Genomic DNA, 57,671 nt, shown 5'->3' with positions numbered 1-57,671 from the left:
TCTATGCGAGGTACTTCACTCAGGGCAAACTCCACTCAGGGCAAACTCAACATCCCCATCGACAAATTTTTGTCGAGTTCGATACCGCAACCCCTAGATCCGTCGAAGTCCCGCTGTTTCCGAGCGATATTCGCCCAGCGTCACGCTCATCGGCTGGACGTGCCAGATGTCGTTGCAGTATTCCCGAATCGTGCGATCGGATGAGAATTTACCCATCCGAGCTACGTTCAGAATCGACATTCGCGTCCATTCGTCTTGGTTTCGATAGGCCTGGCTGACGCGATCCTGACAGTCTACATAGGCGCGGTAGTCTGCCATCAGCATATACTCGTCGCCGTGCATCAGTGCGTCTACGATCGCCCGGAAAAGATCCGGCTCCTTGGGTGAGAAGTAGCCGGAGCGAATGGAATCCACGACCTGGCGCAGTTCCTCATCGCCCTGATAGAAATGCTGCGGGTTATAGCCCTTGGCCTTCATCTCCAGCACTTCCGGCGCAGTGAGTCCAAACAGGAAGAAGTTTTCTGCACCCACTTCTTCGCGAATTTCCACGTTTGCGCCGTCCAGCGTGCCGATGGTCAGCGCCCCGTTTAGTGCAAACTTCATGTTGCCTGTGCCCGATGCCTCTTTGCCCGCGGTGGAAATCTGCTCCGATAGGTCAGCAGCCGGGTAGGAGATTTCACCCAGGGCCACGCCGTAGTTTGCCAGGAAGATCACCTTGAGGCGATCGCCCACGTCGGGGTCATGGTTCACCATGTCAGCGACGGAGTTGATTAGCTTCACCACCATCTTGGCCATAAAGTATCCCGGAGCCGCCTTGCCGCCAAAAATCACCGTGCGCGGCAGCATATCCATACCGGGATTCGCCTTCATCCGGTGATAGAGCGTGATCACATGCAGCACGTTCAGCAATTGCCGCTTGTATTCGTGAATTCGCTTGATTTGCACATCAAACAGCGAATGGGGGCTGACTTCAATGCCGTTGTTGCGGAGGATGTGATCCGCCAGCCGCTGCTTGTTGAACTGCTTGATGTCGCGCCAGCGCTGCTGAAAATCGGCGTGATGGACAAATTCCTCTAGCCGACGCAGGTCGTCCAGGTTTGTAATCCAACTGTCGCCGATCTTTTCAGTAATTAGGCTTGACAGCGCCGGATTGCTCATCAGCAGCCAGCGTCGGGGCGTAATGCCGTTGGTCTTGTTCTGGAACTTCTCCGGGAACATTTCGTAGAAGTCGTGCATGAGTTCCTGCTTCACCAGTTCGGTGTGCAGCGCCGCTACGCCGTTGACCGTGTGGCTGCCGACGCAGGCCAGATGCGCCATCCGCACCATCTGCTCATGCCCTTCCTGAATCAGCGACATGCAGGCCAGGCGCTCCGGCTCATCGGGATACTTCGATCGCACCTCATCCAGAAACTTGTAGTTAATTTCGTAGATGATTTCCAGATGGCGCGGCAGCAGTTTGCGGAACAGGTTCACCGACCACTTCTCCAGCGCCTCTGCTAGGAGCGTGTGGTTGGTATAGGCAAAGGTACGACGGGTGATATCCCAGGCGTAGTTCCACTCGACCCCATGTTCATCGATCAGCAGGCGCATCAGTTCTGCCACGCCAATTGCTGGGTGGGTATCGTTGAGCTGAATGGCGACCTTATCCGGGAAAGCGTCGAAATTGTCGTGCTTCCGCAGATACAGTCGAATAATATCTTGCAGCGAGCAGGAAACAAAGAAATACTCCTGCTTGAGCCGCAGTTCCTTGCCCTGAGGCGTGTTGTCGTTGGGATAGAGAACCTTGGAAATGTTTTCCGAGAAGGTCTTCTCGGCGACGGCTTGAGTGTAGTCGCCTGCGTCGAACACCTGGAAGTTGAAATCTTCGCCAGCGCGGGCGCTCCATAGTCGCAGCGTGTTCACGGTGTTGTTTCGGTAGCCGGGAACGGGCGTGTCGTAGGGCGTACCGTAGACCGTGTTCCGCGCCATCCAGTGAACGCGATAGTTGCCCTCGTCGTCAGTAAAGGCTTCGGTGTGTCCGCCGAATTTCACCTCGACGATGTAATCGGGGCGGGCAATCTCCCAGGGGTTGCCGAAGCGCAGCCAGTTGTCAGGGCATTCGTGCTGCCAGCCGTTGGCGATGAGTTGGCGGAAGATGCCGAACTCGTAGCGGATGCCGTAGCCCATTGCGGGAATTTCCAGCGTCGCCATCGAGTCTAGAAAACAGGCGGCCAGGCGGCCCAGACCGCCGTTGCCCAGGCCCGGTTCTTCTTCGCGCTCTAGCAAATCGTCCAGATTTAGCCCAGACTCTTTGAGGGCCTGACGCATCTGGTCATACATACCCAGGTTGATCAGGTTGTTGATCAGCAGTCGCCCAATGAGGAACTCGGCGGAGAGGTAGTAGACCATTTTGGCATCGCGCTCAAAATAGGTCTGGGCGGTCTTGATGCGGCGATGGGTGAGGCGATCGCGCACCGTGTAGGCCAGCGCCATGTAGTAGTCGTAGGCCGTTGCAAAGTATTCGTCTTTCCCCTGGATGCAGTACAGGTTATCTGCCAAGGCCCGCTTGAGCGTGCCCACTTCCATTCCAGTGCGATCGTCCTCTACATGCATATGTCCAGTCATTCCTGCGGAGATGTCGTGAAAGAGATGCTCGAACCATGATGCTAATCGGGGGATGAGGGCTGCTCCGGTGAAATCTGCCAGGCCAGCACACTGAATCCACCACTGAAAACGTGCCTTAAGCGGCTAAGAAATTCATCACTTCATCACTTTTCTTGATGTGTGGGTTCCTTTGCGTGAGGAGATTGTGTGTAAGGAGGTTGCGTGTAAAGAGGTTGAAACACGCGAAACAAACCGTTAATTGAACCATTCCTTAAATCTAATACCTAAAATCCAATACTTAAATCTAAACGCACCGCCTACCCTTAGAGACCGCTAGCTGCAACCTACATCGCTCAGTACGGCTGGATTAGTGCGCTGGATTACAGTTCTTCAGGCTTCAGATTAACTTCAGGATCGCAGGGGCGACAAACGCTTGACAGCGAGGCGGATCAGCCATTGCTAGGGGTATTATTCCGCATAAAAGCGTGAATTGAGCGGGCGACGACTTCTGGCGCAGTTTGCAATAAATCTTGGCCTGGCAGCGTTTGCACCTGGGCCCGGGGGGCATCGGTGTAGGCGCGAATTTGGGCGGCGATGAGGGAGCTTTCTGCGTCGCCTTGCAGCAGCAGCAGCGGCGCTTTGAGCCAGGAGAGATGCTGTCCGTGGGTTCCGGTCGAGCCGCTGGTCGGGCCGCTGGTCGAGCCACTGGTCGGGTCAATAGACGCGCCGCCGATGTATTCTGCCTGAATTTCCACTGGGCGACGGTTGAACAAGATTTGGCTGGCTGCGGGCGATCGCCGCCATAGGCGCACCCGTTCTTGCAGCTTCAACACGCTGCGCCAGCCCAATAGCTTCGCAACAGGTGCAACCAGATTCAGCAGCCAGCGGGCCAGAGGGACACGGGAGAGGAGCGATCGCCCGCCCTGCCATCGCTGCGCTGCCCCCACCACCTTCACACCCTCCGGAGCCAGCAGCACCAGTCCATCCACCTTTTCTTCATGCTTCAGCGCAAAACTCGCCGCCACCCACGCCCCCACGCCCACGCCCACCAGAGAGACCCGCCGCAGCCGCAGCGCCTCCAGCCACTCCGCCAGACAGTCCACCTCCAGCGCCACAGAATAATGCAGCCGCGGCCGCTCCGACTCGCCAAAACCCAGCAAATCCGGCATCAAACAGTGATACTGCTCGGCTAGCAGATCCACCACCGCTAGCCACTCGCCACCGTCGCTCCAAGTGTCGTGGAGCAGCACGATTGGCACACCCTGCCCCACCTCACGCCAAAAGATCTGTCCTTGGGACAGGCGAATGCGTCCGTTGCGAATGGGTAGAGTCATCCTGGAGTGTCTGAAGTCGTCGGGATATGGGGAACCGACCCCAGACTACACATTACGCTAGCGTTGTCAGTCCTGCAAAATAATCCTGAAGCTGGCGATCGTGGTCGTGAGACAGATGCCCGTGGGGAATGGCAGTCGGCTCAAACGCCCGCACCTCTTCCACCTCTAGCAGGTCTTGCACCATAAACGCGCCTTCGACCTCAACGGCGATCGCAATGCAGATCGAGTGAAACCGGGGGTCGCGGCTGGGTGATGAATACACACCCACCAGCCGCCGCACAGTCACCAAACGCAGCCCCGTCTCTTCCTCCAGTTCTCGCTGCACTGAACTGTGTATATCCTCGCCCCAGTCCACCATGCCACCAGGCAGGCTCCAGCGCCCATTGTCGCGCCGCTTCACCAGCACAATTTTGCCGTCGGGCAGAATGGGGATAATGCTAGTGCCCGTCAGCGGATGCCGAAACACCACGCCGAGTCCTGTTTTCAGGTATCGCCAGACTTGGTTCATAGCGGGGGAATGGCTGGGGTAATCGCAGGCGGGTCTGGAGCTATGCCCTAAGCGCTGCTAAATCTTCGAGGATTTGCGCTGCGTGGTTGTCCGGCTTGACCTTGAGATAGACTTTGGCAATCTTTCCATCTGGGTCAATCAGGAAGGTATTGCGGCTGATGCCCATATATTCCTTACCCATAAACTTTTTCAGCCCATAGCTCTCGTAGGCCGTGCTGACTGCGCCATCGGCATCCGTCAACAGCGGGAAAGGCAGATTGTACTTGGTCGTAAACTTGGTGTGCGATTTGGCATCGTCGGTGCTAACGCCCAGCACCACCACATCGCTAGCTTCGTAATCTGCATAGGCATCGCGAAACCCGCAGGCTTCGGTCGTACATCCCGGCGTATTGTCTCGCGGGTAGAAATACAGCACGACCCACTTGCCGCGAAAATCCTTGAGGTTTACAGGATTACCGTTGCCGTCGGGGAGGCTAAAGTCGGGGGCGGGGTCACCAGGTTTGAGCGGCATAAGGAGCTAGCGAATCAGGGTTTACGTCGAGAGTTTAGATATTGGCGCTTAAACTTTGGCGCTCAGATATTCAGCGCTCAGAATTATGAAACGCTTAGATATCAGGCGCTTAGAGGATGTTTGAAAAGTCCTACTGTTTGTAGCAAAGCGTGCAAGATCCCCCTAAATCCCCCTTGAAAAGGGGGACTTTAAGGCGGTTTCCCCCCTTTTAAGGGGGTCTAGGGGGGATCTCTGAGTGCTTAACATTACAGGCAATACCTTTTCAAACACCCTCTTAGACACAAGAGTCAAGCGTAGAGCGATCAGTCTTGAAACCAGTGTGGAAATCAGAAATTCCCTCATAAATTGTAAACGGTGCTGTAAACAGTGCGTTACGCCTTATCCGTCTTGACCGTGCATCTTCTGAAAATCTGAAAATCTCAGGACTTACGCACTTGCGATAGGCTTTCTGGATTTTGGACAATTTCTCGCGGGCACAGCCCGCGAGAAATTGCCCAACTGCGTCAGTCCTAAATCTAAAGATCTGATGTAGATCCAACCGTCAGCCCATTAGAGCTAATTTATGAAGCAAATCTTAAGAAGCCTGAAACTCCTGGCATGTGTGGCTTTGAGGTCATGTTTGCCCAGGAAAAGCGGTTTCTCGGAAATCCTTGATTAACAAGGCTTTCAGGCTCCTTTACAAATTAGCTCTTAGACATGCCTAGTAAAAGGAACGGATGAGGACTTGATTTCTGGAACAGAAGTCGCGTATGTGTGAAACTCTGGCTTCATCATAGAAAACTATGATGGAAGTCTGCCAAAGCGCATGAAGAAGAGATTAAGGAAGAAGTAGTGAAGAAATCTGTAAAAAACTGGCGGCAGTTCCGTTGTCTAAAGTTATGAGAATTTACGGGTTTATTTCCGTTTCTTTAGAGCTTTTATAAAGCTAGTGTGCGATCGCCCTCCATTCCGCTTCATGTTTGTCTGAACAGTATCCGATGACAGTATCCGATGGACGAATCGCAAGCGCCTAAATCTCAGCTTCCTTTGGTCTCGTCTGCGGCGCAGGCGGGTGATTTGGACTGGGTTCCAGAGGGCAAAGCCGCGCTGCGATCGCGCATTGCCGAGCTAGAAGCCCAACTTCAGCAGCAGCAGGCCGCGCTTCAGCAGGCCCAGGCCGCGCAGCAAATTGGGGAGCAGTTGCAGGGATTGCTGGATGGCGTGGATGCGGCGATCGCCCAGATTCGACACTTTGCCGATGGGCGCTGGTACTACACTTACTGCTCTGCTGGATATGCCCATATCTTTGGCTACTCCGCACAGGAGTTTATCGCGCAGCCTGGTCTATGGCATGAGCAGGTTCATCCAGACGATCGGGCGATCGCCCAAACCATCTTTGCCAATATCCTCGCGGTTCATGCAGACACCCCATCCAGCCAGCGTACCTTTGCGGTGGAATATCGCTTTACCCACAAAACCACTGGCTTGCGGTGGATTTCTACGCGCTTTCGCGTAGAAAAGCCCACTAAGTCTGCTGACGGACAGACAAGCTGGATCGCTAACACCCTCAGCATAGACATCACCGACCGCAAGCAGGCAGAACTAGCCTTGCAAGAGCAAGAGTCCCTGCTGCGGCTGACCTTAAATCTTAACCATGTGGGCACTTGGAAATGGGATTTGGCTACTGGCCGACTGGATTGGAACGAGAACCATTTTCGGTTATTAGGACTGTCTCCCACCGATGTCGAACCTACCTACGAACACTGGCAGCAGGCTGTCCATCCAGATGACTTGTCTTGGGTCGAAGAAAACGTGCAGGCGGCGCTGATCCAGCAAACCGACTATCGAGCCGAATATCGCATCATTTTGCCCGATGGCACCACCCGCTGGGTGCTGGGGCTAGGGCGGGGGCTATATGCTGCCTCTGGCACGCCCACTGGCATGATTGGCATCATTATGGATATCACCAGTCGCAAACAAACCGAAGCCGCGTTGCGGCTGTCTGAGGCGCGGCTGGCGGGCATTCTCGACATTGCGGCAGACGCTATTATTTCGGTTGACCAGTCTCAGCGAATCATTCTGTTTAACCAGAGTGCCGAACGCATTTTCGGCTACAGCAGCGCTGAGGTGATGGGGCAGTCAATTGATGTGCTGCTGCCCCAGGATTTCTTTGAAACAGACCGCGAAGCAATCCATGAGTCAACGCTGTTGCGATCGCCCCATCAGCGATCGCCCCATCAGTCAGAACAGCCGTCTCAACGGGGCAATCGGCTTTTAGGCGAGGTGCGGGCCCGCCGCAAAGACGGTAGCGAGTTTCCGGCTGAAGCCTCGGTGTCCAGGTTGGTACTCGGCGGAGAGGTCGTGTTCACCGCCATCCTGCGAGATATCAGCGATCGCAAGCGAATTGAAGCCGATCGTTTGCAGGCCCAGGCCTCGCTGCATCAGCAGTTTGCCCGCGAACGAGCGCTCAACCGGGTCATGCAGGCGATTCGCAACTCGCTTGACCTGCAAGATGTCTTCGCCACTGCCACCCGCGAGGTCGCTTTCTTGCTGGCGGTGAACGGCGTTTGGGTGTCGCGCTACGACTCGCAGCGGGGAGTATGGGTGGATGTGGCCAGCTATGCCCACAGCGCCAACTTTCGTCCATCGGGTCTAGAGATTCCCGATGACAATAACCCGATTGCGGCTCGGCTCAAGCGCTTGGAAATTGTGCAGATCGAGCGCACAGGCGACCTGTCGGGTGTTGATCCGGCATATCCAGTTGAGGGCGACCCCGTATTGGGCCACTGGCTGCTGATGCCGCTGCGGGTGGAGGGCTTGGTGTGGGGAGCGTTGGGGCTGGAGTGCAATAGCCACTCAAAAACCTGGCGAGAGGACGAGCTGGCGCTAGTACGCCTGGTTGCTGATCAAATGGCGATCGCCATTCAGCAGTCCCATCTCTATCAAACGGCCCAAGCGGAACTAGCCGAGCGGCGGCGAGTCGAAGCCGATCTCCAGCGCCTCAACCAGGATCTCGAACAGCGGGTGCGAGAGCGCACTGCCCAGTTGCAAATTTCGCTGTCTACTGCCCAGATGGGTATCTGGGAGCGCGACATGGCTACCGGAGCGCAAACCTGGTCGCCAGAAAACTACGCCATTCTGGGCTATTGCACTGATGCCGACGGGCGCGTGCTGGATTCCCACGGAAACGAAATCAGTCCCCGCCCGGTTCACCAGTCGTTTTATGACCGGGTGCATCCCGACGACCGAGAGCGGCTAGACAAAATTGAGTACGACTGTTTGCAAACCCACATGCCTTACGACTTAGAGTATCGGGTCGTCTGGCTAGACGGCTCTACGCACTGGCTCTACGAACGGGGCACGTATCTATTTGATGACGCGGGCGTTGCGGTCAAGCTGATCGGCGTGACGATGGACGTAACCCACCTCAAGCAAACCGAAGCGGCGCTGCGCCAGAGCGAAGAAATGTTTCGACAGTTGTTTGAAAACGCCCCGATTGGCATTCTGCTGCTGTCGCCAGAGACGGGGCACATCCTGCGGGCAAACCAGCGCTTTTGTCAGATGTTGGGCTATACCCCGGAGGAAATGACCCGCTTCACCCCCGCAGATATTACCTATCCGGCCGACTGGAATTTGTCTGCACCGCTGCTGGAGCAAGCCATGCGCGAAACCAGTCGCCTCGGTAGTCCGCAAGAAGTTCCCCATTTCCGCATTGAAAAGCGCCTGATTCACAAAGACGGGCAGATCCTCTGGGTGGAGTTGACGGCTTGCTTTGTTCGCAATGATTTGAGCCGACTGGGCTATGGCGTGGCGATGGTGCAGGAAATTGGCGATCGCAAACAGGCCGATGCCCAAATTCGCACCTCCCTCCAGGAAAAAGAGGTGCTGCTCAAAGAAATCCACCATCGCGTCAAGAATAACTTGCAGGTGATTTCCAGCCTGCTGCGAATGCAGGCCCGCCGCCTAGACGATCGCACCACGGCCACGCTGCTGCTGGAATCCCAAAATCGGGTGCAGTCGATGGCGATTATCCACGAACAGCTTTATCAATCAGCCAATTTCTCGAAAATCGACCTGGATAACTACATTCGTCCGCTGGTGGCCAATCTGTTTCAGACCTATGGGGTGAGCCAGCAGCACATTGTTCCGGCGATCGCCACCCACGGACTCAGCTTCAACCTCAACACGGCTATTCCCTGCGGACTGATCATCAACGAGCTAGTCTCCAACGCCCTAAAATATGCCTTTCCAGAGGGCCAGTCCGGTAATATTACTATTTGCGTAGAAATTCAGCCACCCGCCGACGACAGCACGACATCCCATCTGGGAACGCTAACGGTGAGCGACAATGGCGTTGGAATGCCGCCCGATCTGGACTGGCAGCACACCAACTCCCTGGGACTGGTCATCGTCCGCAGCCTAGTTGCTCAGTTGCAGGGCGACCTGGAGCTTCAGCGCGAATCGGGGACAATGTTTATCATTCGCTTCCCAATCGCAAACCCGTCTGCTTAACCGCTTGCCGTCCTATGCCACCCACTCGTCTGCTCATTGTTGAAGATGAACACCTCATCGCGTATGACCTGCGGGAATCGCTAGAGCGGCTTGGCTACGAGATTGTAGCAATTGCCGACACGGGCATCGACGCAGTGCGCCAAGCTGAGCAACTGCGGCCAGATCTAGTGCTAATGGACATTCGGCTGCCTGGAGAGATAGACGGTATCGATGCTTCCGCACAAATTCAAACCCAGCTCCACATTCCCGTGGTGTATCTCACGGCCAATGCTGATCAGGCCACGCTAGAGCGGGTTGCAGCCTCGCACCCCTATGGATATGTCCTCAAACCCTTTAACGATCGCATTCTGGCAACCACGATTGAAATTGCCCTGGCCCGCCATCGCGCCGAAACTGCTGCCGAAGCGGCTCAGCAATTGACCGAAGCCGAAATGCAGCGCCGCGCCGAACATCTGGCAGTGGTTTCTCACGAAATTCGCACGCCGCTGATGGCAATCCGCGCCTGTGCTGACTCGTTGCAACGTTATGGCAATCTGCTCCCTCCGGATAAACAGCAGCAGCATCTTCAGCAGATTCAAACCGCAGCCGAAAGTCTCAGCCTCTTGCTAGAAGATATTCTCCTGCTAGAGCGAATGCATTCTGACCATCTGGAATTCTTCCCTGCGCCCATCGATGTCGCCAGCTTTTGCGAAGAGCAGGTCGAGGTCTGGCGTTATACCTCAGATCATCAGTGCGAATTGGCTTTCTTTTCGGATGGAGCGCCTTGCATCACCCGGCTTGATCACAAGCTGCTGTGGCATGTGGTGAACAATCTGCTGTCGAATGCAGTGAAATATTCTCCAGAAGGGGGCTGCGTATCTCTGACGGTATCTTGCCAACCGGATACGATTGGGCTTCAGGTCAAAGATGAGGGCATTGGCATTCCGCCAGAGTCTCTGTTGCAGTTGTTTGAGCCGTTTCATCGGGCCAGCAACGTCGGCGAAATTCCCGGCACGGGGCTGGGGCTGGCGATCGCCAAACGCTGCATCGACCTCCACGGCGGTCAGATCAGCGTGGAAAGCACCTTGGGGGAAGGGACTGTGTTTACCGTGCAGCTCAACCGCTCGGAGGGCTAATATGAGTTCCGCTAAGTGGTGCCCAGTAGTGCTACTAAAGTGCTACTAAAGTGCTACTAAGTGGCGCTACGCCTGAAACTCCTGGAAGCCCCCCAGACGCTTGACTCGCTATCCAAAATCGCAAATCCAAAATCCAAAATCGCCAATCAATGCAAGGATTGCAAACAGACGGCTCAACTATCGGAAGCAAGACTGCGCCCCCGGCTTGTTCGTAAACACGGGCGGCCCCGGCAGCACTTCCACCGTCCCCGTGTTGCGTGTGGCAACCGTTGGCAAATCGCCCACCTCAAATAGCCCCCCAGCCGGGTTGCTCAGGCGAATTCCGGCTGCGCTGCTGTTGTTGTTCACCACTGCACACACATCAGCGGCATTGCTGGTCGATGTAACGGTCAAATCTGGGTTGCCTGCCGTCAGATTGTCGGCAATCCGGTTGTCCTGAATATCGGCAATCGCGGTCGCACTATTGTTAATCGTGAGTCTGATGCCTGCTTGCTGATTGCCAACAATTTCATTGTCGCTGATGCCGCGAGAGTTGTTAGCCCGATCGGTTACAAATTCCTGAAATGAGCGATTGTTTGCAACGGCCTGGATACCCGGCCCGCCGTTGTTGCGGATGATGTTGTTCCCAATGCCAAACTCCTGAGCCGACAGTCCATTGGCCGTGATATCAATGCCTGCGCCGCCGTTGTTTTCAATTCGGTTGCGGCGGAGGTAGACTTCTTGGGCAGAGGTGGTCAGGCTATCCAGCACGCTGCCAACAACCTGCACCCCTGCGCCGCTGCTGCCTTGAATGAGGACGTTTTCCAGGGTGACCTCCTGAGAGCCTGTGTTATCCGCCTGAATCAGAACCCCCTGGCCACCGCTGTTGAGAATGCGGCCCCGGCGGAGGTCGATTTGCTGGTTGCCTACGTCGTTGGCTTGTACCAAAAGTCCCTGGTCGCGGCTGTCTGTAATCACCACGTTTCGCAGGGTGATGGTTTGTTCGGGTGTGAGGCTGGCGGGGCGATCGCCCTCCACCACCATCTCAATCCCCACCCGCTGACCGCTGGATCGATAGCGGGCAATGGTCACTTGGGTCGTACCGTCAGTAGTGTTGCGAATCAGCATCCCCTGCCCAGAACCGGCCCCGCCCGCAATGTTGCGAAGCTGATGGTCAAAGATAACGACGCTGCCCGTCACGTTGTCCAAGAAAATGCCGCGATCGCCCGCATTCCGAATCGAGTTATCGCGCAGTTCCACGTCTCGAACGCCATTGCCCATGATGGCACTGCCCGCCGCATCCTCTAGGCGGAATCCAGCTAAGACGGTGCGGTTCCCCAATCTCACCAGATCTGGGCCGCCGCCCCGGATAACCGGAAAATTGCCATCGCCCGACAGAGGCAGCCGCACCAAAACACCATCCTGGTAATTCAGGACTGGGGAAAAGGGCAGCCGCACGTCTGTTCTGGGAAAGCCAGGAAAGGGCAAGCCACCGAGTAGCTGCACGGGGCCCTGAGATAGCACCTGCACCCGATCGGGAATGGTGAAGGCAGGAATGTTCACCCTGCGCCCTGCATCAACGTACACCACGTCGTTGCCGTCAGAGCGAGTGGCATTGAGAGCCGCTTGAACCGTCCCAAAGGGTCGCTCAAACGTCCCGTCGCCACCCGGTCTCCGGCCCAAAATCACATGATGAAACCGATACGGCTGCTCTTCTTCTGGGTTCATCAAGGGCATCGTCACCTGCTGGGTCGAGCGCTCGACTTCTTGTTGACGATCAAGGGCAATGCCTCGCGCCCGCAGAATTGGCTCGCCGAGTCTAGCCTGAACCAGCATCGGATTGCCAATTGGGCCGCGAGGGCGAATGCGAGGAAAGGTAAGCGTTGCAGAGAAGAGTAAGTTAGTGCCAAACAGATCGTCATCTTGGAGGGCGAGGACAAAGTTCAGACTAGGATTAACATCGGCATCCAGGCGCAGCCGCCAACCCAAGGTACTGTCGCCGCCTGCGGGGTCATAGAAATAGATGCCGCCATAGCCCCGCAAGTCTCCTCCCTGCCAGTGGGCAAGACGAGCGCCTGCTTCCAGGTCAAACCCGCCAGCGGCCGCTTCGTAGGTTCGCAATCGCTGCTCCTCGATCAGACTTTCCAGGAGCAGAAAGTTGCCCTGAAAGCGGGTGCTGGTGTTCAGAATGCTGCTGATTTCCTGTTCGCGATCGACCTGACGGCGATCGCCAATCGGCAGGTAAGCATTGAAATGAAAATCCCAAATCGCGCCTAAGCTTTCTAACCCCAGCCCCAACTGATGAAACGTATTACGCCGGGTCTGGCGATTATCGTAAGCCAGATAGCCCCCCCAGATCCGGTTGTCATCCGCATCGTAGAATCGGTGACCCAGAAGAAGACTGCCGCCGACGTTGCTCTCTTCACCCAGATAAAGCCTTGGCTCTAGGAAGGTAATCCGCTCCCCCGGAGATTGATGCAGCGGGATAAATCCTTCCAGGTTTACTGCCTCTTCATAACCCGATCCACCCGTGTTGTAGCCTGCGCTGGCCCGCACTGGAATGGCCAGGTCAATTGCAGAATCACTCGTGGGAGTATCGGGCAGGGGGGCTTCCTGGGCTTTGATGGGGCTTGGATTGAGAAAACCACTCAGTAATATCTCTAGCAGGAGTCCACAGGAAACAAGCTTTAGGGGAAAACACTTCATCTTGGTTAGGGGTAAACTCGACAAAACACGAGGCAAATAAGATAAGACCGCAGGAAATGCAACTAGAGGGTATCTGGAAATATCCATAGGACTTACGCACTTGCAATTAAGGGTTCTGGGTTTTGGATGATTTCTCGCGGGCGCAGCCCGCGAGAAATCATCCAACTGCGTAAGTCCTAATCCAGAAAGATGCCAGATACCTTCTAGAAAATAAAGTGACGAGCTTGCAGGGTGTTTGCATTTACGGCTTCTAGCACGCCCAAGGTCGCAAACTGACCCCCAATTTTGACATCCACTTGAGTATCTGCACCCACCTGACGGAGACGGATGTTACTCATGGAGCCATGACCTCGGAAGATGGCTCGCAGGTCGATGCGATCGCGCACAATCTCAAAGTCCGTGATGACATCGCCAAATTCAGACTTCGAGCGATAGATAAAGAGGTCATTGCCTTGTCCACCAGTGAGGCGATCGCGTCCTGCACCGCCGATGATCCGGTCGTTGCCGCGGCCTCCGTTAATCACGTCGTCGCCTTCGTCACCTACTAGCAAATCGTTGCCACCGCCGCCGTTTAGCGTATCCCGACCCGTGCCGCCAAAAATCCGATCTCGACCACGCCCCCCATTGAGGAGGTCATCGCCTGCTCGACCGTGGATCAGGTCGTTGCCGCCGCCGCCGTTAATGATGTCATTCCCATCCCCGCCATCTAGGTCATCGTTTCCAGTGCCGCCGTTGAGGATATCGTCACCTTCATCCCCTCGCAAAACATCAGGATCGCTGCCACCGTTGATGATGTCGTTTCCGCCCCGACCATTGATAATATCTCGGTCGCTAAATCCGTTTAACACATCATCCCCGTCGGTTCCGATGATGGTGTCTGACCCTGAGGAGCCGTTGATGATATTCTGGGACGCAATTTCAATCGTGGTTGTCGCAGGCGGGCTGGTCAGCGTGCCATTGCTGACGACCACCGTGATAGTGCGATTGGTGGTATCTACAGAGCGGGCGGAGTTGTTGTAGGTGATGGTGGCGATCGCCCGCTTATAATCCGCTAGGGATGCCGCACCGCTCAAAATTAGCTGACCCGTCGCAGGGTTGTAGGCAGAGGCGGTAATCCCCGGCGGCAGGGCACCCCGAATGCTAAGGCTCTCCAAGGTACCATTCGGTCGATTGACCAATGTAATCACAGCCTGCTGAAGAATCGTGCTGCCAGCGCTATTAATCGTCAGGTCAATATCAGCAACCGGCGCTGGAAATCCTTGCACAAAGCGGGTCTGATAATCCCGCCCAGAAACACCACTACTATCGTCCGAATCCAAATCAATCGTAAGCGCAGGATTTCCATCCGTCCCTGTGACTGTAATGCTCAGGGTCGAGGTGTCAGTGCCACCGTTGCCATCGCTGACAGTGTAAGTCACAGGCGGCACTGGCCCTGTATATCCCGTCGCTGGAGTAAACGTAAACGTGCCGTTCGCGTTAATAGTCAGCGTGCCAATCCCCGGCAGGTTGGCCGTTTGTCCAGCAGTGAACTTGGTTGTGCCAATAGTGAACTCGGTGATGCTGAGCGTGTCGCCATCGGCATCTGTCGCATTACTCAGTAGATTGCCGCTCAGCGGGTTGTCTCTTGCCACACTGAGGGTCTCATTGCCGTCAATAGGGGCGCTATTGGCAGGAATAACTGTGATGCTGAGCGTAGATACATCCGTCGTCTCGCTACTATCCATGACGGTGTAAATCACAGGCGGCACCGGCCCAACATAGCCCGTAACCGGAATAAACGTGAACGTACCGTCTGTGTTAATGGTCAGTGTGCCAATGCCTGGAATTGTGGCAGTATCGCCTGCACTGTAATAAGTATCACCGTCAATTGTGAACTCGATAACGCTAAGTGCATCACCATCTGCATCTGTTGCGTTGTCTAGCAAATTGCCACTTAGCGGGGTATTTTTGGCGACGCTGAGAGTCTCGTCATCATCGATGGGTGGATCGTTGACTGGAGTAACCGTGATGCTCAGCGTTGAAGTGTCTGTCCCGCCGTTGCCATCGCTAACCACATAGCTCACAGGCGGCACGGGGCCGTTGTAGTTTGGCGCTGGGGTGAAGGTGAACGTGCCATTGGCGTTAATGGTCAGCGTCCCTACGCCGGGAATGTTGGCGGTGTCCCCGGCGGTGTAGGTGGTACTGCCGATGGTGAACTGGGTGATGCTGAGGGTGTCGCCGTCCACATCCGTCGCATTCGACAGCAAATTGCCACTCAGCGGAGTGTCTTCTGCAACGCTGAGGTTCTCATTGCCATCGACGGGTGGATCGTTGACTGGAGTAACGGTAATGCTCAGCGTTGAAGTGTCTGTCCCGCCGTTGCCATCGCTAACCACATAGCTCACAGGCGGCACGGGGCCGTTGTAGTTTGGCGCTGGGGTAAAGGTGAACGTGCCATTGGCGTTGATGGTCAGCGTCCCTACGCCAGGAATGTTGGCGGTGTCCCCGGCGGTGTAGGTGGTACTGCCGATGGTGAACTGGGTGATGCTGAGGGTGTCGCCATCCACATCCGTCGCGTTGCTCAGCAGGTTCCCAGTTAACGGGTTGTCTTCTGCGACGCTAAGAGTTTCGTCGCCGTCAATCGGTGGATCGTTGACTGGAGTAACGGTAATGCTCAGCGTTGAAGTGTCTGTCCCGCCGTTGCCATCGCCAACCACATAGCTCACAGGCGGCACGGGGCCGTTGTAGTTTGGCGCTGGGGTAAAGGTGAATGTGCCATTGGCGTTGATGGTCAGCGTCCCTACGCCAGGAATGTTGGCGGTGTCCCCGGCGGTGTAGGTGGTACTGCCGATGGTGAACTGGGTGATGCTGAGGGTGTCGCCATCCACATCCGTCGCGTTGCTCAGCAGGTTCCCAGTTAACGGGTTGTCTTCTGCGACGCTAAGGTTCTCATCGTCGTCTACAGGAGGATTGTTAACCGAGGAAACGCTGATGCCGATGGTAGAAGTAACCGTGTTGCTGTTTTGCGCGCCGTCATTGGCAACAAAGGAGAAAACACGAGGCGTTGTGTTGGGGGACGAAGCTGTGTTGTTGTATTGAAGGGATTGCAGCAGGGCGCTTACGGCTGCGTTGGAAAGATCGCCGCCGCCGTTCCGAGTAATTGTGAGGGTGGCGGTTGTCCCAGACACAGCAACGCTGACTGCAAAGGTCGTGGAGCCGATCGTCACGGTTCCACTGTTAGCAGTCCCTAGGATGAAAGGTGTGCCGCCGATAATGAGGGCTTCGCTGTTGCCATTGGGAGCGTTGACGGAGATGGTGAGCGTTTCGATATCTGCGCCGCTGTTGTTGGGGTCGAAGCCGGAGGCATTCGGTGCTGTGATGGCAACCGCACTGCCTGTGAAGGTCGCCTGAAAGTTGAAATCATTCGGGCCACCTGTGATATTGAAGGGGTCGAGGTTGAGAGTAGGAGCCAAATTGCTACCACTCCTCACAAAGATGCCGCCGCCTGCCACCAAATCCAGGCCCCCTTGTCCTGAGGCACTAGAACTGTTCAGGGCTGCATCCGTCAAGTTCACTAAGTCCGTACCCACATCATTAGGAAAGACGGAGTAGCCAAAGAAGGTTTGTCCTGCGCCAATACCCAGGGCCGAATAGCTCAGGAAGACCCCGCCGATATTTTGAGCCGCGATATTAGAACTGAAACGAGGATCGCCCCCTGCCCCCATGTCATTCAGCACGGCAGTGGACAGGTTGAAGCTTGAAGCCCCCCAGGCCGATGTGGGCACAACCTGTAGGGGCCCGTAGGCAGTTGGATTGCCGCTAGCATCTACGGCTGTAATTGCAGCAATCGTCAGTGGGTCGTTGCCGCCCCGCTCTAGCAGAAGGAAGCCGATGTCGTTGAGGTTGGCGGCGGTGGGAGCCGTGAGGCCACCGCTGGCGATGAAGTCGATCCGTTCGATGTTGTTGATGTTGTTGTCGCCCTGATTGGCAAAAACGTTATCAACCCCTCGATTGATCACATTGCCCAAGAGCGCCTCCTCCATCGTGTTGATTCGAGACGGTCTCAGGTTGAGGACGTTGCTAGATGAATTAAGGTTCTGTATTTCGTACCAAAAGACCTGACGACCCTCAGCGTTGGAGACACCTGGATTGGGGATACGCCGGAGCTTGAGCTGATCGATAAGCTGGACAAGGTTGTAGGTGGATGATGCAGCGGTGAAGCCAGAAATGACGAGATTGTTGTTGGTGCCGACTGGAAAGTTGTAGGTGTAGGGTTCGTTGGCAGTGCTGTCGCCATCAGGGTTGCCGACTTCGTTGGCAGTGTAGGTGCTGGTGTTGTCCGGGAGGTCTACATAGTTGGCGATGATGCCGCTGATGCTCACGGGAGCCAGAAGACCCGGATAGCGATGGGCGGCTGCCGTCGCAAAGGGCAGGGCGATCGGGAAAGCGCTCGTTTGGGTATCGAGATGCCAAGTGCCACCGAGGGCCGCATTGCCCACGGGACCTGAGGATGCTGCGATGTTGGCCCCCGTGAGGCGATGGAGGCTTTCGACAAAGGCGGTGCCAACTTCACCCGCAGCCACGTTGCAACTGTAGAGCAACAGGTCTAGGGGAGCTTGGGAGATTTTCCGGCGCTGACGGATACGGCGCAGGGCTTCCTGGTAAGCCTGGAGGGTATCCTGGCTCAGTTGGGTATTTCCCAAAAAGATGCGGCCAGGTGCGCCGTGGGCCAGGATATGAACCTGCTGGAGATGGGGGAACTGCTGTAGCCACTGAATGAGTGTTTCGACCCCATTTTGAGTACGGTCAATGACTGCAACTTTAATGTGCTTGCTGGTGTTTTGAAGAAGTTGCTGGACGTTTTCGACCGCTGAGTCCACAAGGAGAAGAGAGATTCCTACTGTATCCATATGACCTTGAAAAATCTAGCTACTTTTGTCCTTGCTTAAGCCTCAATTAAGCTTTTGTCTAGGTTTCTTTTTCTGAAGCAATCGCAGTGAGACGGCTCTAGCAAGTCGGCTCAAGTGAAGCTTCAGGAGATGGCAAGCTGCAAGCAGCAGATACCCAGAAGCGCTTGCTTGCGGTCTTTTGTAGGAAGGCTCGAACAGTGCTGGAACACAAGTCGTGCCTAGATGCACCCGCTAATAACGCTATCTATCTACGTGCTGATTGTCTCCACTCGCTGGATTCTGCTAAGGCAGAAGGCACCTCAAAGAGCGGATGTGCAGCTAGAGATGGGTATGTCAAGCTTAGGTAGAAAGCTAACTAAGGGCAATTGCCTGCCCTTCGAATGCCCGCGAGATAAATGCGGCACCGATCAGTAGTTCAGCAGTTCAGCTTTTGTATTATAATATACATCAGTCCCTCAATCTAAAGTACCCTATCCGTCGAGATTTCTTGCATAAGTGGATTCACGTGTAGACAGCTTTGTCACAGCTATTTGGAGGAATAAAAATACGTGTTTTTACGGGTGGCTCAAGATTAGGGATCGAGGGGGCGATGGTGATTCGAGAATTATGTGGGTTATCACGGCAGCGGTTTCTATTAGTTTTATTAATTGAGGTGATAAATTTTCTGCAAGGCGGCAAGGCATTCGTAATTTCGCTGGGAAACTAGCATAAAAACCTAGCGAATGCATGGCAAAATCTTTATGGAGAATCTCGATTGCGGGTTTGAGTTGCTTCTCCCTGAATCCCTTTGAGCGGAACAAATTCACAAAGCCACCTTGTGCCCGTCCAAATCGCGGACAAAGCAGCCGTAGTAGGCGGGGCTGTAGTGTGGGCGGGGGCCAGGTTCTCCGTCTGACGTGCCGCCTGCGGCGATCGCTGCCTCATAGAAAGCATGAACTGCCTCCTTGCTTGCCGCGATGAAGGCGACATGCACCCCGTTGCCTGTGGAAGCAGGCTGCTCATTGAACGGGGTCTGAATCCAAAATTCGGGAAACAGCTTGCCGTAGGCCGCAGCGCCGGGAAATTCCTCAATCTTGCGGCAGCCCAGCGTTGGTAGCACCTGGTCATAGAAAGCGACAGCCTGCTCGAACTGGTTCGTGCCCAGGGAAACGTGAGAGAGGATGCTGGGAGTGTCCATGATAGGGAGCGCTAAGAGCTAATTTGTAAAGGAGCCTGAAAGCCTTGTTAATCAAGGATTTCCGAGAAACCGCTTTTCCTGGGCAAACATGACCTCAAAGCCACACATGCCAAGAGTTTCAGGCTTCTTAAGATTTGCTTCATAAATTAGCTCTAAGGGGACGCTGGGGAGGTGGAGGGATTGTTAGTACAGTCAGAGGGTAACTTAACAGTACAGAGGCATGAATAGTACAGAAGTACGAGTTCCTGGGGCGATCGCCGTTAAAAAGCTTAACTTTTGCCGCCAATTGGTCTGTTTGGCTACGCCCCGTGCTACATTCTGCGAGTTAAAAGAAGAGGGTTGATTTTGCTGCCTTTCATCTTCAAGCAGCAACGCTATCCCTTGACTCCTGACCCCCAAACTCCAGCTATGAGCTATCGCATGGATCGCCGCGCCTATGCGGAAACCTTTGGCCCAACCGTGGGCGATCGCGTCCGTCTGGCCGATACCGAACTGATTATCGAAGTCGAGCAAGACTTTACCACCTACGGCGACGAGGTGAAATTTGGCGGCGGCAAGGTGATCCGCGACGGCATGGGGCAATCGCCCATTTCCCGCGAAGATGGTGCAGTGGATGCGGTAATTACCAATGCGCTGATTTTGGACTGGTGGGGCATTGTCAAAGCCGATGTGGGCATCAAGGACGGGCGCATCGTTGGCATTGGCAAGGCGGGCAATCCTTACATTCAGGACAACGTGACGATTGTGATTGGGCCCTCAACGGAGGCGATCGCCGGAGAAGGCATGATCCTCACAGCGGGCGGCATCGACTCGCACATTCACTTCATCTGTCCGCAGCAGATCGAAGTGGCGATCGCCTCTGGCATTACCACCATGATCGGCGGCGGCACCGGCCCGGCCTCCGGCACCAACGCCACGACTTGCACTCCCGGCGCATGGAATATTCACCGAATGCTAGAAGCAGCAGAAGCCTTTCCGATGAACCTGGGCTTCTTGGGCAAAGGCAACAGCGCCAAGCCAGAAGGACTGCGGGAACAGGTGGAAGCCGGAGCCATTGGGCTAAAGCTGCACGAAGACTGGGGCACAGCCCCAGCGGCGATCGACACCTGCCTTAGCGTGGCTGAAGAATACGATGTGCAGGTTGCCATCCATACCGACACGCTAAACGAAGCGGGCTTTGTGGAAGACACCCTCGCCGCCTTTAAGGGGCGCTGCATCCACACCTACCACACCGAAGGCGCGGGCGGCGGCCACGCGCCAGATATTATCAAAGTCTGCGGCGAACTGAACGTGCTGCCCTCCTCCACCAACCCCACCCGCCCCTACACGGTGAACACGCTGGAGGAACACCTGGATATGCTAATGGTGTGCCACCACCTCGATCGCGGCATCCCCGAAGACGTGGCCTTCGCCGAGTCGCGCATCCGTCGGGAAACCATTGCCGCTGAGGATATTTTGCACGACCTGGGAGCCTTCAGCATTATCTCGTCCGACTCGCAGGCCATGGGCCGCATCGGCGAAGTGATCACTCGCACCTGGCAAACGGGGCACAAAATGAAGGTGCAGCGGGGTCCACTGTTGCAGGATTCCGAGCGCAACGACAACTTCCGCGCCAAGCGCTACGTGGCCAAGTACACGATCAATCCGGCTATCGTTCACGGCATTTCTGATTACGTTGGCTCGGTGGAAGTGGGCAAAATTGCCGACCTCTGTCTGTGGCGACCCGCTTTCTTTGGCGTGAAGCCAGAGCTAGTCATCAAGGGCGGACTGATTGCCTGGGCGCAGATGGGCGATGCCAACGCCAGCATCCCCACGCCGCAGCCTGTTCACATGCGGCCGATGTTTGCCAGCTATGGAGGGGCGATCGCTAACACGTCCTTTACCTTTCTGTCTAAGGCTGGTGTGCAAAACGGCATCCCCGAAATGCTGAAGCTCCAGCGCGAAGTGTTGCCCGTGTCCAACATTCGCCAGGTGACCAAAAAAGATCTGAAGCTGAATGACTACACGCCGCGCATTGAGGTCGATCCCGAAACCTACGAAGTCCGCGCCGATGGGGAACTGCTGACCTGCGAACCTGCCACCGTGCTGCCGATGGCCCAGCGCTATTTCCTGTTTTAAGCAAGTTGAGCCATTCAGCTTCATATTCCCGATTGCCGAATCGGTCATTTGCATAGGTCAGTTGAAGAAGTGGCCTATCCCACCGGGCACTTGAGGAACTGTCATAGGATTTGGCTAGTCCTCAAAAATAAATGACACGATCAAATCATCGAGCAGGTGGGCTCGCGCTGGTTACTGGAATTGCCGAAGCGACGGATCGATCATGATTTACCCATGATTCACCCGTTGGGCTTTGGGCAGAGGATGACGGATTTCGGACGGGTTTGGAAGAAAGCTGGGAAGCAGGGTGGCCCCGAAATCAATCCCGAAATTAATTCAGTGGCGATCGCCCCTCTCGCGGAGCGTATGGGGAGTAGATAGGAACATGACACGTAAAGCAGCCTTTCAAAAGAGCAGATTTCATATCAACTGGCAGATTGTGCCCACGGCCGCGCTGGGCGTGCTGGCTATGTCGCTAGCGGCGATGGCCCAGGTCACCACACCGCTGCAAGGAGAGCAGGTGATTAGCGGCACTTCTGGCGGGTCGCAGGCTAGCAGTTGCGGCTTTGTGAGCGATCGCCCCGTGCAGACCGTGCGCGTTACCGAGGCCTTTACCTCGCTGCGGTTTCGCGTCGAGGGTGGTGGCCGCCCCACGCTGCTGATTTTGGGAGCCGATGGCAGCGTCAAGGGCTGTGCCCGCGCCACCAACTTGTCTAATGGCGTGATCGAAGCGTCGGGGGCCTGGGAGCGTGGCAATTACTCGGTATTCGTCGGCGATCTAGAGCGAGGCAGCCGCCATCCCTTCAGCCTGACAATTGTGCAGAACTAGCGTGCAGAACTAGCTTGCAAAACTGGCTGCAAAACTGGGCAGTCGTCTCAACGTCACCCGGTTGAGGAGGATGATTTGAGGAGGATGATTTAGGACGCTTGGCTCGGATGTCTGGCTGTGGGCGATCGCCCCCACCTAGCAACGGAGAAGTCTGTCCACAGCGGGAACCGCAGGCTACGGTTCTGCGTCAAGCTTAGAAGCCTGGAGGTTTTCCTGAAAATCGACACTTGGAAACTTGTGTGAAAACTAGCGCTTGAGGTTGCGCTGGAGGTTGCGTTTAAGGTGCGCTCGGTGCGTTAGGGTGGGGATGGGGTTGCCGTCCTCACCCGATTTTTTTGGAGGGAGTGCGGCGCGATGTCAAATCTCATCCAAATCTCATCACTGTTATCCCAATACCCCAAGCCCCCTCGTCTCTCAAGCCTAAAATGCAACTCGCCAATCGCCTCCAACCGCTGCGTACCAATGTCTTTGCCGATATGGATCGGGCCAAGGCGCGGGCCCGGGCGCTGGGCCGCGATGTAATAGACCTGTCGCTGGGATCGTCGGATTTGCCCACGCCGCCCCATGTGCTAGAGGCGATCGCCCAATCGCTGCCCGACCCCAGCACCCACGGCTACCTGCTGTTTCACGGCACGCGGGCCTTTCGAGAAGCAGCGGCGCAGTGGTATATGCAGAAATTTGGCGTTGCAGTAGACCCCGAAACGGAGGTGCTGCCGCTGGTCGGTTCTCAGGAAGGCACGGCGCATTTGCCGCTGGCAGTGCTAAATCCGGGCGATTTTGCCCTACTGCTCGATCCGGGCTATCCATCCCATGCGGGCGGCGTGTATTTGGCGGGCGGGCAGATTTATCCCATGCCGCTGCGGGCGGAAAATGGATTCCTGCCTGTGTTTGACGATGTGCCTCCGCCCGTGCTGGCGCAGGCGCGGATGATGGTGCTGAGCTATCCGCATAATCCCACAGCGGCGATCGCCCCGCTCTCGTTTTTCCAGCAGGCGGTCGAGTTTTGCCAGCGGCATGACCTAGTGCTGGTTCACGATTTTCCCTACGCAGATTTGCACTTTAGCGCCACGCCGCCGCCCTCGGTGCTGCAAGCCGATCCGCAAAAGCGCTGCTCTATCGAGTTTTTCACGATGTCCAAGTCCTACAACATGGGCGGCTTTCGCGTGGGCTATGCGATTGGCAACGCGGAGCTGATTCTGGCGCTGCGGCAGGTAAAAGCAGCGGTGGATTTCAACCAATATCGCGGCATCTTGAATGGGGCGATCGCCGCGCTGACGGGCCCCCAAGACACCGTGCAAACTGTGGTAGACACCTTCCGGCAGCGGCGCGATGTGTTCCTCAGCGCCCTCCACCGCATCGGCTGGGCTGTGCCCATTCCCCACACCGCCATGTACGTTTGGGCAAAGCTGCCGGAACCCTGGGGCGATCGCTCTGTCGATTTTTGCACTCAGTTGGTCGAAGCCACGGGCGTTGCCGTTTCCCCTGGCGCAGGCTTTGGCAAATCCGGCGAGGGCTATGTCCGCTTTGCCTTGGTTCACGACCCCGCTATTTTGGAAACCGCCGTAGACCGCATCGCAAGTTTCCTGACGCAATAGGAGAAACTTTTGCAGATTGAATTTCGTCTGCTAGAGAGGTAATCATTTAGCACGAAGTAGGACAAGATGCGGCGGGAAAGCAGGTCAGGCGCTAGCGGCGATCGCCCTAATCATCGCCAAAGTTACTTTTTTTATCTTACCTGGCTTGGCCCACTGGCGCTGCTGCTGGGAGCGCTCTACGTTTTTTTCAATCTGTTTGCACCGGGCTGGGCGGGCTTTTTTGCCTGGTTTCTCAGCCTAGAGTTGGTGCTGATCGTTCATTTGGCGGCGGCGGCGGCGCTGGTGGGGGTGGCGCTGCTGCTGCGCGTTCAAGGGCGATCGCTCGACCGCTGGTTTTGGCGCGGACTGGCTTATTATGCGCTGCTGCCGCTGCTGGGATTTGCGATCGCCCTTTGGCTCCAGGGCGCAGGCCCGGCGTGGCAGTCGGTGGTCAACCTGTTTCAATTTCCAGTTTTATCCGACTGGCTAGGCCGATAATTCCAGACTTTTCATTCCAGACTTTCCACTAATGTTTGCGACCCAAAATCCAGGGCATGAGCGCAAACAAAAGCAGCATTCCATAATAAACTGTTCCGGAAATCGCATCGCGTGACGTGATTACTTCTAGCGGCTGCATTCCTCGCAAAAACACGCCAACTCCAAAGTCGGCAATTAGCATAAACAACAGCGCAATAAACCCAACTCCTAATCTTTGAAATGGCTCTGCGCTGCTGAGATATTGCTGATTTATCCACGGGGCTGCGATCAGAATCGCAACCAGCATAAAGGGCATCTCTAATAGCTCTGCGGTGCGCTCTCCAAGGCGCGGCACGATTAATAAAACCCGGATTGTTCCTAACAAAAACCCGGTGGCAAATAGACAGGCAAAATAGGCGATCGCCGGTTTAAGTAGGTTCATCATTCGTCAACCTCTGCGGCTGATAGTTCCTCCAGCATAAAGCCCAACAAGTCGCAGCCCTGACTGCCTGACACATCTTTTTATGCGGACTGCCCGGGTGTCGGCTGGCAGCACAAGGATTGAATTCTAGAAAACCAAATGCGGTCATAATAGTGGGCTTCAGCTTTTTTAGAGGCAAAACAGGGTTCAGGGTCAACGGTAAATAGGGCAATCAGCTGAAGCAGTGTTCGCCCTTTATTGACGGCACCCTTGAGCCAGCGCAAACCTATGTTGAGATAGCTAATCCCTCGCCTCCAGTGCGGGTCAACCTGGCAGCGTAGCCCATCGAGTTGCACCGCCATGCCCTGGGTCGTGCCATCAAGGATAGCGATCGCCGCGACCAGATAGAGGCGTTCGAGAGCCGGAGCGGAGCGGATGCCGGAAGCTTCTAACTCAAAGACACCAGATTTAGAATCGAGGAAAAGCTCCTCGACTCGAAAGCGGAGAGCATATTGCCACAGGGTATTGAGGGAGGGAGACTCATCAGTGATGACCGCCCAGGGTTCCTCGACGCCTTTGACATGAGCCAGCACCAAATTGCAGCGCCAGCGCCCCTCGCTCCAGATTCCCACCCCTTCATAGAGTCGAGCTTCACCTTTGGGAGGCCACAGATAGCCTACCTTAACAGGATGACGGCGCGGACCCTGCACCACTACGTCACTGGGCAAGCGTAAACAATAGTGCCAGCGACTTTGGCTTAGCCACTCCAGCAGGTCATGGTTAGCAAACCCGCGGTCGGCTAACACCATCACATCGGGGTACGACTGCAACAGCCGATGGGCTAACCGCAGCATGGGGAGGTATCGCTTCGTGCTGACGGTGGCACTGGGATGCTCCAAAACCCGCCACAGCAGCGGCACCGCTCGTCCGCAACAGGTAACCGTCAGGTGAATCCTGCAGTAGCGATTCCACAACACCGTCGTATCGAGCGCCAGGTAAAGCCGCCGACCTTGCCAGCGATGGATGGCGGCTAGCACCAGCGGCACGTACAGACTTTTGACCCGCACCCGGCGATTGCCTAGGAAGCGCTGCCACCGGCGTTCGGTGCTTTGCGCCTGACGGGCCCGACTGGGCACATAGGCTTCCCACTGCGGCAGGCTCAACCGACCGCTGCACACCAGGGCCGTCACCATCCACGCCAGCGCTTTGAGGTGGCGCAGGTCGCGGGCATTACTGGATTGACGCAATAACGACAGCACTTGATCATAGAGGCAGGTGGTGGCTGGCATGATACAGACCCTGAGATGACGCAAATTTCAGCGTCTCATGTCAGCTCACCTTTTCCCTCTGTTGACGAGGTCTCAACTCTTTCAACCACTTGTGTCAGGCAGTCAGGCTCTAACGTCTTCTTACATGTAGCAGATCTTTGGAGATTTGATATTAGACAGGTTTTTTGCAATGCTTGAATGCTGCAAAAATCTGTCTAGCTTGTGTTACTTTATGTGTAACTTTAATAGCTGTAATTTCCTATTTAGCTACCCCAAAAAGCCCCTTTCACGGGCCATTTTGCAGATAGCAACCCGGTGATTTGCTTCTTCTGTGTAAATCAGATCCACATCCAGGCGCTGCTTGAGTCGCTTGACGTAATTTTGGGCAGCCCGCCGAGACACATTCAGCCGATTGGCCAAAGCATCATCTGAAAGGCAGTCGTTGCACAGGAGATTTAGAACCTCCAAATCTTGATGATTCAAGTTAGAGCTTTGGCGCAGTTCTCTAGGCAGGCAAAGTTCACCGTTCAGCGCACTCTGGGCAAATTTGATATAGGTCGATCGGCGATCGAGCTTATTGGCAACCGCAAATCCGCCTTTATGGCTATCGATATAAGAAATGAGCGGAGTCAGCAATCGATATTCGCTGCTGTATACCAGGACATTCAGCTCTGTATGTTTCTCAAAAATATGGCGCAATAAGTTAATCCCCGGCTCAGCCGACTGCTCGCCGCTAAAGGTTCCGTAGAGCAAATCTACAACTATCAGATCTGGAGATTCTAACGAAAGAAACTCCATTGCCTGAGAGGGATTATTGGCGATCGCACATCGACAGTTCGGATCAACCTGTTGAAGAAAATCGCGGTTTCTCTCAGCAACCTCTTGATGATCTTCAACAATTAGAAAAAAAGGCTGGCTGGGGGGCATCTCTGTTGCTTGGCTACGCCAAATTTCTCGCGATACTTTTATTCTATAGCGAGAAGCTGTTAGCGTAAACCCTGCTTTAGACTCCTAGCGTAAACCCTGCTTTAGACTCCAAAAAAGCTCAACCCGTAATAGGCCCTCTGGAGATAAAGTCCTCTGCCAGCGTCCATTATCCAGGCTGATTGCGATGGTTTCCATCGTTTTTGTACCTGTCCCCTTTGGCAGATCATCGGCGAGATGATTGGAGGCTTTAGATGTGTTTCCCGATACATATACTCCATCGTTGGCGATCGCCAGTTTACATTGTTCGCCCTGCTGTTCCAGGCAAACTTCGACCCAGCTTGCTCGTCCATAGGGCTGCTGAGCGTGGCGCATCACATTGTTGATGGCTTCCTTAAAGAATCGAAAGATGTCTTCTCGATCATCTATCCAGTCTGGATTCAATTCTGGTTCCTGAAGTGGTCTAATGCGTTGCTTAACTTTTAATCTCAGGTCGCCGCGTTCTTCAAGCTGTTTGAGGTGGGTTTGAATTCCTTGAGCTAGCCCAGAAACTAACTCTGGGGAAATATCAAGCTGCTTTCGAGCAATAATCTGTAAATCATTAAGCTGATTGCGAATATCCTGGCCAATGCGAACTAACTTATCCACAATCGGCTCCGACTTGACGCTGGTCTTTACCACCAGCAACTTTGGATCAATCAGGGTTTCCAGTTCTTCTACCTGATCCATCACCAGCTTTAGCTCTTGCAGCGGCCCGTCGTGAATATCGGTTGCGACCCTCGCCAAAACCTTGCGCGTCCGCGACAGCGTGGCATTTCGCTGGGTCAACTCTTGTCGCTGCTTGGCGGCCTGCTCTCTTGATTTTTTGAGTAGCAGCACCAGCGTCATCGAAATGCCCGTCAGCACCCAGGTCACAATGGGCAGCATGATTGGCAAAACCACGTGCCCGGCAAATGCGCTGGGCAGCAAGGCGGCATAGGCGAGCGGAATCCCCAGAACAATCAGCGGCCCACGAGTCAGCCACCAGAAGCTGGATTTTGACAATCCAGGGCTGAGCAACCATGCCATCAGCATTGACCCTGCTAGCGTCAATCCCAGACTCCACTCCTGACTGAGGGGATACTGGATATTGTTGCTGAGGATGCTGGCCAGTACGTTTGCCTGCATCTCTGCCGGACTCAGCGGTTCAGCCTTAACTGAAGTTGGCAGTTCAGACCAGTTGGGATCATTTTTGGGAAAGTCGATGATGACAATTTTGTCTTTGACTTTCTCGATACGAGATGAGGAAAAATCTCTTCGGGAGGCGCGATCGCAGCCTGTCACCTGCTGAACTGGATCAATGATTTTGGCTCCGCAAAATTCTTGTCCCAAGCTTTTGGAAAAATCTGCTTCCCATATTGAAAAACTGACGTGGGGATCTGAATAAGAAGGCAGTGGACTGTTTGAGCAGACAGCACTCGGATTCAACTTATTTGCTGCAAGACAAACGGCTGACTGGAAGGTGTTGACAGGGCCGCCTTTCGCATTTTTAGAGGTATTTGTGTCCGACATTCCTGAATTGAAGCTATTTTCAACTGCATAGGGATACCGGACAGGATTGATTGAATAGGCCTTAAGCAGATTGAGCAGCGGTTGCCGGATGAGTTGCTGCTGGCTTGTCCTGATCTGCAAAGAGGCTGCAAGCCCATCTTTTGCAACAGGGGTTGAAAATTCTGAAAATCCCTGAATTGTCTCCGGCGGAAAGATAGGCTCTAACGTTCGACTATTGATTGGTAGAAATTGGTTATAAACGCGGAAGAAGGGGCCCGATCGCTTCAACTCTGGAGGAGAAGATAGCACAATTCTATGACTGTAATTTTCAACCAGAGAACGAATCGAGTCTCCGGATAATCCCGACTCGACTGGGGTCAGAAGCTCTGGAGAATCAAGCACCTCTGAGGGCAGATTGATTAAGACAACTTGAGCGCCCAGGTCAATGAGGTTTTTAATTAGGTTTGTATAATCTTCTAGCTTTCTGAAGCGGCTAAAGCTTTTGGGACTTCCAATAATTTCCTGATTATCAATGGTGACTAAAAGAATCTGGTTGACGGCATCAGATCTTAATCCGGTCTCACGAGGTTCTGGAACTTTAGAAAGCTGCTCTTTGCGCTGAATTTCAAACTCTTTGAGCGGGGTATCCACTGAAAGGGAGGGCAGCAGAATGAGGGTGTAGAGCAGTCCCCAGAGTGCGCCAAGTCCGAGCGATCGCAGTTTCCAACGTTTATCGAAAGGCATGGCTTCACCGCAGAACGTAGACAATCACGCGATTGCCAGAATAGAGCGTTACCTGTCTGCGTCCTTGAGCAAATTGCCATACATTGCCGTCAGGAGTTCTCGCTACTCCATTTTGGATTTGTGCGGTTTGTCCTTGAGAGGGCCCGCTATGAAAGGTCACCTGGTTGCCATTAATCGTCAGGCTAATTTGCACTACACTGCCCTGCCCTGGGCCGCTCACAATTTGTCCCCGACCTTGCAGCGTTTGGGCGATCGCCGGAAACGCAACCCAGCCAATCGAAAGCAGGCTGGTGAGACAAAGAACTGGCAGAAGAACGACTGCCTTAAACAATAAGGGCTTCATAAATACAAAACAGGCAAATGAAGAACCAACTTCTGAGTAGCTTCTAATCGATCCTCTGATCGATCAAAAGATCGATCAGAGGATCGATACTGCGAACCGGAACATTTAGACTGCTCAAGCTCGGTCGCTATCATACCAGGTCTGCCTCAAGAGAGAGATACGCAAAAGCGCACATTTTTCAATTTGGCAAACCGACCTACGTGAAAACGCAAATCCGTTGGTGCTTCTCTGCGAAGGAGTCTACGGGGATGGGTATCGCATAACTCGTCCATCCATAGTTCTATAGAGGTATTGAAGGAGCAAGTTAATCAAGACCTAACAGCCTCCAAAAAGTTCCCACTTGATTTCTGTCAACGTTCCCGAAGGGCGAAATCTCTATTCACCATTTTCGTAGCCTGGTCTTTTTTACCTGATTTCTTCCTAACGAGTAGACAGAAAGTTGACCTGAAAACCAGTTTGATTTTCATAATGCTTGCTTGTCGAATTGTGTTATTACCATCAGGCTTCTGACAGCAAAAATAGCCTGATTAAACCAAGCCTCCTATCAACCCCCCGATGTATGAGGTCTAATCCTATGAATATTCTCGCCATCATTCAGGCTAAAAATCCCGCATTTCATCAGTCGCTCCAGTCTTTTTTGGCTCGGATGGAGCGCTCCGGTTCATACTCCGTAAAAGCGATCGCCCAATACGCTGGACTCCTATTTTTGTTATCGCAAAATCCGGGACTGGTCGCAGTTCCCACAGACGCAATTGATAACGTACTGCACCAGCACATGGAGCAGCCAGAATTTGCTCAGGACATGGCGCTGCTGTTTGGCGATCGCGCTGTGGCCGAACATCTTCCTGGTGCGGGCAGCGAGTCGGGCTTTGCCAAGACCAAGGCGCTGTTTGAGCGCGAGTTTCAAACTGACTATGGCAACCATGCAGCAGCCTGCGAACTGTTCATCAAGGGCGATCGCCCCTCCTAGCGCTACTCGTGAGCGGCTAGCTATAGGCTCCCTATCTCTATCTCCTAGGCAGAGCGACGAATGAGCTTGACTAGCAATCCACAATCGAAAATCCAAAATCGAGAACCGATCCTCGTCCCCGCCCATAGCCAGCGCCACCCATCCAAGTTGAAGTTTTTGAAAGAACTGCTGAAGAATCTTACTGAATTTTAGGGTGCAAAACGAACTGAAAACACCATAGCGTCTTTATACAGGCGGCTTTATTCGCCTAGATTTTGACCCGGCTTTGCAACATGCACAAATCTGCAATCTGGATTGTGTTTCTGTGCGACCAGGTTTGCGCCCAGGGGTAGTTCTTTCAAAAGAGGTTCGTGGTCTGATTAAGTTAACCGCTCAACACACTCACCCACCTTCTGAGGTTGCTTATTATGAAACTCCAAACGGCTATGCAAGCCAACGCTACAAACCGCGAAAACAGGTGGTTTCCCGAAATTGACAGTATTGCAACGGCCCATCGAGTGGCTCGTCAGGGCGTGATTGCTTCGCTGATTTTGGCGGGTGTGACCACTGCATTTGCGATCGCCGCAACGCAAAACACGCTGCCTTCAGAGCTATTAGAACTGGATGAAGTCTTTAACCCGCTGCTGTTTGTGGATGCGTTGATCTATGGGGCGATCGCCTGGGGAATCCAGCGGATGTCTAGAATTGCGGCGATCGCTGGTTTATCGATTTACCTGCTCAGTCGCGTTCTGCTGCATCTGTCGGGGATGCCCACTAATCTTTTCGGAATGGCGATTGTGACGCTTATCAGTGTTGCGTTCATTAATGCGATTCGCAGCACGTTTGCTTATCATCGCTTCCAGCTTCAGCAAGCGTCAGAAAAACCTTCCGAGTAATTCAGATTTTGCTAAGACGAACTAGGATCTTGGCTGTTCCTGAACACATTCCCAGTTTGAATCAGCTCCCAGTCTTCTTTTAATCCCTAATCTCTTCAATCTGCATTCACGCAAGCGACTCGCCCGTTTGTCCAGTCTGTCTTGCTCAAAATTCATATTCAGGAGTAACGCTGTGTCTGTAACCCCCCTTTACAAGTCCATGAATCCTGCTTGTCTCTCTGCAACGCCCTCGGTAATGATTCGTCCGTCGTCTAGCCTGTTGCGTCCCTACTATACGCAGATCACGCTAACGTCCTCCGGCGCACGCAAGACGCAGACGAGCCTGCCAGCAAAGGCATTTTTACAAGAAAACTGCCTGGATGCGGCAAATCCCTTCTCGTCGCACAAACAGCTTCAGCAGCAGTTGATAACGCTGTGGAAAGCGGGCAGCGAAACGGAACGGGCGATCGCCGAAATTTGCCTGCGCTGCTATGTTTCACATCAAATTGTGCAGGTTTGCATTGAGTTAGCCAGTCGGTTTGGTCTGCGGGGTGGCTTTCAACTGAGCGATCTGCTGCCGCTGGTGCTGGATGACGCGCCGATCGCGTGGAATCCGAATGGGCCTCTTCAGCCTCTGGCAGAGCCAGATTCCCCGGTTTATCGAGCGTTTGCCTACGATATTTTGGGTAGCTTTGATCCGTCGCGCAATACTTGCCTAAGCACCTGGACAAAGCGCAAAGTTTTTTACCATCGAGAACTGAACGCTTTTTTGCAAGAGCGTGGAATTTACTTAATTAGCGATTGGGCACTCCTGAATAGTGCTACAACGGGCCAGATTCGACGCACTCTCGCTTTGCGCTATGCCCTCACCGAAGCTGAAATTCAGCAGGCGTGTCAACTGCTGGAAAGCTACCACGCCATATATTCTGAGCAGCTTCGCCAGGTGCGATCACGGGGCTATCGTGGCAAGTGCCCCACGCCCACGACGCAGCAACTCCAGGACATTGCCCAGCATTTACAACAAACGACGGGGCAGCCCTGCTTTCCGCTGCAAGTGATGGCTCAACTGAGCAATCTGGCCCAAAAACTGCGTCAGCGTCAGCCGTCTACCGAGCCGCTGGAATCTGTAGATGTGCCTGCTGCTGCACCGGATGAAGCCGAGCAGAACCAGTCTGCGTTTCTTCAGCACTATCGCAAAGCGTTGGTAACGGTGCTGGATCGGGCGATCGCCCAGGTGATTTGCGATCGCCTCCAGGATTTACAAGGGCAGCGGGGACAGCGCGATCGCCAGTTTCTCAAAGCACTGCACCTGTTCTACACCCAGGGGCGATCGATGGGCGAAATCGCACCGCTGGTAGGCATGGGCGGACAGCCCCAGGTGTCTCGCCTGCTAAAGCTGCGCGAACTGCGGATTCACGTCTGTCAGCAAATTCGAGAACGCCTGAAGACACAGCTTTATTACCTGGTTGCGGAATATGCCCAGGAACGGAGCATGAATGTCCTAGGTTCTCAGCTTGACAGCATTTTGGATGCTGAGATTGATCGGCTGATGACCGCAGATAGCGCTGAGGCGAGTACGGCAAATCGCAGCTCTCAGGGACTTCTGGCTCAACGCTTCCGACGCTATCTAGAACAAACCATGACGACTGAATTGGCCGCATAACATTACGGAGGTAGACATGGCACGCATCATTGGCAGCATCCGCTCGGAACGGATTTTTGGGACAAACAGCAGCGATAGCCTGCTGGGACTGGGCGGAAATGATATTCTCACTGGCTCCGTTGGCAATGATGAAATGCTGGGAGGCGATGGATTCGACACGGCCGACTACAGCCGCATGGGACGAGCCATGACGCTGCTGCCGGGTGGATTTATTAACAAGGGCGGGCTGGGGGTCGATCGCCTCAATAGTGTCGAGCAGGTGATTGGCGCAGCAGGGTTTGCCAACACCATTGATGGAATTAGTGGACGCACCGCTTCCTTTGATGTGAATCTGGGGGCAAACCGCTTGACGGTAAATAATGTGCCGTTTTTGGGGACATTGACCTTTAGCGTGGTGAATTTCGTCAACGTGCGGGGGACGCAAAATGGCGATCGCATTGTGGGCAATAGCGGCACCAACTTTCTAGACGGGCAGGGCGGCAATGACGTGCTGATTGGTGGCGGGAGTGGCGATCGCCTGGTGGGTGGCACAGGTATCGACATTCTCAATGGTGCTGGCGCGGGATCGAGAGGGTTCTTGGAGGTAGATATTTTAACGGGTGGGCCAGGTCAGGATGGATTCGTCCTGGGCGATCGCGCTGGTTCCTACTACCATGCAGGCGGCATTCGTGATTATGCGCTAATCACAGACTTTACACCAGGCGATCTGATTCAGCTTGGCGCAGGCGAAGTCTACCAAGCCCAGCGCAATGCCAGTGGTTTTGGCGTGTTTGTGTTTCGCAACGGAGTCACAGATTTGATTGCAGATGTGCGAACTACTACGTTCGTATCTCTGCCCAGTGGGCCATTCCGTCTGGCATCTGGTCAGGTGTTTACAGGATTTATCGGGGCGTGACGATTTGCGTTCCTACATGCTAACCCAACAGATTTAATTGAACACTATCGGCAGGTACAGGAGCTTTCGATTTCGCATTCCGCTTACGGCTTGGCACTTTGCGCGGCACGATGTCCACATGGGCAACAAACCAGGTGCGGAGTGCCTTTGCCTGTTCCAGATCCAGCGCTTCCAAGTCGAGCGGCGGCGGAAACAAATCTAAGGGACTTGCTTGAGACCAGGCGATTTCGCTGGCATACAAATCTGCTCCAAAGGGTGTGAGCGTGTCGGGCAATCGCGCCAGATAAGGCAACACGTTATCCTGATTCAGAAACACCTGCCGCTGTCGTTCTAGCTGCTGCACACGGCGCTGGCGGGCGGCTTTGTAAGATAGGACCGGCGGGGGGTAGTCTTTTTGGCGCGGCGGCACTCCCAGTTCCGCAGGCGACAGGTGCGCCAGTTCGGGCAGCCATTGCTTGATGAATAGTCCGTCTGGGTCGCAGCGATCCACCGCTGTTTGCTCCGGATTGTAGATGCGGGTCCAGGTTTTATCGACGCAGTGCGTTACCCCTGCCTGCATGGCCCACTGGTAATGGTCGATTGGGCAGTCGCCATCGATCAAGTGCCGCATAAAGTGCAGCGCCCCATAGCGCCAGTCCATGCCGAGTAAGTTACTGAGAAAGCTGGAGTAGATGGCGCGGACGCGGAAGTTTAGCTGTTTCCAGCCGCCTGTTTCCTGCAAACAGCGGGCTGCTGCATCCACAATGGGGAAGCCTGTTTCGCCCTGCTGCCATGCTTCGTAGAGCGCTTCGTCAAAGGCCCAGCCGTCTTCATCAAAGACCGTATAGAGCGATCGCACTTCCAATTGGGGCATGTAGCGAAACCGCTGGGCAAAGCCACTGCCCCACCGCAGCCGTGCAATGAACTGCTGCCGACTGCGCTGCACCCGCGAATCGGGCGCGTCATTGAGTTGTGCCTGGGTTGTTTGCACACACTCGCGCACCGAAATCGCGCCGAATTTGATGTAGGGACTCAGCCCCGATGTGGCCTCTGCGCCCGGATAAGAGAGTTGCCAGTAGTAGCGATCGCTCTTTTCGGCAAGAAATTCTTGGAGCAGGGCCCGGGCAGGCGCGATGCCACCGGGAGGAATCGGCTTGCCATCGGCAATCAGTCCCAAGTTGCTGAGGCTGGGAATGACTTCGCTGGGAATATCATCGGGCACGGCAACGCGAGTTGGAGCGGGCACGATCTCCTGCGCCATGTGGATATACCACAGTTCTCGGTATTTGGGGTAGGGAAGCAGATCTGGTGTCGTCGCGGCGGGTTCAAACCAGCGGATCTTCATCTGCTGCTGCGTCAGCGCCCGGTTCAGCCGCGCATCGCGCACCCGTCCATAAATTCGCTCAAAGTCGATGTATGCATAAATGCCCTCGGCTTGGGTTTCGCGCACCAACTGAGGCAGAATTTCAACCGGATCGCCAGAGCGGAGGATCAGCCGCCCGCCGCGATCGCGCAAATCTTGATCCAGCGCGTGCAGACACTCTAGCATAAACGCCACCCGCGCCACGGCGGTTTCGGGATGGTGCAGCAGCGCCCGATCCAGCACAAACACAGGGATCACCGCGCCCCGTGCGGCGGCCCGATGCAGCGGCGCGTGGTCAAAGACGCGCAAATCTCGCCGAAACCAGACGATGGTGCGATTCATGCCTGGGCATTTAACCTCGTGACTAGAGCGAGCTTCCTTTACATACTGTAACGCCAGTTTCTATCTCTCTAAAAGCCCTGCTATTCAGTAATCCTGGAAAACATTAGACATAGCGCTCAAGATATAGTGCTCAAGATATAGCGCTCAAATCCCCAGGCTGCGGCAGTCTTTTCTGACGCAGCTTTTTTGCATCTCAAGTTATCTCAGGTCAGGTTATCTCAGGTCAGGTTATCTCAGGTTAGGTTATCTCAGGTCATGTAGAGTCGGGCGATCGCCTCTTTAATGACCTCCACCAACTCCTCCTGCCGTAGCGTGACGTGGGCCGACATGCAGTGGGCAGCGGCTTCAGCGTTGCGATCGCCCATTGCCTGCAAAATCAGGCGGTGCTCGGCGCAGGTGGTGCGACGATAATGTTCCTGCTCCATCGAAATCAGCCGTAGATAGTGGGCGCGGGCATTCACGTTTTGGAGCGATCGCAACAGTTCAGCGTTGTGGGAAAGCTGGGCAATCTGTTCATGAAACTGCTCGTCGCAGCGGGCACATTCCACAGCAGTCAGGTCACAGAAAGAGCCTGAGATGGCGCTCCAGCGCTGCTGCAAGTCCTGAAGCTCAGCATCGGTGGCGCGTTCGGTGGCAAGTCGGGCGCTCATCATTTCCAGTCCGCAGCGGACTTCGTACAGGTCAAATATGCGCTGCGTATCCAGCGGCTTGCAAGAAAAGCCCTTGCGCGGCACAAAATCCAGCAAGCCCTCCGCCACCAGACGGTTCAACACCTCCCGCAGAGGAGTGCGGCTCACGGAAAATGAGGCCGCCAAGTCCACCTCGTTCAGCGGCTCACCGGGGCGAAACTGATAGTTCATCGCCATTTGCCTGAGTTGCTCATAGATGCGATCGACACTGCTGCCTGAGGGTTTGCGGTCTGCGTTGGCAGCCTGAGCGCTAGCTTTAGCCACAAGACGACTCCAAAATGTAGTAGAAAAGGTCAACTCTGTAGTCTTAGATACAGAGTTGACCCCCCTAAGGACACTATCTTTTTGTATACAAAGATGAACACAAGAGGGAATGCATCCCTGTAGAACCAATATACGAAAGTTTCTTGAATTCTGACATCGTGCCTTGAACCTGCCCATCGGTAACCTGTCCATTGGTAACCCGCCTGTCCATAACCCGCCTATCGGTAACCCGTCTACCTGTAAGAGCTAATTTATGAAGCAAATCTTAAGAAGCCTGAAACTCTTGGCATGTGTGGCTTTGAGGTCATGCTTGCCCAGGAAAAGCGGTTTCTCGGAAATCCTTGATTAACAAGGCTTTCAGGCTCCTTTACAAATTAGCTCTAACAATTCGTTCCGTTGTGTCAATTCATTCCGTTTTAATCCCGTTGTCCCTCTTATCTTGAGTGCCATCGTTCGCTTCATCCATTCACTCGTTTCATTTGGAGAACATAATGCTGACGACCCAACAGCCCGTGCTGCGCCGCTTCTGGTATCCCGTCATGCCAATCGAGCAGTTGCTCAACGGCCCACAAGCCTTCACGCTTTTGGGACAACCGCTGGTGCTGTGGCTTGATGCCAACGGCCAACCTGCGGTGCTAGCCGACCGCTGCTGCCACCGCTCTGCTCAGTTGTCGCTGGGAATTGTCGAAAACGGCTGTGTGCGCTGCCCCTATCACGGCTGGGAATTTGACTCGCAGGGAATCTGTACCAAGGTGCCCCAGCTAGATGCCGACACTGCTATTCCCAAGACCTACCGCGTGCCTGCGTTTCAATGTGCCGAGCGCTATGGCTATGTCTGGGTGTGTTTAGACGAAGACCCGCTGCAACCGATTCCCCGCATTCCCGAATTTACTGACCCCAGTTTTCGGTTCATCCAGGAGTTTTATGAAACGTGGAAGGTAGGCGGCCTGCGGGCGATTGAAAACTCCTTCGACAGTGCCCACGGTCACTTTGTCCATGCCAGTTCTTGGGGTGACCAGTCCAATCCCCAGCCGCCGCCAATCGACGAGGTGACGGAAACGGAATTTGGCTTTGTGATGAAGCACTGGCTGGAGGTGCTGAACCCAGATTTACAGAAAAAAAACCTGGGCATTGGTGAGGAAAAAACGATTCGCACCAACACTCGCACTTGGTACATGCCCTTTGCTCGCACGCTGAAGATTGACTATCCAAACGGCTTGACGCATTTCATCTTTACTGCATACACGCCGATTGACGACCAGACTTCGCAGGTGATTCAGTTTTGCTTGCGAAATGACACCGAAGCGGAGGCAAAGGCGGCAGACATTATTGCGTTCGATCGCCAGGTGACGCTGGAGGATCGCGTGATTCTGGAAGGGACGGATTATGATGCGCCGCTGAGTTTGGCAGAAGAGCAGCACATGGCGAGCGATCGCCCCGGCATCATTATGCGCCATCGCCTGGCCCGGCTGCTGAAGGAGCATGGCGAAACGGAGCAGCGTCGCAGCGATCGAGTCGCCCCCGCCACGCCTGCAAAAGTCGAAGCAACCCGCGTCTAGCAGTCTGGTGGGTCGCTGCGGGATTGATCCCCCGCTCTGTCTTCGCATAGGAAAGCAAGCCTCAAAGTCCCGCCATTGATATTTCATGGGGCATCCTATTAGCTAGACTGTCTTCGCATAGGAAAGCAAGCCTCAAAGTCCCCCTTGATCCGAGGGGGATTTAGGGGGAAAAGTCCCCCTTGATCAAGGGGGATTTAGGGGGATCAAACCCTCAAATTCTCATCCAAAGCTTACCTTATCTTTATTCGAGAACTGTTCATGCTTGTAACTCAAGAACCTGTGCTGCGGCGCTTCTGGTATCCCGTCATGCCGCTTGCCCAACTGATGGATGGGCCACAATCCTTTACTCTGCTGGGGCAACCGCTGGTGCTGTGGCTGGATCGAGATGGGAAACCTGCGGCCCTGGGCGATCGCTGCTGTCACCGTTCAGCAAAGCTGTCGATGGGCACTGTCAACGATGGCTGCGTGCGCTGCCCCTATCACGGCTGGTCGTTTGACGGCGCAGGAACCTGTACCGACGTACCCCAGCTTGATCCCGGCGCGGCAATTCCCAAGACCTATCGCGTCACAGCGTTTCAGTGTGCCGAGCGCTACGGCTATGCCTGGGTTTGCCTGTCGGACGATCCGCTGCTGCCCATCCCAGAAATCCCTGAAGCCGAGGCGGCCGAACATCGCCTGATTCCGCAATTTTATGAGCCTTGGCAGTGCAGCGGGCTGCGGGTGATGGAAAACTCATTTGACAATGCCCATTTCAGCATTGTTCACGCAGAATCCTTTGGGGTGACGGAACAACCCAAGCCTGCCAAGTCAGAGATTGTGTCGCTGGAACTGGGTTTGAAGGTCTATGCGACGGTGCCCGTGGTGAATCCGCCAATCCAGCAGCAGCTTTTGAACATTCCTGACACGCTCACGGTGCGGCAGGTCGAATCGACCTGGTATGCCCCTTTTAGCCGCACGCTCAAAATTACCTATCCCAATGGGCTAATGCACCTGATTTTTACGGCAGCAACCCCTGTGAGCGATCGCACGTCACAAATCGTTCAATTTTGCATTCGCAATGATACTGAAGCCGATGCCAGCACCGAATCCATCATTGCGTTTGATCGACAGGTGGTAGACGAAGATAAGCGGGTGCTGGAATCGACCGACTATGACACGCCGATCGATATTGCGGCCGAACAGCACATCCCCTCTGATCAGCCGGGAATCCTCATGCGCCGCCAACTTTCTATGTTGATCCGGAGTGAGCATTCCAATCACAAACTGGTTCCTGAAAAGCAGGGTGCAACTCAAGTTTAGTCAGAGAATTTCCTCAGAGTTGCTGTTGACGTTTGGAGAATGAATATTCCTATGCTGGAAGTATCCACCGCTCATTCCAATGAGTGAGTTGGGGCGTTCTAAAGCAAAGTCAGTTTCATTCGGACTTCATTCGGTCAAACGTTCACAAAACCATGCCTAAGGTTCGCAGTTTCTTCACCAACATCTGGTGTCGATTGTCTGGTTGCCTGACGCAAGTCCCGAAAGCCCAGAAAATTCGTTGTCTTGGGATCGAAGCCCATAGCTCCTGAGTTGGAACCGGAGGGCTTGGTCAGAGGAGCTTTTGGGCCAGCGTCCCCTACGAGAAATCAGGGGTTTCCAGAGATGTGTCAGGCAGTCAGGTCGATTGTTCTTAATCCTACCTATTTTCCTGGTTTCACAGTCTCTATCTCGCCAGACAGAATCGCCCCAATTATCGAATCGGTTTAATGGATTGACCATTGGCAAACGAGCCAATGCACAGGCCCAAGATGACTGGGCAGATATAGCCCTACGCAGTCACGTTAGGGCATTCTCTAAAAGCAGCATCCACACAATCGCGAAAGTTATCAAACTCATCCCAGCGTTGCCGCATCCAATTCTTCAGCACAAACCACCAATGCTCAATCTCGTTCAAGTCTGGGGAATAAGGGGGTAAATACCAAATCTCACACCCTGCTTGAGCCACGATCTCTTCAATGGTTTGAGAATGATGGAAACTGGCATTGTCAATCACAATCACATCTCCCGCTCGCAGTTGGGGGACTAAGCACTCCTCCAACCCCCTCTCCACTAAATCCCGGTTGCACGAGCCAGCAAAGGTCATTGGCGCAAAGAGGCTGTTCTCTCGTAAGGCCGCAATCCAACTGACTCGTTCGGTGCGTTTTCCTGATTTAAGCCCATAGAAGCGGTCTCCAACCTCGCAGTAGCCGTAGGGATACACGTCTCGATGATCAATGCCTGCTTCATCGACATAGACAACCTGATGTGGCAGCTTACTCCTCAAGCGCTCTTGAAACTCTTGTCGCTTCAGGTCGTCTCGTTCCCGATAGCCATAGGTCTTTTTTTTCGACTAAACCCAATCTTTCGCAAGGCTCGACTGATGTCCTGCTGTGTCACATTATCCCCCCACAGGGTTGCCAGTCTCGCTTGGGTCTGATCCCCATGCTGCTTGACAAACTCACGAAAGCGCGACCAGTCGGTAATCTTATGCCGATTTCCTCGCTGAAACCCAGTCATCGCTCGGCAATCTCCCGTTTCTTTTTCCCGTTTCAACCACAGGTCTAAGGTATTGCGACTGATGTTGAACATTCGACAGACATCAACTTTGCGGTGACCTTGTTTCACGGCTTCAATCGCTTTGCAACGCAAGTCGTAGCTGTAAGGGGGCGGGCATAGGTGTTCCTAAACTCTCCTGATGGCTCTATGATAACGTCCTAACCCAAATACGTAGTGCTATAACTGGGCGCAAATCGAGCAAGATATCATTGCTGAACACAACAAAGTTCGACAAGAGCCAGCCAGCTACATTCCGCTGCTAGAGGCGCGTTTAGCCAGCATGGATGCAGTAGGAAATATTCCAAACGGCTGTGGCCCCAATTGCACGTTGACAACCCAAGAAGGACAGGCTGCGGTGCGAGAGGCGATCGCCTTTTTGCAAAATCAGGCTCCCCTTCCGCCCATCAGCCCCTCTAGCAGCGCTGCTCAGGCCGCCAAAGCCCATGCCCATGATCAGGCCGGTGGCGCATTCGGACACATCGGCTCAGACGGTAGCACCTGGCAGCAGCGTCTAGAGCGTCAGGGCACACGGTTTACCCAGAGCGGAGAAAACATTGCCTATGGCTCTCCGACGGCACAGGAAGTTGTCCTGGATCTAATTGTGGATGATGGCGTTCCCAGCCGAGGACATCGAACCAACATTTTCTCACCCGGATGGACTCATGCTGGCGTTGGCTGCGGCTTCCACCGTCGCTATCAAATTGTCTGCGTGATTAACTACACCGCTTCTTCTAGTCAGTTGAAGGTAGTTAATAACAGCAACGTCAATTTGCAGTCCGTAGAAATTGGCGGAGTCAATATTCTAAACTCTGTGCTGCACCCAGGACAAACTCAAGAGATTGTGCTGAATGAAAGCCAGTGTGAAGCCAACAGTGTCAGGATTCAGTTGGGTGGAGGATTTAATCCTCTCATTTGGTCATATCAATTCTCTAAATACCCGCTACACATAGAGCATCGACAATCCAATCCCACTGAGTCAGCGATCGCAGCGACTCCGCCGAAAGGCGACAAACCCACTGGCTGATGGCGTGCTGGAGTTGGCAAACATCATCAAAGTGAACCCAAGCTAGCTCCCGCTTGAGTTCCCGCCAGACCCGCTCAATGGGATTGACCTCAGGGCAATAAGGCGGCTGAAACACCAAGATGACATTGTCCGGTATCGTCAGGGTCTGAGCCGTATGGGCTGCGGCATTATCCACCTGAATCAGATGTAAATCATCGGGGAACTGAGCCGCAAAGCTGTGCAAAAACGCCTCAAAACAGGAACTGTCGAGATGAGAAAACTCGACTATCCACGATGCACCGCTCAGCGGTTCCACTAGACCGTACAGCCACCGATACACAAAGTCCCATTGAACTGAACCAATCGGCTGCACCCCAAAGCCCGTCAACTTGCGATGTTGAACCGTCAGCAGTCCGACGCGGCTCTCATCGCTGCACCAATAGCGGATTCGCCCCCCGTAGCGTTGTCTCAAGGCTGGCGGAATCGACTGGCTTATCTGGGCTGCAAGGTTTGCTGAACGGACTCGCACGCCCCAGGAGTCTGCTTCTTTGACACCGGACGGGGCACTTTGAGCTTCGCTTTGAGCCGATAGCGCACCGTCTTATGCACCGTCTTGTAGGGGACGGGTTGACCATGCACCGCTGCGAGCCACTGCTGCACTGCTCCATAACTGCTAAAGCCTTCTGGATCTTGCAGTTCCCGTTCCAAAGATGCCAGGACTTCACCGCTAATCGCTCGCGGTCGTCCACTGCGAGATGCCACCTTCACCAACGCTTCGAGTCCACTCTGTCGATACTGGCTCAGCCAACGAGACACGGTCGTGCGATGGCAACCGCTCAGTTGGGCTAACTGCTCAACGCTCTTCGCTTGTCCGGTTTTTAACCACCACAACACCTGTACTTTACGGCGCTGTGATGACCGTTGCTGTTGTTCCAAGACGGCTTTTAGTTCTTCTGCTGTTTCAGCGATATCGATTTTGAGGACTCCACTCGTGGCGGCTCGCTCTAACGTCTTCTTACATGTAGCAGATCTTTGGAGATTTGATATAAGAGGGTGTTTCAAAAGATATCGCCTGTAATATTAAGCACTCAGAGATCCCCCCTTAGCCCCCCTTAAAAGGGGGAAACCGCCTTAAAGTCCCCCTTTTTAAGGGGGATTTAGGGGGAGCTTGCACGCTTTGCTACAAACAGTAGGACTTTTCAAACATCCTCTAAAAAGTGCTGTTTAGTAGGTGACGTTCGGCTATTTGAGGCGATCGCCTATGGGCAAGCCGTTCCAGGGACAAGGTCGAACGGGTTAGCTGGGTTATCGACTAACGTCGTGAGAACGCGAGTCGTTAAATCTTTGCGATCGCCCCGTGCGTCAAAGCTAATCGTTTTGCCAGGAAAGATACTGCTGGGGGATTGTGCGGTTGCTAGCCCCTGGCGAATTTCATCAGACGTAATGCCGGGGCGAAGCTTGGGCAGCAGCACCTCGATCGCCTCATAGGAGACTGCCGTGACCCGATTCACGCCGCCCAGCCAGTAGCGATTGGCAGACTGCACAAAATCTGGGGCGCAAGCGGCAAACCAGTCCGTTGCCACAATCAGCCGATTGCTGAGGGCGCGACGCTCCTCCGAACTGCTGCCGCGATCGCTCCAGTCGGCAGTGTAAACTGGGGCAGAGGCCAGAATCAGCCGCTTGCCGCCGTCCGCCTTGATCACCGCCAGTGCCCGATTAAAGGACTCGCTGTTGCCCGTGCGACCGTCCGGCAGCACCACCAGTGCGTCTACGTCCTCGACCTGACGCAGCGCATGGGTTGCATCAAACTGCGGATCGGAAAGGTCAAACGTGCGAACAATCGTGCCCCGCAGTTCGCTCTCAAACTGATAGCGCAGGTCGTCACTGTAGAACTCTTTAGAATTGGCAAATAGCGCGACTCTGGGCTGGTTCTTTTGCTGATGCAGATAGTCTGCTAGGGTTCTCGCTTCGATCTGTGTGGAAGACGTGGTGCGGAAAAACACGTCAGCACCATTGCACCGCGCCCGCAGATTCATCACCGTGCTGAGTGGAGAAATAACCACCTGCTTGGCTGCGGCATACACAGGCAAAGAATCGCAAGTGCCCCGACTGGTGTAGTTGCCGATGACCGCTAGGAGCGTCTGTCCGTCGAGCGCGAGAAGGTTAGGTTGAACTAGCGCTTCGGCAATCGCCCTGCTTTGCGCGGGCACGTTCAAATCATTGGCAATGATGACTTCCAAATAAGTGGGCGCATTGATCCGATTGACGGCTTTATCCTGTGCTTGGGCAATGCCAAACAGCATTTGCTCACCAATGTTAATCAGCGTTCCTTCTGGCGTGCTGAGAGGAATCACCGCTGCAATCGTATAGGTGGGTTGCCCTGCCTGTCGCCGCAGCCGCACTTCGGCATTGTTGCGGAAAATCAGCACTTCGGGATCTCTCAAGGCTGCGGTTGCGTTTTTATAGTCTGGGCTATTGGAATCGTTGGAAAACTGCTGTCGTTGGGCTTGGGCCAGCTGCCGTAGCTCATCAAATTTTGCTTTAGCGGTATTGTAGTCGCCCGTGGCAAACGCATTGATGCCCGCTTGCTTGAGCGCTGCGTAGGGTGCTTCCAGCTTGAGGCTACCCAGCAGGTTTCCATTGTCGCCAGCAGTAATCAACCGTTCAATCGGGAGCAGCGTAGGGCTGGGATTGCCTGATCCCGCAGGGCCGACTAGCCCCTGACTAAGGCCGCTCCCCGGTGCATCACACTGCACAAACAGACAGCGGACTGGCCGAAGCGATACAAGGGCGATCGCCCCCAGCAATACCGCCGCCGTCCCCGCGCCCACCAGCCACTTGCGCCGATTCATAGCTGGACTCGGCAGGGGGGGCAGTGTGCCTTGCGGCGGGCTTATCTGGGGCGGGCGAGGTTCGGGCGGATGGGGCGGGGCGATCGCAGGCTCCTGCTGCAACTGATCTAACAACAGTTGCCAGGTCAGCGGCTCCGTATTTTGCTTGACGCACACCGTCGGCAGCCAAGTCACTTCGGAATAGCGCAGGTTGAAATGCTCCAATCCCTGTCGCGCCGAGCGCATGGCCATCAGCAGGGAGCGCTTTTTGGTAGCGAATTCATGGAAAAAGCGCTGCAAAAACTCCACCGCCACCGGATCGGGCACGGGTTCCTTCATCACAATGCAGCGGGGTACGTCAATCTGGGCAAGCTGCTGCGCCAGCCCCAATCCGTCGCATGAGTTAAAGATTGCCAGTTGCAAGCCCTTGCGAACTAGCTTACTCAGCGCAAACTTAAAGTTGCGAATGCTAATTTCATCGGTTTGGTTCAGCAGCAGCCAGCCCACGTTGCCGTCGTCATCGCTGCGGCTATGGCCGACATACACCAAAATATGAAAGCCTTGCGGATCTTCGAGCGCAGCCTGGAGGGTTGCTGGAGACGGCTGGAGCAGCGAGATAACTTCCACTGTGTCAGGATGATCGTATTCAAGCTGCTGGATCGCGGCCAGGTCTTGGTCGGTGCTGATGTCGTCGCTTTCTCCCACAATAACCAGAATTCTGATTTTGGCAGCCTGGGGATAGCTGGGGCGTGACCCCAGGGCCGTGGCGGGGTTCAGCACCCGAATGGCAGCATCGCTGTAGTAGTAGTGCTGCCTCAACAGCTTCCAGTCTTGCCAGGGCAGTCGTTTGAGCGTGTCATCCTTGCCAAGGTCAATGATCAGCAGTGGGCGATCGCCATTTCCGTTGCTATTCCCATTTCCATTCACTCCCCCATTCCCATTTCCATTGCCATAGCCATTTCGCCGCAACAGCGGAATCAGCGCCTCTCGTAGTTCACGCCAATGCTTATTGCTGTCGTTCAGCCATTCGTTAAACTCTTCTTGCAGCCTTTCCGAAAGCCGAATCACATCCTGCGCCGTGTGGTGAGTAATTTTGACACCGCTGATGCGAAAGTGCGATCGCACGCCCTCCTGCACCGCATAGGCCGCTTTCCAGTCAGCCAAGGCTGCGACCAAGCTATTGGGCATCGCTGGCAGCGCGGCCTCCAGTTCACCCAGATCGCGGCTATCTAGCCGAACTCGGTATCCAGCAGCGGGATTGTCCTCATCACGGGGGCGGAGTGTCAGCTTAATCGTTTCCATAGGGGGCTTAGTTCATGACCTAATTGAAGATATCGCACGATCGAATAAACCTATGCAACTCTAGTTTTCTAGAATTTTCCAGAATTTTCTAGATGCAGAATTCCTCTATTTTGCTATCTTCGCCAAGCGCAATGCGAACGCTAAATCGGTCGCCCGGCTGACAGTCGCATAATTCGACCTCGGTCCAGCCGCTGCCGCTTTTGGGGCGAGAATCCAGAATTGCTGCGCCTGTCTCGTCCAGTACGGTGATTTGCAGATTGCGCGGCAGTTGGTCAGACGAAGCATCAGGATACAGCCGTAGCCGCACGTTGAGCATGTTGTCTTCAGTGGTAATGGAAATCACCTGAACCACCAGCACCACCTGCTTTTCGAGCGACTGAAACTCGATTGCCTTGGCGCGACTGACGGAATTAATCTGGGCATCTATATCTGGAGGGACTGAAAAGCTGCCGCCCGTGGTGTTGCGAGATCCCGACCGCATGGTTCGATGGCTAGCGACGAAGGCTTCGGGCGATCGCCACTCAGGATGCCGAAACTGCCCCATCAGCCACTCGCGCAGGTTTACGATCGCCAGCTCAGGATGCAGCACATCCAGCAGCGAATCGAGCGGCAGCAGTTCACTCAGCGCTACGGTCATCGGCTCAACGGGGGCATTGTCTTCTGCAAACGGCACACCCCGCACAAACCCGAGCAGATCAACCGCATCCAACTGTTCATGAAACTGGACGGCAACGTAGCCCAGTCGGTCTTGTGCAGTTTCCAGGGGGAGGGTCATTGTGGTTTCTCCGGGCAAGATCGGGCGACATTCCAGTCTGCCCATTCCCGGCAACACCAGATCCGCCACATCCAACACTGCCCTCAGTCCTGGCTGCCAGCAGTCGCCCTCAGCAAGGCTGGTATTCAGTTCCAGCCAGTTCAGATAGGTCTGCACTGCGTAGACCGCCAGCGTGTTCAGATAGACCCGTTTGCCTTTCCCCGGCGTGGCCTGCTCGGCTGCAAACTGGGCGGCAGATTCAAACGCATCTTGACTGAGGAGAATAGGTAGGCCGATGAGTTCTACAGTGTTCATTGTTGCGTTCCAGAAGATTAGGGTGCAGTTGAGCAGATAACATTTAGAGAAGATTCGCGTTGCAATTCGCTGAAACATTCCGATCCAGTGCGGAGGGGAAATCAGAGGCGATGCTTTTTGAGTCTGGGCAGGCAGTCACTCTGCCAGTGTTTGGCTACGGTAGATTCTTTGATCTTGAGGTCGCGGGCGATCGCCCCCATCGACTCTGGCGGCTGAGACAGCAGCAGCCGTTTGGCCACATCCAGACAGTTGCAGAATTCTTGCGCGGGCGGGTGGCAGTCGCCTAGACACTGCGCCTCGTCCGACTGGAGAAACTCGATCACCTGAGGATCGAACCGCAGCGCGACGATTTGCAGCAGGGGTAAGCACTTTTCGCGCCAGTGAGTGTAGAGCGTTTGCTCCGGAATGCCAAAATCCTGGGCGATCGCTCGTCGAGTTTCGGGCGGTTCGCTCAGGTGTAGCCGCTGAATCAGCGCTTGACAGTGGCATTCCAAGAATTTATTGGGATGGCAGCCCTGCAATATCGCATCGGGGTCTGCTGCCAGATAGCGATGAATTTCTAGCCCAATTCGCTGCTTTTGCGCCTGCTGGAGTGCCTGAATCCACGACTCTAGCAGCGTCATGTCCTGGCGCGGATCGGACGTGAGGTCGCCCAGAGGGGTCTGATTGCCGTCTTCCCCAATCGACTGATCCAGCAGCACCACGTTGCCAAATTCTCGCTTGATCTCGCGTTCTCCGCGTTCTGGTCGATGCAAATCCTTGATTTTTGTATCGGGGTTTCGCAAGTCCCGAATGCGTCCCTCTAAATAGCCGTTCACCCAGTTCATCAAATCCGTAGAAACTGAGGCGCTGCGGGGGCTAAACTCGTCGATTGCCCGACACACCCGCTCCATCGTCAGGCTGAGGGCGTGGCCATAGTCGGGATGGCGAGAGCGGCGCAGCTTGGGCGATCGCTGAATGCACAACAGCAGCCGAGACAGGGCTTTGCGACGCAGCAGGGGCGCAGCATCGGGACTGCGAATCTCGTCTAAAAGAGCTTGAATTTGAGCGTCATCACACATGGTTTGGCAACAGGCGTAGGGAAAACACAGAAGACAGATTGAAACCGTTCATGGCACAAACAACACCAAACCGTTTGCTGAAACTCTGTCAGCCCGACCCGGAGGTGTTATGAAAAATTACAGGACTCAGCGGCGATTTTGCTTTGCGGCTGAGAGCCGATCGGAAACTGTATCTGGAGGATAGGGCGCATCTCAGTTATGCAAGTTTGCCCTCATCCCCCAGCCCCTTCTCCCTTTTTGGGAGAAGGGGAGCCGGATTGGAAGTCCCTCTCCCGCTTTGGGAGAAGGATTTAGGATGAGGGTTACAAAAGTGGGTACACCCTGGAGCATAGAGGGTTGGGCGTTCAGGTTGTGGCAAAAAGTTCAGCAAAAAATTCAATTTTCTCAGCCATTGCCAGAATCTATCGCCAGCCCCACCGCACCTATGCAGGCTGCGACCCGCCAGCCAAGCTGTGCAAGCTATGTAGCCTTTTAGCAGCTTGTTGAGATAATTTTTCTCTAAGCCTTAAGAAATTTCAACACGACCGCAATTTAGGCATGAGCAAGAGGGCGATCGCCTGGGTACTCTAGACTATAGTTCGGACTATATATAGTTCTGAACTATGGTCCCTGGGAAACCGTGGTCTTTTGAGTTTGCGATCGCCCCTTATCCCTGACCACACCCTCCCTGAGAGGATCGATCTACTCATGCCCAACTGGAGTACCCTCAGCAGAGTGAGATTATCGGGCGATCGCGGCTTAAAGTTCCGCCTCAAAACCCCGTCCTATCCGCTTCAAGCTGTCTCCCTTTTGTCACGCCTATGATGAGGGTTGATGGTTATTCTCTGGTGATGAGGAGCATTAGATAATTGGGGACTCTCTTCTCTAAAAATCCAGGCTAGAAAGCTGTGTCTAAAACCCGTCCGCATGTGCCTCGAAGGACATCCCACCGAGAGCATGTCCTTCACCAGATCACCAATCGCATTCGCCAGTCTTTGGAACTGCCGGAGATTCTCTCCACCGCAGCCCGTGAAATTCGGCGGTTCCTCGGCGTAGATCGCGTTAAGATTTATCGCTTTGCGCCGGATGGCAGCGGCGAGGTGATTGCCGAAGCGATTCACAACAACCAGCTTCCATCACTGCTGCATCTCCACTTTCCGGCCAGTGATATCCCCCAATCCTCACGGGATTTGTTTGTGCGGGCCCGCCAGCGGGTCATTACCGACGTATCGGCCCAGCACCAAATGGCCCATCGGCTGGATCATCCCGACACGGGCGAAAGCCTGATTAACCATGACATTCGCCACACACCCGCCGATCCCTGCCATGTGCAATACCTGAACACAATGGGGGTGCAGGCCTCTCTGGTCGTGCCAGTGCTGCACCAGCGCCAACTGTGGGGGCTATTGGTCGCCCACCACAGCAAGCCACGCCACTTTTCTGAACGAGAGCTTCAGGTAGTGCAGCTTTCGGTCGATCAGCTTTCGATCGCGATCGCCCAGGCAAACCTGCTGGCCCAAACCCGCGCTCAGGTGCTTTACGAAGCGACCCTCAACCAGGTCAGTCAACTCCTCCACAGCCCCCTCAGCCAGCCCGAAATTCGGCAGCAGGTCTTGGAAGCGATGGTGGCAGCGCTAAAGGCGGTAGGCGGACGGCTCTATATTGCAGCAGAACCAAGCGGCGAAGTGGCTCAACTCTACGTTACGGGCGAACAGCCCAACAGCCCAAATCTGGAGCAAGACCCGGTGTGGCAAGAACTGCTGGGGCGGCGCACAGACGGACTTTCCGCGCTCACCAGCACCCACACCCCCAGCCCAGAGGCGATCGCCCAGTTTGCCAGCAGTTTAGACACATCTCTAGAGTCCGAAAAGTCGGAAACTCTCCGCTTTCACACCTTCGACAGCCTGCAAGCCGATCCGCGCTGGCAGCCCATCGTTGCCCTGCTAGAGCCGACCTCTATCCGGGCGATCGCCCTGATTCCGCTCCAATTCCAGCACCAGTTTGTCGGCTACCTGGGTATCTTTCGCAGTGGCTATGACCAGGAAATCTTGTGGGCGGGCCAGCACCAGGAAGATGCCCGTAATATCATGCCCCGTGCCTCCTTTGCGGCCTGGCGCGAGATCAAGCTCAACCAGGCCCCAGAGTGGACACCCCAAGACATTCGGCTGGCCAACTCGGTGGCGATTCACCTCTACCTGGCTGTGACCCAGCGGCGGGTCGAGGCGATGATGCGCTACCAGGCATCCCACGATGCCCTCACTAGTCTGCCCAATCGGCTGCTGTTTAACGATCAGCTTTCGCTGGCCCTGGCCAGCGCCCAGCAAGATGATGAAATGCTGGGGGTTGCGTTTCTCGATCTGGATCGATTCAAGCTGATTAACGATTCGCTGGGCCACGCGGTGGGCGACGAACTGCTGCAAGAGGTGGCCCGGCGGCTGCGGGCCTGCCTGCGGCCCTGCGATGCGATCGCTCGGTGGGGTGGCGACGAGTTTACCCTAGTGCTGCCGCACCTCCACTCTGCCGAAGACATCAGCCACATCGCCCAGCGCATTCTAGACCGACTCACCAGTTCCTTTTACCTGGGCGAACAAGAGATATACATCACTGCCAGCCTAGGCATTGCTCTCTTTCCCTACGATGGGGCAGATGTGGAAACCCTGCTGAAAAATGCCGATCTGGCCATGTACCAGGCCAAGCAACAGGGCAAAAACAATTACCAGATCTATCACGAAGGCATGGCCGTGCAAACGCTGAACCACCTAGCGCTGGAGAGTGACCTGCGAAAGGCACTGTCTCGCAAGGAACTCCTGGTGCACTATCAGCCGCAGATTGACCTGATGACGGGGGCGATCGTCGGCGTAGAGGCGCTGCTGCGCTGGCAGCACCCGCTGCTGGGCTTTGTCTCGCCGGCCCAGTTCATTCCCCTGGCCGAAGAGTCGGGCATCATCTGCACGATTGGGGAATGGGTGCTGCGAACCGCTTGCCAGCAGCAGCGGGACTGGCAGGCTGCCGGATTGCCGCCGATGCGGATGGCGGTAAACCTGTCGGCACAGCAGTTTCAGCAGAGCAGTCTTGCCACCTCTATCCTGCAAACGCTGGAAGAGACGGGCATCGAGCCGCAGTATCTGGAGCTAGAGATTACTGAAAGCGCTGCCATGCGGGATGTGCAGTTTACCACCAGCACGCTGAGCCGACTGGTAGACCTGGGTGTGCAAATCGCGATGGACGATTTTGGCACGGGGTATTCATCCCTCAGCGTGATCAAGCACTTTCCCCTGCACACGCTGAAGATCGACCAGTCCTTTGTCCGCGATGCCCCCCATAATTCCAGCGACGTGGCGATCGCCAACACCGTCGTCGCTCTCGGACGCGGGCTGGGCCTCAAGGTTCTTGCCGAAGGGGTAGAAACCGCTGAACAAGTTGAGTTTCTTCGCTCCATCCAGTGCGACTTTGCCCAGGGCTATTACTTTAGCCGTCCCTTGCCACCAGAGGCGATCGCGCCGCTGCTGATAAGCAAGCAAGTAACAGGATAACCAGATGACTGGGATAGATAACGACTGACCAATGCGGATGAAAGGACTTGAACCTTCACACCTTGCGGTACTAGAACCTAAATCTAGCGCGTCTACCAATTCCGCCACATCCGCGTGTTGCCTAGCCTGTTGCCCAAGGCGATAACCTGAACAGTTCCGGTCGGGCTTGAACTTGGTTTAACTATCATAGCAAATGCAGGCGGGGCTGGCGCATCAGGAGTGACGCGGGCAGGTTAGTCAGAATTACTTGAGAAATATTTTTGATATTGTTGACATTTACTTTCAATAAGAGTACATTCTTTTTAGTGTTCTCCTCTCAAAGGATCGGCAGGTGGGGTTGGTCAACAGACCAGTCCCCCTTTTTTTGCCTTTTTATTCAGGGCTTACGCAGTTGGAGGATTTCTCGCGGGCGCAGCCCGCGAGAAATCCTCCAACTCCCAGAAAGTTTAATCGCAGGTGCGTAAGTCCGATTTATTTTTGCTTTTTTATCGACTAGCGACGTGTCTAGAAGCGGCAGCCAGTCCGATACACTGATAGATTGAGGACTGAAGAGGACTGAAATAGAGTGCGTAAAGTGCGATCGCCCCTACAGCGTCCTCTTCTAGGAACTACTGTGTCCACACATCTCGGTCGTTTGCGTCAGGCTCTGAAAGATCCCCCTCAATCCCCCTTAATAAAGGGGACTTCCGATCCAGTTCTTCCTGCTTCGGCTCCCCCCTTGCTCAAGAGGGGTTAGGGGGAGCGGCTCCCCCCTTGAGCAAGGGGGGTTAGGGGGGATCGGCTCCCCTATGAGCAAGGGGGGTTAGGGGGGATCGGTTCCCCCCTTGAGCAAGGGGGGTTAAGGGGGGATCAAAGCATCGCCGCTCAGCCCAGAAGACTGGTGTGACCACAGGAGTTTGTAAGACGGGATACGTCCTATCCCTAAGAAACGAGAGTTTCTAAACTAGCCGCACACCTAACTCGCCGCAAAAACTAGCTGCAAAAATACTCTATGCAGACCGATGCCTCCATTACCCAGCCCATGCCCCTTTCCCCCGTTCCCCCAGACGGCACAGCGTTCGATGCGATCGTGATTGGGTCAGGCATTGGCGGCCTGGTGACGGCCACCCAGCTTGCGGCAAAGGGGGCATCTGTGCTGGTGCTAGAGCGCTACCTGATTCCGGGGGGCAGCGCGGGCTACTTTGAGCGGGAGGGCTATCGGTTCGATGTGGGCGCGTCGATGATTTTTGGGTTTGGCAACCAGGGCACGACAAACCTGCTGACGCGGGCGCTGGCTGCCGTGGGCATGGAAATCGAGACGATTCCTGATCCGGTGCAGATTCACTACCATTTACCCGGCGGTCTGGATCTCAAAGTGCATCGCGAATATGAGAAATTTTTGCAAGAACTGATTGCCAAGTTTCCCCATGAGGCGAAGGGCATCCGCCAGTTTTATGACGAGTGCTGGGCGGTGTTTAACTGCCTCAACGCGATGGAACTGCTGTCTCTGGAGGAGCCACGCTACCTAACCCGTGTGTTTTTTCAGCATCCCTTTGCCTGTCTAGGGCTGGTGAAATATTTGCCGCAAAACGTGGGCGACATTGCCCGTCGCTGTATCTCTGACCCAGACCTACTGCGCTTCATCGACATGGAATGCTACTGCTGGTCGGTGGTGCCCGCAGACCTGACCCCCATGATCAATGCGGGCATGGTGTTTAGCGATCGCCACTATGGCGGCATCAACTATCCCAGGGGCGGCGTGGGGCAGATTGCCCAGAAACTAGCAGAAGGGTTGGAAAAGGCAGGCGGCAAAATCCTTTACAAGTCCCGCGTCACGGAGATCCTGATGGAAAACGGTCGCGCGGTTGGCGTGCGGCTGGCCTCAGGCAAAACCTACCGCGCCCGCCGCGTCATTTCCAACGCCACTCGCTGGGATACGTTTGAAAAACTGCTGCCCGCTGCCGTGCTACCCAAGTCGGAGCAAAAATGGCAGCAGCGCTATCGCAAGTCGCCCAGCTTCTTCAGCCTGCATCTGGGGGTGAGGGCCGACGTGCTGCCGCCTGATACTGAGTGTCACCACATTCTGCTAGAAGACTGGAGCCGCATCGAAGCCGCCAGGGGCACGATTTTTGTCTCGATTCCCACGCTGCTCGATCCCAGCCTCGCGCCCGACGGCTACCACATCATCCACACCTTCACGCCCGATTGGGTAGACCACTGGCAACGCCTCTCGCCCAGCGAGTACGAAGCCCAGAAGGAAGACGTAGCCGCAGCATTGTGCGATCGCCTCGAAGCCATTTTTCCAGGTCTTGCCGCTGGGCTGGATTTTCAGGAAGCGGGCACGCCCCGCACCCATCGCCGCTTTCTCGGTCGCGTAGACGGTTCCTACGGCCCCATTCCCCGACGCAAGCTGCTGGGCCTGCTGGGAATGCCCTTCAACCGCACCGCTATCCCTGGACTCTACTGTGTCGGCGACAGCACCTTTCCGGGACAGGGGTTAAACGCAGTCGCTTTTTCGGGCTTTGCCTGCGCCCATCGCGTTGCGGCGGATTTGGGGCTGCGCGGCTAGGCAGAATTGCGGCTGGATGTTTCTCTGGATGTTCAGCTTAATGTTGGAAACTGTCCCTTATCCCTGCTTGTTTCCTTTCGCGTCGGCGTACCGCTGCTTGAACAGGGCCTGTCGCTTTTTGTGATCGACAATCGGCGCAGGATAGTTGCAAGAACGGCGATCGCCCGCATCAATGATCCCTGTCACCAGTTGTGCAGTTTCCAGCCCGCGCAATTCTGGCAGCCATTCGCGGATGTATTCCGCCTCTGGGTCAAACTTTTGCGCTTGACTGGCGGGGTTAAAAATCCGCAGCGGTTTTGGGTCCATGCCGCTGGAGGCGCTCCACTGCCAGCCGCCGTTGTTCGCCGCCAGGTCGCCATCGACCAGCCGCTGCATGAAATACTTTTCGCCCCAGCGCCAGTCGATGATCAAATCTTTCGTCAAAAAGCTGGCGACGATCATACGGCAGCGGTTGTGCATCCAGCCCGTTTCATTCAACTGGCGCATGGCTGCATCCACAATCGGATAGCCCGTGCGCCCCTCACACCACGCCTGGAAGTGTTTCTCGTTGTTTTCCCAGGGAAAGGCTTTGAACGGTTCGCGGTAGGGGCCGTCGGCCAGTTCGGGGAAGTGATATAGGACGTGTTGATAAAACTCGCGCCAGGCCAGCTCCTGCCGCCAGACGCGGATGCCCTCCTGGGCTTCGTCGCTGCGGGTCTGTTCCTGGGCGGTTTGCGTGGCAGCCCAGACGGTGCGGATGCCGATCGCCCCAAACTTGAGCGCGGCGCTCAGCCTGGAGGTACCGTCTTCATAGGGCAAATTGCGCTGTGCTTGATAGTCGGTCATGGCGCGATCGCAGAATTCCGTGAGCCGCTCTTGGGCAGCCGCTTCGCCCGGTTCCAGAATGAAGCCTCCATCCCACACCAGACCGAGATCTTTGAGCTTGGGCAGGGCGATCGCCCCCGCTTTGGTTGCCGCATCTTTTTCAGAATCCGTCAGCCCTTCGGCATTTTGCAAATCCGCTACGGGTTCAGCCTTGGGCTTGCTGCTCCAGTTTTTCCAAAAGGGCGTATAGACCGTGTAGGGCGTGCCGGAGCCGCTGAGGATTGATTTGGGGTCGTGCAACAGTTGGTCCCAAAACGCCTGATATTCTACGCCCGCTTCCTTGAGGGCAGCGGCAACCTGGCGATCGCGCTCTTGCCCGTAGGGTTCCACGTCGCAGTTCCAGTACACAGCCTGAGCGCCCAGGGCGTTGGCCAGTCGAGGCAGCGCCTTCACGGGGTCATCGTGCAAGATCAGCAGTTGGCTGCCTGCTTTGGCGTATCGCGTTTGCAAGTCTTGCAAGCAGCCCAGCAGATAAGCCACGCGCACCGGGGCCACATCGTCCCGCTGCAAAATACCCGGATCGAGACAAAACACGCCAATGACTTTTGCCGAGCGCGATCGCCCTTCTGCCAGCCCCACATTATCCGCAATTCGCAAATCGCGGCGATGCCAAAACAAAATCAACTCGCTCATACCCTGCCTGCTGGATTCTATTCATCACCTTACTGCATCCCGCCTAGAGAAGCGGGCCGCAAGTGAAAACGAGGGCTAAGACGAGCAGAACCGACTACGCTTTGTCGGGCGCTTTCAAGAAGTAGCTGCCTAGAAATAGCAGGAAATAGCAGCCTTAAAAGAGCCTTCTGGCAAGAACGTGGGTAATCTTGAAGATTTTCAGCGGAGTAAACTCTGCACGGTTCTGATTAGGATATGGTTTGAGGAAGGCGATCGCCTTCTTTAGAGAAAAATCAGAGAAAATTGTTTAAGCAGCATATCACGGCAGCGTCGATTAGCAGTCTCCATCAGCGGCATCCCCCCCCATCGCACTTCCTTACAAGCGCACCCCTTCATATTCAGACGAGCAGAGCTAAATGGCACGGATTGTTTCTATTCACTCTTTTCGAGGCGGCACGGGCAAATCGAACACCGCAGCCAACCTTTCGGCCCTGCTGTCCAAGCACGGACAGCGCGTCGGCGTGATTGACACCGATATCCAGTCGCCGGGGATTCACGTCCTATTTGGGCTGGAACCCAACAGCATGAAAAACACCCTCAACGACTACCTCTGGGGCGATTGTACGATTGCCGAAAGCGCCTACGATGTCACCGTGCCAGACTTCAAAACTGGGGAAGGCGCAGTCTATTTAGTGCCGTCCAAAAGCTCTGCCGAGGATATCGCTCGCGTGTTGCGTGAAGGATACGATGTGCGCCTGCTGCGGAGCGGGCTACAAGATCTGGTCAAAGCCTACAATCTCGACTACGTCCTGATCGACACGCACCCCGGACTGAACGAAGAGACGCTGCTGGCGCTGGCCATGTCAAACCTATTGCTGCTGGTGCTGCGGCCCGACCAGCAAGATTTTCAGGGAACGGCGGTGGTGCTAGATTTGGCGCGAAAGCTGCGCGTTCCCAAGATTCTCATGCTGATCAATCGCGTGCTGGCCAGCGTGGATGTGGAAGACCTGAAAAGGCAGGTCGAGTCGATCTATAGCAACGAAATCGGCGCAGTCTTGCCCAACTGTGAGGAGATGATGCAGCTTGGCAGCAGCGATCTGTTTGCGGTTCGCTATCCTGACCATCCCCTGTCGCAAGAAATGGATCGCCTGGTTCGCCAGATTGTGGCTATTGGGTAGGCTGCTGGATGGATAGCCATCTTGCGCTTCGAGATGAGTTGCTGCCCCAGAAGTTGCTGGAAGTAGGAGATCATCGTTGGCAAAGAAGTCTGCTCCGCTAGCGAGGCCATGCATACCGTAACGGCGATCGCCGATATCCCCAGCACGCTGCACTGGTTATCAGCAGCATCCCTCAACACCCTGCGCCAGCAAAATCCCCAACTTGCGCTGCGGCGGCTGGACTGGGTGGTGCGCCTGCTCAGCGACCAGGTGATCCACGCAAAAGCTGAAATTCAAGAACTGTTACAGTGAGGTCAACAATTTCCCAAAAACCTACAAAATATCTGGAGATTTGTCTGGAGATTTAGAGAAACAAGCGGTATGGTTTAGGGACATGCTCCACGACTCGCTTCGGACTTGAAATTCGGACTTGAAATTCGGACTTGAAATCATGCAGGAGCCTTGTTCTGCCCCGTCTTCAGACCCTGCCGTTGAGCAGTCTCTACGCCTGGAAATCGCCCAACTCCGTGCTGAACTGGAAACCCTCCGCCAAGAAAAATCTGACCTGGAAATCTTGCTAGAGATGACCACCGAACACTCCGACACGGTGGAGGCAGAGCTTCAGCGCGAGGCAGAGGAAACGCTGCGGGAAAGCGAACATCGACTGGCGCAGTTTCTCGAAGCAGTGCCCGTGGGCGTGTTTGTGGTAGATGGCGGCGGTCGCTCCTACTATGCCAACCGCATGGCACAGCAGATTTTGGGGTATATCCCCATAACGCAGGTGGCGACTGATCAATTGTCGGAAACCTACCAGGTTTATCAGGCGGGCGCAGAGCGGCTATATCTTACCGCAGATCTGCCGATTGTGCGGGCACTGACGGGCGAGAGCAGCACGGTAGACGATATGGTGCTGCGCCAGGGCGATCGCACGGTTCCCTTGGAGGTCTGGGCCAGCCCGATCTACAACGAAAAAGGGCAGGTGGTCTATGCGATCGCCGCTTTTCAAGACATCACCGAGCGCAAGCGGGCCGAAGATGCCTTGCGAATCGCCGAAGCCAAC

At 54.9% G+C, this 57,671-nt stretch carries 39 protein-coding genes and 1 tRNA gene (1 of these 40 running past the window's edge); 18 read left to right on the top strand and 22 right to left on the bottom strand.

The features are described 5' to 3' along the window. Positions 1 to 93 precede the first annotated feature (93 nt). The 4 genes from HPC62_RS08890 to bcp form a co-directional block, all read right to left on the bottom strand. On the bottom strand, positions 94 to 2,604 hold the full coding sequence (locus HPC62_RS08890; protein ID WP_172354949.1) for a glycogen/starch/alpha-glucan phosphorylase: 2,511 nt from the start codon (positions 2,602 to 2,604) through the stop codon (positions 94 to 96). 428 nt (positions 2,605 to 3,032) lie between these two features. Then, complete coding sequence (locus HPC62_RS08885) at positions 3,033 to 3,917, bottom strand: alpha/beta fold hydrolase (RefSeq protein WP_172354947.1); 885 nt, start codon at positions 3,915 to 3,917, stop codon at positions 3,033 to 3,035. 52 nt (positions 3,918 to 3,969) lie between these two features. Then, on the bottom strand, positions 3,970 to 4,425 hold the full coding sequence (locus HPC62_RS08880) for an NUDIX domain-containing protein (RefSeq protein ID WP_172354945.1): 456 nt from the start codon (positions 4,423 to 4,425) through the stop codon (positions 3,970 to 3,972). Between the two features lie 40 nt (positions 4,426 to 4,465). After that, positions 4,466 to 4,936 (bottom strand): thioredoxin-dependent thiol peroxidase, encoded by a 471-nt coding sequence (gene bcp / locus HPC62_RS08875; RefSeq protein WP_172354943.1) that lies wholly within the window; start codon positions 4,934 to 4,936, stop codon positions 4,466 to 4,468. A 990-nt stretch (positions 4,937 to 5,926) separates the two neighbouring features. Here bcp and HPC62_RS08870 point away from each other — a divergent pair. After that, positions 5,927 to 9,427 (top strand): PAS domain S-box protein, encoded by a 3,501-nt coding sequence (locus HPC62_RS08870; protein ID WP_172354941.1) that lies wholly within the window; start codon positions 5,927 to 5,929, stop codon positions 9,425 to 9,427. A gap of 14 nt (positions 9,428 to 9,441) precedes the next feature. Further along, positions 9,442 to 10,542 carry a hybrid sensor histidine kinase/response regulator gene (locus HPC62_RS08865; RefSeq protein WP_172354939.1) on the top strand — a complete coding sequence of 367 codons (1,101 nt, stop codon included), beginning with the start codon at positions 9,442 to 9,444 and terminating at the stop codon, positions 10,540 to 10,542. Positions 10,543 to 10,719: 177 nt separating this feature from the next. Here HPC62_RS08865 and HPC62_RS08860 read toward each other — a convergent pair whose 3' ends face one another. The 3 genes from HPC62_RS08860 to HPC62_RS08850 all read right to left on the bottom strand — a co-directional run bounded on the left by HPC62_RS08860 (position 10,720) and on the right by HPC62_RS08850 (position 19,293). Beyond that, positions 10,720 to 13,227 (bottom strand): right-handed parallel beta-helix repeat-containing protein, encoded by a 2,508-nt coding sequence (locus HPC62_RS08860; protein WP_172354937.1) that lies wholly within the window; start codon positions 13,225 to 13,227, stop codon positions 10,720 to 10,722. 203 nt (positions 13,228 to 13,430) lie between these two features. Then, the gene (locus HPC62_RS08855; protein WP_172354935.1) at positions 13,431 to 18,086 is read right to left on the bottom strand and encodes a cadherin-like domain-containing protein; all 4,656 of its coding nucleotides are present in this window, start codon (positions 18,084 to 18,086) and stop codon (positions 13,431 to 13,433) included. An 832-nt stretch (positions 18,087 to 18,918) separates the two neighbouring features. Beyond that, on the bottom strand, positions 18,919 to 19,293 hold the full coding sequence (locus tag HPC62_RS08850) for a VOC family protein (RefSeq protein WP_172354933.1): 375 nt from the start codon (positions 19,291 to 19,293) through the stop codon (positions 18,919 to 18,921). A gap of 408 nt (positions 19,294 to 19,701) precedes the next feature. Between HPC62_RS08850 and ureC the strand changes: the two genes are divergently transcribed. The 4 genes from ureC to HPC62_RS08830 all read left to right on the top strand — a co-directional run bounded on the left by ureC (position 19,702) and on the right by HPC62_RS08830 (position 24,291). Next, positions 19,702 to 21,411: an urease subunit alpha gene (gene ureC, locus HPC62_RS08845; protein ID WP_172354931.1), complete on the top strand. Its 1,710-nt coding sequence runs from the start codon at positions 19,702 to 19,704 to the stop codon at positions 21,409 to 21,411. Positions 21,412 to 21,775: 364 nt separating this feature from the next. Beyond that, positions 21,776 to 22,219, top strand: a complete 444-nt coding sequence (locus HPC62_RS08840) for a hypothetical protein (protein ID WP_172354929.1) — start codon at positions 21,776 to 21,778, stop codon at positions 22,217 to 22,219. A gap of 425 nt (positions 22,220 to 22,644) precedes the next feature. After that, entirely contained in the window at positions 22,645 to 23,814 is a 1,170-nt protein-coding gene (locus HPC62_RS08835; RefSeq protein ID WP_172354927.1) for an LL-diaminopimelate aminotransferase, read from the top strand. A gap of 66 nt (positions 23,815 to 23,880) precedes the next feature. After that, positions 23,881 to 24,291 (top strand): hypothetical protein, encoded by a 411-nt coding sequence (locus HPC62_RS08830; RefSeq protein ID WP_172354925.1) that lies wholly within the window; start codon positions 23,881 to 23,883, stop codon positions 24,289 to 24,291. A 28-nt stretch (positions 24,292 to 24,319) separates the two neighbouring features. Here HPC62_RS08830 and HPC62_RS08825 read toward each other — a convergent pair whose 3' ends face one another. The 5 genes from HPC62_RS08825 to HPC62_RS08805 all read right to left on the bottom strand — a co-directional run bounded on the left by HPC62_RS08825 (position 24,320) and on the right by HPC62_RS08805 (position 29,500). Continuing rightward, positions 24,320 to 24,715, bottom strand: a complete 396-nt coding sequence (locus tag HPC62_RS08825) for a hypothetical protein (RefSeq protein ID WP_172354923.1) — start codon at positions 24,713 to 24,715, stop codon at positions 24,320 to 24,322. 77 nt (positions 24,716 to 24,792) lie between these two features. Next, positions 24,793 to 25,980 (bottom strand): transposase, encoded by a 1,188-nt coding sequence (locus HPC62_RS08820; protein ID WP_172354921.1) that lies wholly within the window; start codon positions 25,978 to 25,980, stop codon positions 24,793 to 24,795. 246 nt (positions 25,981 to 26,226) lie between these two features. Next, complete coding sequence (locus HPC62_RS08815; protein WP_172354919.1) at positions 26,227 to 26,886, bottom strand: response regulator transcription factor; 660 nt, start codon at positions 26,884 to 26,886, stop codon at positions 26,227 to 26,229. Between the two features lie 84 nt (positions 26,887 to 26,970). Continuing rightward, entirely contained in the window at positions 26,971 to 29,157 is a 2,187-nt protein-coding gene (locus HPC62_RS08810) for a sensor histidine kinase (RefSeq protein ID WP_172354917.1), read from the bottom strand. Positions 29,158 to 29,161: 4 nt separating this feature from the next. Beyond that, the gene (locus tag HPC62_RS08805; protein ID WP_172354915.1) at positions 29,162 to 29,500 is read right to left on the bottom strand and encodes a hypothetical protein; all 339 of its coding nucleotides are present in this window, start codon (positions 29,498 to 29,500) and stop codon (positions 29,162 to 29,164) included. 574 nt (positions 29,501 to 30,074) lie between these two features. Here HPC62_RS08805 and HPC62_RS08800 point away from each other — a divergent pair. The 4 genes from HPC62_RS08800 (at position 30,075) to HPC62_RS08785 (ending at position 33,882) form a co-directional block, all read left to right on the top strand. Next, on the top strand, positions 30,075 to 30,470 hold the full coding sequence (locus HPC62_RS08800; protein WP_172354913.1) for a hypothetical protein: 396 nt from the start codon (positions 30,075 to 30,077) through the stop codon (positions 30,468 to 30,470). A gap of 407 nt (positions 30,471 to 30,877) precedes the next feature. Further along, complete coding sequence (locus HPC62_RS08795; protein WP_216655346.1) at positions 30,878 to 31,345, top strand: hypothetical protein; 468 nt, start codon at positions 30,878 to 30,880, stop codon at positions 31,343 to 31,345. 172 nt (positions 31,346 to 31,517) lie between these two features. After that, positions 31,518 to 32,987, top strand: a complete 1,470-nt coding sequence (locus tag HPC62_RS08790) for a hypothetical protein (RefSeq protein ID WP_172354909.1) — start codon at positions 31,518 to 31,520, stop codon at positions 32,985 to 32,987. 16 nt (positions 32,988 to 33,003) lie between these two features. Beyond that, positions 33,004 to 33,882 (top strand): calcium-binding protein, encoded by an 879-nt coding sequence (locus HPC62_RS08785; RefSeq protein ID WP_172354907.1) that lies wholly within the window; start codon positions 33,004 to 33,006, stop codon positions 33,880 to 33,882. Between the two features lie 19 nt (positions 33,883 to 33,901). Here the strand turns inward: HPC62_RS08785 and HPC62_RS08780 are convergent, their stop codons facing one another. Together HPC62_RS08780 and HPC62_RS08775 are read right to left on the bottom strand one after the other, a co-directional pair. Beyond that, positions 33,902 to 35,566, bottom strand: a complete 1,665-nt coding sequence (locus HPC62_RS08780) for an FAD-binding domain-containing protein (protein WP_172354905.1) — start codon at positions 35,564 to 35,566, stop codon at positions 33,902 to 33,904. 248 nt (positions 35,567 to 35,814) lie between these two features. Then, the gene (locus HPC62_RS08775) at positions 35,815 to 36,519 is read right to left on the bottom strand and encodes a GntR family transcriptional regulator (RefSeq protein WP_172354903.1); all 705 of its coding nucleotides are present in this window, start codon (positions 36,517 to 36,519) and stop codon (positions 35,815 to 35,817) included. Between the two features lie 491 nt (positions 36,520 to 37,010). Here HPC62_RS08775 and HPC62_RS08770 point away from each other — a divergent pair, with 491 nt between their 5' ends. Together HPC62_RS08770 and HPC62_RS08765 are read left to right on the top strand one after the other, a co-directional pair. Then, on the top strand, positions 37,011 to 38,078 hold the full coding sequence (locus HPC62_RS08770) for an aromatic ring-hydroxylating dioxygenase subunit alpha (protein WP_172354901.1): 1,068 nt from the start codon (positions 37,011 to 37,013) through the stop codon (positions 38,076 to 38,078). 258 nt (positions 38,079 to 38,336) lie between these two features. Continuing rightward, positions 38,337 to 39,377, top strand: a complete 1,041-nt coding sequence (locus HPC62_RS08765; RefSeq protein WP_172354899.1) for an aromatic ring-hydroxylating dioxygenase subunit alpha — start codon at positions 38,337 to 38,339, stop codon at positions 39,375 to 39,377. A 508-nt stretch (positions 39,378 to 39,885) separates the two neighbouring features. Here the strand turns inward: HPC62_RS08765 and HPC62_RS08760 are convergent. Beyond that, a protein-coding gene (locus tag HPC62_RS08760; RefSeq protein ID WP_205370793.1) for an IS630 family transposase occupies positions 39,886 to 40,745 on the bottom strand; the annotation gives its coding sequence in 2 pieces (ribosomal slippage) (positions 39,886 to 40,440 and positions 40,443 to 40,745; 858 coding nt in all). Positions 40,746 to 40,845: 100 nt separating this feature from the next. Here HPC62_RS08760 and HPC62_RS08755 point away from each other — a divergent pair. Further along, positions 40,846 to 41,676, top strand: coding sequence for a CAP domain-containing protein (locus HPC62_RS08755; protein WP_172358859.1), 831 nt, complete (start codon positions 40,846 to 40,848; stop codon positions 41,674 to 41,676). Here HPC62_RS08755 and HPC62_RS08750 read toward each other — a convergent pair. The 5 genes from HPC62_RS08750 to HPC62_RS08730 form a co-directional block, all read right to left on the bottom strand. Then, the gene (locus HPC62_RS08750; protein ID WP_172354233.1) at positions 41,582 to 42,127 is read right to left on the bottom strand and encodes an IS630 family transposase; all 546 of its coding nucleotides are present in this window, start codon (positions 42,125 to 42,127) and stop codon (positions 41,582 to 41,584) included. The two genes, HPC62_RS08755 and HPC62_RS08750, sit on opposite strands and share 95 nt — an antisense overlap. Before the next feature lie 20 nt (positions 42,128 to 42,147). Further along, positions 42,148 to 42,591 (bottom strand): helix-turn-helix domain-containing protein, encoded by a 444-nt coding sequence (locus HPC62_RS08745; RefSeq protein WP_172354897.1) that lies wholly within the window; start codon positions 42,589 to 42,591, stop codon positions 42,148 to 42,150. Positions 42,592 to 42,914: 323 nt separating this feature from the next. After that, positions 42,915 to 45,788 (bottom strand): ABC transporter substrate-binding protein, encoded by a 2,874-nt coding sequence (locus tag HPC62_RS08740; RefSeq protein ID WP_172354895.1) that lies wholly within the window; start codon positions 45,786 to 45,788, stop codon positions 42,915 to 42,917. 88 nt (positions 45,789 to 45,876) lie between these two features. Beyond that, positions 45,877 to 46,857 carry a DUF1822 family protein gene (locus HPC62_RS08735; protein ID WP_172354893.1) on the bottom strand — a complete coding sequence of 327 codons (981 nt, stop codon included), beginning with the start codon at positions 46,855 to 46,857 and terminating at the stop codon, positions 45,877 to 45,879. A 101-nt stretch (positions 46,858 to 46,958) separates the two neighbouring features. After that, positions 46,959 to 47,918 carry a hypothetical protein gene (locus HPC62_RS08730; RefSeq protein ID WP_172354891.1) on the bottom strand — a complete coding sequence of 320 codons (960 nt, stop codon included), beginning with the start codon at positions 47,916 to 47,918 and terminating at the stop codon, positions 46,959 to 46,961. An 887-nt stretch (positions 47,919 to 48,805) separates the two neighbouring features. Between HPC62_RS08730 and HPC62_RS08725 the strand changes: the two genes are divergently transcribed. Continuing rightward, positions 48,806 to 51,430 carry a bifunctional diguanylate cyclase/phosphodiesterase gene (locus tag HPC62_RS08725; RefSeq protein WP_172354889.1) on the top strand — a complete coding sequence of 875 codons (2,625 nt, stop codon included), beginning with the start codon at positions 48,806 to 48,808 and terminating at the stop codon, positions 51,428 to 51,430. A gap of 32 nt (positions 51,431 to 51,462) precedes the next feature. Here HPC62_RS08725 and HPC62_RS08720 read toward each other — a convergent pair. Further along, positions 51,463 to 51,544: transfer RNA gene (locus HPC62_RS08720), tRNA-Leu, on the bottom strand. Positions 51,545 to 52,451: 907 nt separating this feature from the next. On the opposite strand from HPC62_RS08720, the gene crtH reads away from it, so the two are divergent. Continuing rightward, on the top strand, positions 52,452 to 53,978 hold the full coding sequence (gene crtH / locus HPC62_RS08715; protein ID WP_172358858.1) for a carotenoid isomerase: 1,527 nt from the start codon (positions 52,452 to 52,454) through the stop codon (positions 53,976 to 53,978). A 57-nt stretch (positions 53,979 to 54,035) separates the two neighbouring features. On the opposite strand, the gene HPC62_RS08710 is transcribed toward crtH, so the two are convergent. Beyond that, positions 54,036 to 55,475, bottom strand: coding sequence for an FAD-binding domain-containing protein (locus HPC62_RS08710; RefSeq protein ID WP_172354887.1), 1,440 nt, complete (start codon positions 55,473 to 55,475; stop codon positions 54,036 to 54,038). Between the two features lie 395 nt (positions 55,476 to 55,870). On the opposite strand from HPC62_RS08710, the gene HPC62_RS08705 reads away from it, so the two are divergent. The 3 genes from HPC62_RS08705 to HPC62_RS08695 all read left to right on the top strand — a co-directional run. Continuing rightward, on the top strand, positions 55,871 to 56,632 hold the full coding sequence (locus tag HPC62_RS08705) for a MinD/ParA family ATP-binding protein (protein WP_172354885.1): 762 nt from the start codon (positions 55,871 to 55,873) through the stop codon (positions 56,630 to 56,632). Between the two features lie 108 nt (positions 56,633 to 56,740). Then, positions 56,741 to 56,923: a cyclic nucleotide-binding domain-containing protein gene (locus HPC62_RS08700; protein ID WP_172354883.1), complete on the top strand. Its 183-nt coding sequence runs from the start codon at positions 56,741 to 56,743 to the stop codon at positions 56,921 to 56,923. 139 nt (positions 56,924 to 57,062) lie between these two features. Continuing rightward, positions 57,063 to 57,671: the 5' portion of a PAS domain-containing protein gene (locus HPC62_RS08695; RefSeq protein ID WP_172354881.1), read on the top strand. 504 nt of this gene lie beyond the right edge of the window; 609 of the gene's 1,113 nt are visible here — the first part of the coding sequence; the start codon lies at positions 57,063 to 57,065; its stop codon lies off the right edge, out of view.

The organism is Thermoleptolyngbya sichuanensis A183, from assembly GCF_013177315.1.
GTDB lineage: Bacteria > Cyanobacteriota > Cyanobacteriia > Elainellales > Elainellaceae > Thermoleptolyngbya > Thermoleptolyngbya sichuanensis.
This window is presented reverse-complemented; position numbering and strand designations above follow the sequence as displayed.

What these genes read in the sequence shown, in the direction of transcription:
- HPC62_RS08765 (WP_172354899.1), top strand. Translation starts at nt 38,337, where the DNA reads ATGCTTGTAACTCAAGAACCTGTGCTGCGGCGCTTCTGGTATCCCGTC.
- HPC62_RS08795 (WP_216655346.1), top strand. Translation starts at nt 30,878, where the DNA reads ATGAAACTCCAAACGGCTATGCAAGCCAACGCTACAAACCGCGAAAAC.
- HPC62_RS08860 (WP_172354937.1), bottom strand. Translation starts at nt 13,227, where the DNA reads ATGAAGTGTTTTCCCCTAAAGCTTGTTTCCTGTGGACTCCTGCTAGAG.
- HPC62_RS08740 (WP_172354895.1), bottom strand. Translation starts at nt 45,788, where the DNA reads ATGGAAACGATTAAGCTGACACTCCGCCCCCGTGATGAGGACAATCCC.
- HPC62_RS08890 (WP_172354949.1), bottom strand. Translation starts at nt 2,604, where the DNA reads ATGACTGGACATATGCATGTAGAGGACGATCGCACTGGAATGGAAGTG.
- HPC62_RS08700 (WP_172354883.1), top strand. Translation starts at nt 56,741, where the DNA reads ATGCATACCGTAACGGCGATCGCCGATATCCCCAGCACGCTGCACTGG.
- HPC62_RS08805 (WP_172354915.1), bottom strand. Translation starts at nt 29,500, where the DNA reads ATGAAGCCCTTATTGTTTAAGGCAGTCGTTCTTCTGCCAGTTCTTTGT.
- HPC62_RS08885 (WP_172354947.1), bottom strand. Translation starts at nt 3,917, where the DNA reads ATGACTCTACCCATTCGCAACGGACGCATTCGCCTGTCCCAAGGACAG.
- HPC62_RS08800 (WP_172354913.1), top strand. Translation starts at nt 30,075, where the DNA reads ATGAATATTCTCGCCATCATTCAGGCTAAAAATCCCGCATTTCATCAG.
- HPC62_RS08705 (WP_172354885.1), top strand. Translation starts at nt 55,871, where the DNA reads ATGGCACGGATTGTTTCTATTCACTCTTTTCGAGGCGGCACGGGCAAA.
- HPC62_RS08865 (WP_172354939.1), top strand. Translation starts at nt 9,442, where the DNA reads ATGCCACCCACTCGTCTGCTCATTGTTGAAGATGAACACCTCATCGCG.
- HPC62_RS08840 (WP_172354929.1), top strand. Translation starts at nt 21,776, where the DNA reads ATGACACGTAAAGCAGCCTTTCAAAAGAGCAGATTTCATATCAACTGG.
- HPC62_RS08835 (WP_172354927.1), top strand. Translation starts at nt 22,645, where the DNA reads ATGCAACTCGCCAATCGCCTCCAACCGCTGCGTACCAATGTCTTTGCC.
- HPC62_RS08710 (WP_172354887.1), bottom strand. Translation starts at nt 55,475, where the DNA reads ATGAGCGAGTTGATTTTGTTTTGGCATCGCCGCGATTTGCGAATTGCG.
- HPC62_RS08825 (WP_172354923.1), bottom strand. Translation starts at nt 24,715, where the DNA reads ATGATGAACCTACTTAAACCGGCGATCGCCTATTTTGCCTGTCTATTT.
- HPC62_RS08810 (WP_172354917.1), bottom strand. Translation starts at nt 29,157, where the DNA reads ATGCCTTTCGATAAACGTTGGAAACTGCGATCGCTCGGACTTGGCGCA.
- HPC62_RS08730 (WP_172354891.1), bottom strand. Translation starts at nt 47,918, where the DNA reads ATGTGTGATGACGCTCAAATTCAAGCTCTTTTAGACGAGATTCGCAGT.
- HPC62_RS08785 (WP_172354907.1), top strand. Translation starts at nt 33,004, where the DNA reads ATGGCACGCATCATTGGCAGCATCCGCTCGGAACGGATTTTTGGGACA.
- HPC62_RS08850 (WP_172354933.1), bottom strand. Translation starts at nt 19,293, where the DNA reads ATGGACACTCCCAGCATCCTCTCTCACGTTTCCCTGGGCACGAACCAG.
- HPC62_RS08770 (WP_172354901.1), top strand. Translation starts at nt 37,011, where the DNA reads ATGCTGACGACCCAACAGCCCGTGCTGCGCCGCTTCTGGTATCCCGTC.
- HPC62_RS08780 (WP_172354905.1), bottom strand. Translation starts at nt 35,566, where the DNA reads ATGAATCGCACCATCGTCTGGTTTCGGCGAGATTTGCGCGTCTTTGAC.
- ureC (WP_172354931.1), top strand. Translation starts at nt 19,702, where the DNA reads ATGAGCTATCGCATGGATCGCCGCGCCTATGCGGAAACCTTTGGCCCA.
- HPC62_RS08815 (WP_172354919.1), bottom strand. Translation starts at nt 26,886, where the DNA reads ATGCCCCCCAGCCAGCCTTTTTTTCTAATTGTTGAAGATCATCAAGAG.
- HPC62_RS08820 (WP_172354921.1), bottom strand. Translation starts at nt 25,980, where the DNA reads ATGCCAGCCACCACCTGCCTCTATGATCAAGTGCTGTCGTTATTGCGT.
- HPC62_RS08870 (WP_172354941.1), top strand. Translation starts at nt 5,927, where the DNA reads ATGGACGAATCGCAAGCGCCTAAATCTCAGCTTCCTTTGGTCTCGTCT.
- bcp (WP_172354943.1), bottom strand. Translation starts at nt 4,936, where the DNA reads ATGCCGCTCAAACCTGGTGACCCCGCCCCCGACTTTAGCCTCCCCGAC.
- HPC62_RS08735 (WP_172354893.1), bottom strand. Translation starts at nt 46,857, where the DNA reads ATGAACACTGTAGAACTCATCGGCCTACCTATTCTCCTCAGTCAAGAT.
- HPC62_RS08880 (WP_172354945.1), bottom strand. Translation starts at nt 4,425, where the DNA reads ATGAACCAAGTCTGGCGATACCTGAAAACAGGACTCGGCGTGGTGTTT.
- crtH (WP_172358858.1), top strand. Translation starts at nt 52,452, where the DNA reads ATGCCCCTTTCCCCCGTTCCCCCAGACGGCACAGCGTTCGATGCGATC.
- HPC62_RS08830 (WP_172354925.1), top strand. Translation starts at nt 23,881, where the DNA reads ATGCGGCGGGAAAGCAGGTCAGGCGCTAGCGGCGATCGCCCTAATCAT.